Here is a 56,876-nt window from a genome sequence, read left to right on the forward strand (position 1 = left end):
CGAACTGCTTGTTCAGGGTATCAACTATAGGCTTTTTAGCTTTTGCAGCAACCTTATGTAAGGAGTCTGCTTTCAGGGAATCAACAGCAACAGGTTGAGTCTGGCCACAGGCATAATTATGCATGCCTGCAAGCAGGGGCAGTAGCAGGATTTTCCATAATGAATAAAACCTTCTGCCATTGGGGCTATGATTTACTTTCGGGGACAATGTACGTTTAAATTCCAATCTGTATTCGTTATAATATTATTTCAAAGGCAACAATTTAACCCTGAAGTTTCCGAAATGTTTTAATTTAAAGCGGTTTACAATGTCAGGAAATAAATTTAGAGGTGTTTAAATAAACTATTTAAACCAAAAGCTGTTGTGTGCTTATTAACCATCACTTAAATTTTAAACCATGAATGATACCATGTTTGCGCGGGAATTTGCCAAAGAACTGGAGTCCGAGTTACCTGCCACGCTAAAATGCCTGGAACGCATCCCTCCCGAATTATTTGGCTGGAAACCGCATGAAAAATCTATGGAACTGGGTTACCTGGCGTTGCTTTGCGCCGAAATTCCACAATGGATAATTCATATTATCAGGCAACCCGAAATTGATTTCGCCACGTACCAGCACAACACAGCTTCTAAAACACAGGATTTAGTTGACCATTTTAAAAACAATGTGGCCGGGGCTAAAGAAGCACTTTTAAATGTTAAAGAAGGTGCTTTGGCCGAAACTTTTTATTTGAAGGCCAACGGCCAGGAATTGCTAAAATCGTCTAAGAGGGAGCAGGTAGAAATGTGTATTAACCACATGGTACATCATCGTGGGCAACTTACGGTGTATATGCGGTTGAATGATATTGCTGTTCCGTCTATCTATGGACCTTCGGCAGATGATAAGAGTTTTATGAGTTAGCATTAGGTATTATAATAATTGGATCTATCAAAAAAATCAGCCTAATGCTTTATTTTGCTGAAGTTTTTGAACGCCTGAATTAATGAGCCAGTTTGACCCTTTTATAGCACATGTACAAAAAAAAATAGCTTTGTCTGATGAGGAGCTAACCGAACTTATTGCGGCATTTACGCCGGTTAAAAGATTAGGCAGACCAGAAGAAATAGCTGCAGCCGCGCTTTATCTGGCCTCAGTCGATTCGGCCTTTATGATTAGTGCCGAACTTTTGCTCGACGGCAGTATCCGGTCATTATAATTAATAACTCAATCTGGAATGACAGAGGTTACTCTGTTATTCCAGTTAATTTGGAGACAATACTATCAACATGACACTATGATAAAAGCGAACGCAGGCTGTTCGGTTTTGATACAATTACAGGTGGTGATTTATTGTAAATACTTAATAACCAATTTATTATAAACTGGCATTGGTATTGAACCTAATCTTTTAGTTAATCGCTTTTCAGCCTTAATTAATTGCAGCCATTATGATCAGGAATTACTTCAAAACCGCCGTCCGTACCCTTTTGAAAAACAAAGGCTTTACGGTATTAAATGTTTTAGGCTTATCTGTGGGCCTGGCAACCTGTTTACTCATTGTATTTTATGTGGTTGATGAATTAAGTTACGACCACTACAATACCAAAGCCGACCGGATATACCGTATAACGGAAGAGGTAAAACTGAACGGCCGCGAGGGCTCTTATGCCAGTACAGAAGCGCCGTTGCTCAACGCTTTAAAGGATTTTCCTGAAATAGAAAAATCAACAAGGTTAATGCCTACATCGGCCCTTTTTTGGTCGGCCCAGAAATATTCTGTAAAAAAAGGCAACGAAAATATACAGGAAAAGAAAATAGTTTTTGCCGAGTCGGGTTTGTTTGACGTTTTTACATTGCCTATGATTGACGGAAACCCGGCGACCTCCTTAAACGAACCACATTCAGTCGTAATTACCGAAAGTGCTGCCATGAAGTATTTTAAGAAGATAGATGTGGTAGGACAAACCTTAACATTTAATGATACCAGTACTTATAAGGTTACAGGCGTAATAAAAAATATCCCTTCACAATCGCATTTTAATTATGATTTCTTTCTGTCTTTTTCCTCCTTACCTGAAAGCCATGTTACCAGCTGGGGGTATAGTGGCATGCGTAACTATTTGCTACTGAAACCCGGCGCGAATATTAAAAAACTGGAGACTCAGATCCAGAAAATGTCAATTAAAAATTCCTATTCTCCATCGGCCTGGAACTCTGGCGATAATTATTTGAGGGTGGTCTTAAAACCATTGCTCGATATTCATTTACGGTCTGATAGTCAATATGAACTTAGTAAAAACGGCAATATTCAGTATGTATACATATTTTCAGTTATTGCCATATTTATATTGCTTATAGCTTGTGTTAATTTCATGAACCTTTCTACCGCGCGCTCATCAAACCGTGCCCGTGAGGTTGGGGTACGCAAGGTACTGGGTTCTGCCCGTAAAAACCTCATTGCCCAGTTTTTGATGGAGTCGACATTGGTGACATTCGTTTCAACCGTCATAGCGGTAGTTTTGGCCTGGGCGTTAATGCCTTTGTTTAATCAAATGTCGGGGAAGGAACTCATTTTTTCCCTGCAATCCATCTCCTGGTTAATGCCTTCATTATTAGTTATCATCCTGGTTGTTGGTTTCGTGGCTGGCTCATATCCGGCTTTTTACTTGTCGGCATTTCAACCTATCGAAGTATTAAAGGGTAAATTGTCAACTGGTTTTAAGAGCAGTTTTCTCCGGAGTTTCCTGGTTGTATTCCAGTTTTCTATTTCCATTTTTCTGATTATCGGAACAATTGTTATTTATAACCAGCTTAATTATATCCAAAATAAAAGCCTGGGTTTTGATCGTAACCAGGTGCTGATTATTAAAAATACTACTGCATTAGGTAAACAAGCCAACGTGTTAAAGCAGGAATTGAAACAATTGCCGGGTGTGGTAAACACTACTATGACATCATATCTGCCAACAGGCGATGACCGGAATATCACCGGCTTATTTCCTGATCGTGTTATTGATATTAAAAAGGATATGCTTGCAGAATTTTGGTCTGTTGACGAAGATTATATCAGCACCATGGGCATAAAAATGGTTGCCGGTCGCAACTTTTCCAAACAAATGGCAGCCGATACTGCGGCGATAATTGTTAATGAGGCTTTTGTTCATAAAATGGGAGTAAAGGATCCGCTTAACAAAACGGTTTACCGTGATACCTATGGCATACAACCATTTCTTATTGTAGGGGTAATGAAAGATTTTAATTTCTCATCGTTGCGCGATAAGATAACACCGGTTGTTTTAACGTACGCGCCCGATAATGGGGCTATCAGCGTACGCATACATACGGCCGACGTAAACGGTTTGATGGCGCAGATTGAGCAAAAATGGAAAAGCTTTTCGCCCAATCAGCAATTTGCCTATTCCTTTATGGACCAGGATTTTGATGCCACCTACCGGTCTGAGCAGCGAGTGGGACAAATATTTATTTCATTTAGTACCCTGGCCATTGTCATTGCCTGTTTGGGGTTGTTTGGTCTGGCCGCTTATGCCGCCGAGCAGCGTAATAAAGAGATTGGTATTCGTAAAGTTTTGGGCGCCAGTGTTTCGGCCATAGTGGGTATGTTATCCATGGATTTTATCAAGCTGGTGTTTATTTCTATACTCATAGCCTCACCACTTGCCTGGTATGCCATGCAAAAATGGCTGCAGGATTTTGCTTACCGGGTTAATATGCATTGGTGGACCTTGGCCACAGCCGGTTTGGTTGCCATATTTATAGCTTTCATAACCATCAGTTTTCAGTCGATAAAAGCAGCTTTATCAAATCCGGTAAAAAGTTTAAGGAGCGAATAAATAGTTGTAATCCAATCTGTAACTATTTATCTTTAAATAGCGTCTTTTATTAAAACAATCGGATTATGAAAAGAAAAGTCTTTATTCTATTGGCATCGGCTATTTGCATGGTGACCTTAAATACGTTTGCTCAAAGCGGCCAAAGCAGATCGGTATCGGGTTTTACCAGTATTGAATCTGGTGGCCCCTTTAATGTGCATATTAAGATCAACGGAACGGAAAGTGTTCGGCTCGATATAGATGATGATGTGGTTAACGATGTAAGAACCGAGGTTGTCAACGGCTCGCTGCAAATAGGCTTTAAGAACCGCTTTTCGTTTCACCGTAATATTAAAAGGGGCGATATTTATATCACTGCGAAATCTCTCAGCGCACTTTCAAACAGTGGTTCTGGTAATATGGAGCTTGATGGCGTTTTAAGTGGCAGCAGCGTTAAAGTGATACTAAGTGGATCAGGCAATATCAGGGCTGCGCTTAAATCAAGCGCACTGGAAACCAGGATCAGCGGATCTGGCGGGATAGACCTGAAAGGCAGCACCGGCGATACCGAAGTTAGAATATCCGGTTCGGGAGAAGTAAATGCTAAAGACCTAACCGCCGAGACGGTGACCGCGAGCGTAACCGGATCTGGTGGTGTTAACATCCGGGCCAATAAAACGGTTTCTGCACGTATCACGGGTTCCGGAGGTGTGTCATACTCGGGCAGCGCCACCATCGCCGAAACAAGATATACCGGCTCGGGTAGGGTTAATAAAGTGGACTAATGCATTATATTCAACCAATACACAAAAAAGCCTTCAGTACTTGAAGGCTTTTTTATTTTTCTGTCGGAGGTATTCATAAGCTCAACCCTCGTCAATCAGTGATCGTAACTGATAACCCGCGTAATTTTCCACTCGTTGTTTTTGTATTGCCACACGTGCAGAAATTTTAAAAGCCTTCCCGGCCTTAACCATTACAATTTTGTTTAATAATTGTAAGACCAATGATTACCAAAATCCAACATTAAGCTTTTAGGACATACGTAAAATTACGCATAAAATAAGGTGTTTTTACTAAACTGTAAATCAGTTAATTATGTATCTTTATTTTATATAATACAGGTTTTACCTCCTTATTAAATTATAAGCCTTATGATGTTATTATACAGCCGCCTTAAAGGTCACTGCCGTAAACTCCTATTGGCATCGGCCATAACCCTTACATTAAACAGTTGTTATACCACCAGGGTTGCTACACAGGCCCAACCCGGCTCCGAGGTTTCAAGCCGAACCGTTAACTCCTTTTTCTGGGGAATAATCCAAAGTCCTAAAAGGGTGAACACACCAATTTGCGATTCGCTGAATGTTAACGGGCTGGCCGAGGTAACAGTGCGGAATAATTTTGGTTATTCGCTTATCACAGTTATTACGCTGGGGATCTGGAGCCCAACCCGCGTAGAGTGGAAATGCGGCAAGCCTTGCCAAAAAGTAGGAACCCTATAAAATAAGCAGCAGATGAAAGTAATTAAAACAGGAGATAAGACCTGGGAAAACCGGCATGAAATATTTGTAGAGGATATTAATGACCTGTATGAGTTAGCCAATGAGGATAACCTGGATGCTATGGATGGGTATAACGACGCTACCAGCGGGCTGCAGCAAATTATAGCTGATGCCATAGCTGCCAATACACCGTTACGAGCGTTGGGTGCAGGCTGGTCATGGATGAGGATAGCAACCGTGAATAAGGGCATAATGCTTGATACCAAACCCCTTAATACCGTATTTGATATTACCGCTGCCAGTGTTTCGCCTGCATATTCGGGTGATCCGGCACACCTGATCTTTGCACAAAGTGGTAACGGTATATGGGAACTGAACAAACATTTAAGGCAAAAAGGTCAGTCATTAAAAACTTCGGGCGCCAGTAACGGCCAAACCATTGCCGGAGCTTTTAGTACAGGTACCCACGGTGCGGCGTTTGACTTTGGCGCCACGCAGGATTTTATTGTGGGTATTCATCTCATAGTAGGAACCAACAGGCATGTATGGCTCGAACGAAAATCGGTCCCGGTAGTTTCCCAAACCTTTATTGACCGGTTAAAAACAGAACTGATTCAGGACGATGATCTGTTTAATGCCGCACTTATTGGGTTTGGAAGCTTTGGTATTATTCATGGTGTAATGATTGAAACGGAAGACCTGTTTTTGCTGGAAACTTACCTGAGGAGAATGCCTTATGACGATTCGCTGAGGGCTATCATGAATACCCTTGATTTTAGCAATGCCAACCTGCCTTGTGGTAACGAACGTCCTTTCCATTTTTCGGTTTACCTTAATCCGTATGATATGGATAAGGGCGCGTATGTCACTACCATGTATAAACGTCCTTATGCCGATGGATACCAGCCACCGGTTGAAAATGTGAACGGAATTGGTCCGGGAGATGATGCGCCAACCTTTATTGGTGCGGTAACGGAGGCTGTACCCGCTTTGGTTCCGCTAATGGTTAACAAAGTGCTTGGGGCCAGTATAACGCCTTATGAAAAGCAGTTTGGTACCCTGGGAGAAATTTTTAATAATACCACGCTGCGTGGTAAGTTGTTAAGTGCGGCTGTGGGCATTCCTCTTGAGCAGGTTACCCGGGTGGCCGACCTGATGCTGGAGATAAATGACACCATCGGGCCGTTTACTGGCTTGTTTTCATTCAGGTTTGTGAAGCAAACTAAGGCGACGCTGGGCTTTACCCGCTTTGAGCACACCTGTGTAATGGAGCTGGATGGAGCTTTCTCTGATCGTACTTATGCTTATTACACTAAAGTTTGGCAAAAACTGGAGGATGAACAAATTCCTTTCACTTTTCATTGGGGTAAGGTAAATGAATTATCTCCCGAAAGATTAGCAAATATGTATGGTCCTGCAGTTGATTCGTGGATAGCGGCCCGCAACAAACTGCTCGATGCGGATAGTATGCGTGTTTTTACCAATCCAATTATACAACAATGGGGCTTAGACAAAGTGATCGTTTAAGAGCTACAAAAACGCATTTAACAATGGTGTTCTCGTATTGCCTGATGAGGTTGTGGATCGTAGCTGTGTTGAGTTTTGCAACCCTGTTAAGCCGGGCACAAACACCCGATCAGATCATCACTCAATTAAGAGAGGTAAACAATAAGGTTACCAGTGCACCTTGTAACAGCGGGGAAGGTATGCTCATATCAAACAAGGCGATGAATATTTTCTTATCAAACAAGATAAGTTCTTATCTTTCAGATGGTACCGATCTGTCACTATATAAAAATTATGTGAATCTGAACGCGTCCGAAGGCCGTCTTTCTATCAGTCATAATTTTCATCAGCCAGTTGATTCCGACGATTATGTAAGGGGCTTTATAGTTATCAGTGCAAGGGTAAATGTTGCCAATACATATGCCGCACGCTTCTCCAATAAATACTTTAATAACCAGCTGGGGTTTACGCTGCAAAAAACGTGGATGGGTAAGCCAGTTACCCGTTATAACTCATGCGGTACTCAGAAACAGGCTATGGATGCTAAGAGGGCCATACTATTACATAGTCTTGAAACAGAACTGAAAAGGAAAGCCGCAGATTATGAACTTGCGCTGGACGCTGTTAATCAAACAGAAATACCGGGACAGGATATCGGCACAGCCAAAAACACACTACGGCGTGACTTTTACGCAGCGCTTCGCGCAGAATACTTCCGGAAATTTTCAGAAGCTCAGTCAGACCTACTGGTAGAAACCGATAATTACAGCCTGATAACCGACAACTGGACAACATTTGGTGTTTATTTGTCGGTGATACCACAAAAGTTTCAGGTAAGTACCGAACCCAATACTACAATTACCCAGCGGCATAATTACCCGGCCGAAGTTTTTTTAAGTCATACCCGCTTTTTTGAAAGCCCAAAGGTTGGGCGAGTTTTTTTCACGCTAAGCGGTAAGGGCTTTATTAACAACGCTGTGCAAAGTGGCGCCCTTTACCAGGCAGATGTAAGCGGCCCAACGACTATTAATAACGAAACAGATGTGATAGCGGTTAATAAAGGCAATCGTTTTATTGGCAGTTACAGGAACTTTTTTACGCCGGTAGTGGCAGGTAAATTAGTATATATTCCGGGTAATTCGCATGTGGGCGTGAGCTTCCGAATGGAGAAAAATTTTGGCAGTTATCATGCGCTTAATTCCATAATAGGGGTACCCATTGTTTTGATTGACAGGAGAGGGGTACCGGCTATTAACTTTGAATGCCAGCTGTTACTTTCAGATATGGGCAATTCTACTATTACAAATCAGCTTCCCGGCAACAAAACATCCGTAGGATTAACCGTTGGCATCCCATTCAGCAAAATTGTTTATTAGGGGTTGATTTTATGGGATCAGCAACTTGTGAAAAGCGGTACTATCGCCTTTAAAAATATTAAAGTCAACCTTTTGACTAATGCCGTTTATGCGGGCCTTATCCGAGTGTTGCCAAAACTGCCAGTTGGTTTTACTACTTATATTTAATACGGGTTGATAATAATGGGCTATCCATAAGGTATAATCATCAAAATATCCCTGCAGATAGTCCTGGTAAAAGCTGATATTGGTATAAATAATAGGTTTTACCCCGGTTTTATTTTCTATATACGTAACAAAAGAGGATAACTGCTCGCGCATTTTGGCAGGCGAAGTTTTATAAAGCTGCTCCACATCAACCACCATGGGCAAATCGCCTTTTTCAACTTTTACGGTTTGCAAAAAGAACCGGGCCTGCCACAGGCCGCTTTTATGTGGCAAAAAAAAATGATATGCTCCGCAGATAATACCGGCCTTGGGTGCCTCGCGCCAATTACGTTGAAAGTAGGGGTCCATGCTTAAAACGCCCTCGGTAGCTTTTATAAAGGCAAAAGTGATATGCACCCCATCGTCATTCATAGCCTTTACCTTTTGCCAGTTTATCTTACCCTGATAGGACGAAACATCAATACCGTGAATAGTATAGCCCGATGGGATACGTACGTTAAAGTTTTTATATGTGCGGTATTTGGTATCCTGACCGATGTCTAAAATCCAGCGCCAGGTTGCGCTAAAGCTTCTTAACACATACCCATAATAAAAAGGCGAAAGCAGTATCAGCAATAAACCGGCAATAGCAATTCTCCAGTAAACAGCAGTGGTTTGCTCCTTTTTCTTTTGAGCTGCGGTTTTTCTTTTAGCGGGTGCTTTTGCTTTTTGCGGCACTTTATCTTTTTTAGCAGGTACAGGTGGTTTTTTAACAGGAGGCGGCACGGCACAAACTTACAAAATTGCAGGTATGCATCTGCAATTGGGGTTATAATATATTATGAGGATTGTTTTTAAAATGGGTTATTTTTAACTGAAACATCTGCGCCATTTTCCCTGCCCGCCACTTGGCTTCGTCCGCTTTGTCACCGGTAAATAAGTCATCAACAGTAGCAGAAAATAAGTTGAGCCAGGTATCAAAATGTTCAGCATCAACCGGTAGCTGTGCATGAGGTGGAAAAGGGGCGCCGTTATAGGTATACTCTTCCAGCAAAACGGTTTGCCAAAAACGGTACATTTTTTCCAGATGCGGAAGCCAATGCCCGCCTAAACGCTCATTAAAAATGGGAGCCAACAGGTGGTTAATAGCTACTTTATTGTAAAAAGTATCTACCAGCAACTTAATGTCGTCCAGAGTGGATATGTCTTGTTTATGGCCCATGTTTATCTTTTACAAAGTTGGGGCTTTTAAATGGTATTTATTTAATGACTGCGTAATTTTTAAGAATAGGGGGTGATATAAGGTTATCCTTAAAATGACATTCTGTTAATAATGATCTCCGTATATTTGTAAGGTAAACTTACAAGTTTACTTGATTATTTAACAATGGAAAAAGATATCCTATTGGCTTCAGAGCTCCGTACCGTAGTAACCAGACTAATTAAAAAATTGCGCAAACAGTCGTCAATGGCGAGTCAGTTATCGCTTACAGAACGGTCGACGGTAGCTTTGTTAGATCAGCATGGCGAATTGCTGCCCAATGAACTTGCCGCTATGGAGAAGATCACCACGCAAAGCATGTCGCAAATACTCAATAAGCTGTTATTGCTCGGGTTTATAAACCGGCGCATATCTGAAATTGATAAGCGCAAGGCCATCATCAGTCTGTCAGATGCCGGCCGGGCCGTGTTATACCAAGTGCGTAACGAGCGCGACGAGTGGCTGAATAAAGCATTGGACGCTACCTGCACAGCAGAAGAAAAAGTACTGCTTAAAAAAGCTATAGGACCTTTAACCAAATTAGTTGATTTTGATTGAACCCCGCCACAGGAGGGGAAGATAAGTAATGAATATAAACACATTTAATGCTTTTAAAAGCCGCAACTACCGGCTTTATTTTGCCGGGCAATCCGTATCGCTCATAGGAACCTGGATGCAGAAAACCGCTGTAAGCTGGGTGGTTTACTCGCTCACACACTCGCAGTTTATGCTGGGTGTTACTTTATTCGCCAGTTTGTTCCCTTCGTTTTTATTTTCTTTTGTAGGTGGCGTTGTTGCCGACAGGTATAATCGTTTCCGGTTATTGCTGGCTACCCAGGCGGCCTCAATGATACAAGCGGTATTACTTACCGCGCTGGTATTCTGGGGGCATTATGTGGTATGGGAAATCATTGCGCTGAGCGCCATTTTGGGTGTTATTAACGCTTTTGATGTACCGGCCAGGCAATCGTTGGTATATGAGATGGTGAATAGTAAAGCCGACCTGCCAAATGCCCTCGCGCTCAATTCATCAATGGTTAACCTATCGCGTCTTATCGGGCCCGGTATAGCAGGATTAGTACTCGAGAAATTTGGTGATACCGTGTGTTTCGGGGCCAATGCGTTAAGCTTTATAGCTGTAATAGGCTCATTGCTGATGATGAGGCTTCCAAAAACCGACTCTAAAAAACACGATAAAAACATCTTTTTCGAGTTAAAAGAAGGTTTTACCTATATCAGTAAAACGCCCTCTATTAAAGTTGTGCTGATTATGCTGGCCATGATCAGTTTAATGGTACTGCCTTTTAGTACGTTGATACCGGTATATGCCAAGGACATTTTTAAAGGGACTGCGTCAACCTTTGGGGTGATTGATAGCGTGATAGGTCTGGGTGCATTTTCGGGAGCTATATTCCTGGCCTCGCTAAAACCGGGGCGCAATCTGAAAAAAATACTGGCTATTAATACCCTGATTTTTGGCGGCGGACTGGTTCTTTTTTCGCACATGCCCAGCTACCCACTGGCGCTGGTATTTGCAGCCATTACCGGTTTCGGGATGATGTCGCAGATTACCATCAGTAATACACTCATTCAAACCACGGTTGCTCCGGAGATGCGCGGAAGAGTGATCAGCTTTTATGCCATGGCTTTTTTTGGAATGCAGCCACTTGGCGGTTTGCTGGTTGGGTCGGTTTCACAATGGATAGGAACTCCCGATACGGTGATGGCCGAAGGTGCGGTGGCTTTGTTGATAGGCTTACTGCATTTCCGGTTCCTGCGTAAACGCAAACTGAAAAAAGTAACAGCCCCAACTTTAGAACAACAGCCTATAAATACACTTGCTTAAGAAAAATAAAAAACTATGATAACTACATTAGATGAAAAAACAGCCCTTGTATTAATTGATCTGCAGAATATGGTAGTGCAGTTGCCATTAGCGCATCCGGTAGATGCGGTGATAGCAAACTCTGCTAAATTGCTGGCCGCTTTCCGCGCGGCTGAATTACCAGTAGTGATTGTAAATGTTAATCCGATAGGTTCTGCGGCGTCAAAAACGCGTAAGGATTCTAATAACAGGTCTTCGGGTGAAGCTTTACCAAAAGAAGCGCTCGAAATAACTCCGGAAATAAAAGTTGAGGACGGCGATATTTTTATAACCAAGCAAACCTGGGGCGCTTTTTACCAAACCCAATTGCATAATGAACTGCAGGAAAAAGGCATAACCGGCATAGTACTGGCCGGAATTGCAACCAGCATAGGCGTTGAGGGAACTGCCCGCTCGGCCAATGAGTTCGGTTATAATATCGCTTTTGCCAGCGATGCCATGACCGATTTGTTTCTCGACGCGCATACTAATAGCTTTAAATACATTTTCCCGCGTTTGGGAGAAGTTGGGACCACCGATGACATTATTGAAAAGTTAATGAAGTAATTTTGAAATAAAACGGCGTTGGTGTTACTTATAAATCACGGCGCCGTTTTAATGTTATATACTATTTTGTTGAGGCACCATTAGTATTTGGCGCAAGTTCAAAATGGAACAGGTCTTTCATGAAATTATAATTACCTCCCCAAGTTAGGCCCAGCTTAACCCCCATTTCTCCTAGTTTTTTAAGATCCTCGGTGTCATCCCAAACAATTTTACCATCACGGTATGGTACCAGGTCAAACGCAAGGCCTTTACTGTGCGAGCTATAAGCTCCTTTGAGCTTGGTAAGTCCGGCTTTATATAGCGAGTCTTGTAAAGCCGGCGACCTGTATCCTGAAGTAATTACCGTATTGATGCCCGCATCTTTTGCCTGGGCAATTAATTTTTTAGCTAATTGCGCCACCTCAGGCTGCAAACCAACCATCGCCTCATTGTTTTTAGTTATAATGTCAAACAAGGCTTTGTTTGCAGCATCCTGCACTTTTTTCGGAGCTTTTGTTGATTTACCGAGCGCTGTAACCGTGTTTATTATTTTTTCCTTATCTGTTTTGGATGCATTGGGACTTGTGGCCAGTGCTGCAATTTTATTGGTAGCTGAAACTCTTTGGGCTTCTGGAGCATCAGCCTTGAAAGCCAGCGCTATATAATTATTAATGATGCTTTCGCCCTTGTTTTCACTTTTTGAACCGGACTGGCTGTTTTTATAAGCTTGCAGGATTTCGCGGGCAGTCTTTTTTTCTGATGAATCTTTGCTTGATAGTTTTGAAGAAAGGCTAATTAATGTTTGCAGTTCGGTGGCCTGTTTCTGTGCCTGGGCCTGGCTTTCTTTTTCGCGACGATCATAAACCATAGTGTAAGTTAAGCCTACAATAGCAATGAGTACACTTGAAATAAAGGAAGATATAATTCCAAATTTGTCCCAGGCATCCTTGCCCGAATTGTCTTTTTCGAGCAGTTTATCTAATTTCTTTGAAATCGCATCAATCTGACTATCCGAGGTTTGATCTGGATCAGCGCCTTTTTTATTTTCAGATTTTCCGGTATCCATTTGTGATGTCAGCTATAGCATTGTAATTACTTCGCTTTCTCATAAAAATTCTCAACGGCTTCCAGCGATTGCTTTTGATATTGAAGAGGAGAGCATCCGGCAAATTCGTTAAATGAGCGTATAAAATGTGACTGGTCGGCGTATTCGTTTTCATAGGCCAGATCGGTAAGTTTATCATGCCTGCCAAACCGCAGTTCGTTTAACGATGCCTGGAAACGCGAGATGCGTGAAAACAACTTCGGCGAAACCCCCACATATTGCTTGAATTTGCGTTCAAAGCTCCGTTCGGAGAGTTGCAGCTCTGTTTGAAGATCCTTCATGGCAATACTACCCTTTGACTGTATAATACGTGTTATGGCAAATTGCATGGCTTTATCTTCGTGGCGGTTGTTCCGCATCAGCATAAAAAACAGGTAAGATGATAACAGTTCTATCTGCTCTGGTATGGTACCGGCATCGGCTATCTGTTCGGATAGTAAAAAGCCATCGCGTTTTGCCTCCTGGTCAAGGCAGGTACAGCCATCTGTCAGTTCTTCGGCATCGTAGCCAAATATGGTTTTAATGGCGTTGGGGTAAAAGCAGATACCAATGGTACTAAAAGCTCCGCCAAAATGAATTTCGGCATGTCGTGTGGCCTGGCCGTATAAAAAAATATGTGGTAATTTTTTTCCGTATTGGTACATGGCACCCTTTTCGGGCGATTGGAATATTAAACCCGGGGCCCCCTCGGCAATTGTACGGAATGACCGGGAAGGGATTTGCGTATCTCCGCTTTCCAGTGTCCAAAAGTATTGGATATAGTCTTTTAAATAATCGGGTGGCGGTATCTGACGGTATTCCATTTGGTATCCTCCTCCATGTTTTACTTTGGCAGCCATACAAATATAAAAAATATATCATATTATGTATCAGGTAATAACATCTTGGAGTAATGCAAAAAAGCGCCTTTCTGAGATTCAGAAAGGCGCTTTTTTGTCGCGGATGTTTTAGTTACAGCGTAGCCATATCAATCACAAACCTGTATCGTACGTCGCCTTTCAACATTCGTGCGTACGAAGCGGTAATATCTTTCATATCAATCATTTCTATATCAGAAACAATGTTGTGCTCGGCGCAAAAATCAAGCATTTCCTGAGTTTCAGGAATGCCTCCTATGCCTGAGCCTGCAACGCTTTTACGACCACCTAACAATGCAAATGGGTGAATAGAATATGGTTCTGACGGAACACCAACGCAAATATGAATACCATTTGTTCTTAATAACGACAGGTACAAATTCATATCATGCTCGGCAGAAACAGTATCAAGGATAAAATCAAATGAACCTTTAACGGCTTCAACCTGTGCCGGATCTGATGTTACCACAAAATGATGTGCGCCTAATTCTTTTGCGGCTGCTTCTTTTGATGCTGAGGTGCTTAAAACAGTTACTTCGGCACCAAAGGCTACTCCAAATTTTACGCCCATGTGGCCCAGACCACCCAGACCTAAAACGGCCAGTTTGTGCCCTTTGCCCACTTTCCAGTGACGTAATGGTGAGTAAGTGGTAATACCAGCGCAAAGCAATGGCGCGGTAGCGGCCAATGGTAATTTGTCTGAAATGTGCAGTACAAACTCTTCACGAACTACTATAGTGTTTGAGTAGCCGCCATAAGTTGGTACCCCGTCCTTACCACGGCCGTTATATGTTTGCACGTTACCTTCAAGGCAGTATTGCTCCAGTCCGTCTTTGCAGTTTTCGCAAACTTGGCATGAGTCTACCATACAACCTACACCGGCAAGCTCATCAACCTTAAATTTCTTAACATGGTCGCCTACCTTTATTACTTTACCTACTATCTCGTGACCCGGAACCATTGGGAATATTCCAGGGAACCAGTCATTTTTTATTTGGTGTAAGTCTGAGTGACAAACACCACAGTATAATATTTCCAGTTGAACATCATGCGGTCCAACTTCCCTGCGTTCAAAATCCCAGGGCGCTAAGTCTGTTTCAGCTGTTTGGGCTGCGTATCCTTTGGCTTGTATCATGTTTTTATTGGTTTTTGTTTTCGTTAAACAAATTTATAACGGACAGCTTAAAGAACAGCTAAACGTTTCAAAGCAAAAATTATACTTTTCAAAGAGTTTTACGCAAAGCCATTGGTGTGAGGCCTGTGTGTTTTTTAAAAAAGTTGTTAAAGTACGATGCATAATCAAATCCGAGGCTACTGGCTATTTCCGTCACACTCCAGTCAGTATGGCTTAATAGTGATTTTGCTTCGGCCAAAACCCTGTCGTTGATATGTGCTGTGGTCGATCTGCCGGTAACCTCGCGCACGGCGGCATTTAAATGATTTACGTGCACGGCTAACCTGTCGGCATAATCGCTGGCCTTTTTTAGCGCAAGGGTATACTGCGGCGAATCAACCGGAAATTGTTTTTCCAGCAAGCCTAAAAACAGCCTGGCTATACGCGACGCTGCTTTTTGAGGGGTAAAATAAGCCACGGCAGGCTGCATCTTAATAGCCTCATGTATCAGGAGGTTAAGGTGATTGCGGATAAGCTCATATTTATACACATATTCGCTATCGAGCTCCTGCTGCATGCGTATAAAAATGCTTTTGAGATAATTGGTTTGTGCCTCATCAAGCAAATAAACAGGGTCGCCGCCGGCTTTAAACAGGTTTGATTCTTCCAGACTTTCCATGCGGTTGCCGGCTTGCAAAAACTCGTTGGTAAATACGCAAAAATACCCTGACGACTGGTCAAAGTCGCCATCCCAGGAATAAGGAACCAGCGGATTGGTAAATACCAGCGCCGGCTTATTGATCTCGATTCCCCGGTTTGCATAAAGTAACTGGCTATTGCCATTTAATATTAAAGTGATCTTATAAAAATCGCGACGATTATAGGCGCTGAGGCTGCAATTATTTGAACGTGTTTCGGCTACCCTGAACTGAACGGGCTGTGTAGTTATATTTTCTAAATAATCATTGTTGATTTCGGCTATTTTTAACCCTTCCATGCTCAAAGTTAAACATTTCAAAGAAAAAAATGCTTAGATGTACAATGCCTCCCTGTTGCTGCTGCCAAGTGTTCGCTGCAATATGTTATTGGTTTTGTAATTCCCTTACTTCTGCATAGCCACCGAGCTCATAAATGGGGCAGGAGGCAGCAATTTGAGTGGCTTGGTCAAGGTCATCAGCCTTTAACAGCAGGAATCCACCAACAATTTCTTCTCCTACCTGGTGCATACCTTTGGTTATAACAGTACCGTCACCAGTAATTAAACGCCCCTCCAATGTTAATGAGTTTCCGCCGGCCAGATTACCTGCTGAACCCCATTTGTTTAGCCATGTGGTCCAGTTTTTACGATGGACACTTATTTCTTCCTCGGTATGATCATCTAACCTTCCGTCCGGCTCCCTGAACAACACAATGTAATTTTTCATGTTTATTTTTTTTTCTACAAGAATAAAACGAAATCGATATAAATACAATGGTTTATTAAATAATTGTATATTTGTTTATGCAACCATTAGTTGAATTAATTACCTCCTGGCAAGCGTATACCGAGCAATTTCCCGACGCCAGTGTTGAAGGTTTTTGTTATAGCTATCTGTTAAATGTTAAAAAACAAAGCCAGCATACCGATTTGCAGCTTGCCGCACAGTTGGGTAAAGCCAACAGTATATTTAAAACGTATTACAAACTTGTGCTGCGCCAAATGCCGGGTATTGAGCTGGACTGGTATTATTTTTTGGATATTATAGGAACGAAGCATGAACTCAGAAAAACCGATATTGTTAGTTTTACTTTGCTATTGGAGCCTACAACGGGTATTGATATTTTAAACAGGATGCTCAAAGCAGGTTTAATTAGCGAAAGGGTAGATCCTGCTGATAAAAGGGCACGTTTAATAAAGCTTACCACTCAGGGCAATGCTCTTTTGATACGCTTAAATTTACTATTTGGTCAGATTGCTACCCTGGTACTATCATCAGTTTATGCTGATGATAAAGCCGTTATTTCCCTGGCATTATCCAAGCTTGTTCATGAGCAAACCCCAATGGTAACAGCTAAGAGCGGTAAAGGGATTGAAAGCATAGAACAGGTTATAAAACAACTGTCAGAGAAATCAAGATAGCTAAAATCGCACCGGGTAAAAATTTTATAAATGACACTGTCCTGACTTTTTATCCAAATCAGTTAAAAGATTATTTTTCAAATCGCTTGCATTACTTGTATCATACCTGTTACATTTAGGGAAATTATAAACCAAATGCAGAAACACATCCTAATTGTTTATCTACTGGTAGCCTGCAGCGTGGCAGGTATCATGATTAAATCCTTTGTTAAAAACCGGTATTTTAAAAAAGGTTAGCATTTCTTTCCCTTAGGGTTTTCATAGTTCCCTAAGGGAAGAACAAACCAAGTGATTTGTTAATTATCCCCCCCCCCCAGATTTGGTTTTAAAGCAGTTGAGTTTGTGTCAGAATTAAAATAATCGGATGCTTAATGTTGTTTAAGTATTTATAATTTAATTGCACAGGACATCCAGGCGGTCACCCATCTTAAAATTTAACATCCATTTTATATTTCTAAACCTACGTCCCGCTAAAAAATCGTATTTTTGCGCGTCTTTTCATCATGTGACAGTTGCACAAACTACTAATAAAATCCCCGGGTGTATGGAAATCATTCACAACAAATATATAGGTACAAAACAAAAAGCTCTTGCCATTAACCTCGATCCTAAAATTTACGGTTCATTTGCTGAAATAGGCGCGGGACAGGATGTGGCGGCCAATTTTTTTAAAGCAGGAGCTTCATCGGGCACTATTGCCAAAACCATGTCGGCCTATGACATGACCTTTTCTGATGCTATTTATGGTGTACAACAGGTAAAGCGTTATGTAAGCGAGCAGCGGTTAATCTCAATGCTCGACCACGAGTACGGATTAATAATAGAGCGCCTGGCGGAACAACGCGGCGACACTTCAACCTTTTTTGCATTTTCGGGAACGTTCTCGGCGCTTAATTATCACAAAACAAACGAAGGTCACGGCTGGATGGGGGTACGCTTTCAGCTGGAACCTAATGGTGTATTCCATGATGTAGTGCTGCACGTAAAATTATTAGACAACGATAACAATCTGCAGCAGCAGGCTGTAGGGATACTGGGTGTTAATCTGATGTATGCCTGCTTTTATTATCATGAGGTACCAACGGTATTTTTACTTTCACTGATGGACAACCTGTCAAAAGACAGCATCCAGATTGATATGATCCGTTTTGAAGGCCCTCAGTTTAGCAAGGTAGATAACAGGCTGATGAGTTTGTACCTGGTAAAGTATGGCTTTTCAGATGCCGCGGTTTTTAGCCCGCAGGGGCAAAATCTGCAGCCTTCAGAGGTGTTGTACAAAAAACATATCGTGGTGATACGCGGGCGTTTCCGTCCGCTCATTAATGTGCATTTAGATATGCTCAATACCGGCGTAAAACAATTTATGCAGGAGCCCGATGTTGATAAAGAAAACGTTACAGTAATTACAGAGCTCACCCTGCAGGCCCTGAAAGAAAGAAACGGGGGTGAAAATGCCGAAATTGATGAAAAGGATTTTCTTGACCGGGTTGATATTCTGAGTTCGCTGGGGCAAACAGTACTGATATCCAATTTTCATGAATATTATAAGCTGGTAGCCTACCTGTCAAAAATCACCAAACTAAAATTAGGTGTAGTATTGGGTTATCCTAACCTGGAATATATTTTTTCTGAAGAACATTATAAAGATCTGGCAGGTGGTATCCTGGAGTCTTTTGCCACCTTGTTTAGCCGTAATGTAAAATTATTTATTTATCCAACGCAACGCGATGGGATAATTTGCAACAGCCTGCGGTTTTATCCGCCGCCACATCTTATAGATTTGTACCGTTACCTGATAGCTAATAACAAAATAGAGGATATAAGACATTATAACGAAAACAACCTTAATGTTGATACCGATAATGTGCTGCAGCTTATTAAGCAGGGCGCCAATGGATGGGAGGAATATGTACCACCAGAGGTTGCCACCATTATAAAGGAGAGACAACTGTTTGGGTATTACCATCGCGATAATACCGACAAAGAGACCATGAACATAACCGGCGAGGATCTGGAGATATTATAAATGAATCGATTCCCCACTCATTACTTCATTTTCGGCGGAAGAGGGATGGGGATGATGCTTATCCAAACCCCCTCTCTGCGCAAAGCGGGGAGAGGGGTGCCAGCGTAGCGCAGGCGGGGTGAGTCCACTATGCGCCTTGCAAAAATCTGCACATCCGCAATCTGCATATCATTCCCATTCCATATATTTGCTTTCAATAAAGTTCTTTACTTTTTTTCAGCAATGAGGTTTCCTGCCAGGTTTTTAGCAGGAATTAAAAAGGAACCGTGTGCAAATCACGGGCTGTCGCGCAACTGTAAGTAACACAAAAAGTTGTTGTCATTAATAAGGTCCATTATCCTAACCAAAACAGGATGAGAAGGACGACAACAATGTTACAAGCCAGGATACTTGCCCCAATGTATAAAAGACAATGCTTTCGCGTTTTGAAGCAGTAGTCAAAGAAAAAGGATAACCTGCCGGCTTTTATCAGCCTGTATGTTATTGCTTTTACCTTTTATTACCATTTCCCGAAAGCATACCGAAAACCGTAAGGAGCATTAATTCAATTTAATGTTTAACCAAAAAAGTTTTATGCGTATGCTCAAAAACAACCTCGGGTATCCTCGTGTAGGTGCCCTCCGTGAACTCAAAAAAGCCAGTGAACAGTACTGGGCAGGCCTAAGCAGCCGAGATGAACTGTTTGCCGTGGCCCGTAAACTCCGCGTGGGAAACTGGAAAACCCAGGCCGATGCTGGTATCGACCTCATTCCCTGTAACGATTTCAGTTTTTATGACCAGGTGCTCGATACCTCGTTAATGCTGGGTGTTATCCCCGAGCGTTATACGCCTGTATTAACCCAAAACAAAGCCAATACCGAGATCGATCTGTATTTTGCCATGGCACGGGGTTACCAGAAAGACGGGCTCGACATTACCGCGATGGAAATGACCAAGTGGTTTGATACCAACTATCATTACATTGTGCCCGAATTTGTACAAAACCAGCAATTTAGGCTGTTTTCTGAAAAGATCTTTGATGAATTTACGCTGGCGAAGCAGCATACGGGTACGACACCTAAACCGGTATTGATAGGCCCCGTATCATACCTGCTGCTGGGTAAAGAGAAGCAAGCGGGCTTTAACCGGATAAACCTGATTAAAAAAGTGGTGCCGGTTTATATTGAAGTATTAAAACGGCTTAAAGAATATGGTGCCGTTTGGGTTCAAATGGATGAACCCTTCCTGGCGCTTGACCTTACTTCTGAAGAAAAAGAAGCTTTTGTCTACGCTTATAAGGAAATCAGCAAGAGCTGCCCCGATTTAAAACTGCTGTTAACCACTTATTTCGAGAGCTTGCAGGATAATATAGCGTTGGCTGTAAACCTGCCGGTAAGCGCGCTGCATATTGACCTGGTACGGGCACCGAAACAATTAGATGAGGTGTTGACCTTGCTGCCCGAAAAACTCAGCCTGTCGTTAGGCGTTGTTGATGGCCGCAATATCTGGAAAAATGATTACATCAGGTCATTATCTCACCTAAAAAAAGCTATAGCTTTGCTTGGTGCCGGCAGGGTGATGATAGCGCCCAGTTGCTCTTTGCTGCATACACCGTTTGATCTTGACCTGGAAACCTCCATCAATCCCGAAATAAAAAACTGGATGGCTTTTGCCAAACAAAAATTGAACGAGGTTAATGAGCTTGCGCAAATTATTGAGGGTAATAACCAATTGCTGCAAAATAATTTGCAGGCTATATCGAGCCGTAACCTGTCAAAACTTATCCATAAACAGGACATAAAGCAACGTACGGCTGCTATTACCGATGCTGATGCTCAGCGTATCAGTACGTTTGGCGCGCGTCAAAAAATACAGCAGCAACGCTTTAAACTGCCCCTGTACCCTACAACTACCATAGGCTCGTTCCCTCAAACAAACGATATCCGCTCGCTCAGGGCACGGCTTAAAAAAGGTGAGCTTAGTGCAGATCAGTACGATGCTGAGATAGAAAAGGCCACCATTGATGCCATACGCTGGCAGGAGGAGATAGGCCTCGATGTGCTTGTACATGGCGAATTTGAGCGTAACGACATGGTTGAGTACTTTGGTGAGCGTTTGGATGGATTTTTATTTACCAAAAATGGCTGGGTACAAAGTTACGGCAGCCGCTGTGTTAAGCCGCCGATAATTTATGGTGATGTAAGCCGCCCCGCGGATATGACGGTTCGCTGGAGCAGTTTTGCACAGGCCAACACCGACAGGCTGATGAAAGGTATGCTCACCGGTCCGGTTACCATATTACAATGGTCATTTGTACGGGATGACCAACCGAGATCCGAAACTACCTACCAGATTGCCCTGGCCATCCGTGATGAGGTTGTTGCATTGGAAAAAGCCGGTATTAAAGTGATACAAATTGACGAGCCTGCCATACGCGAAGGTTTGCCGTTGCGTAAAAAAGATTGGCAGGCTTATTTACATTGGGCCGTGCGGGCCTTCAGGATTTCGGCCAGCGGCGTTAGGGACGAAACACAGATCCACACCCATATGTGCTACAGCGAGTTTAATGACATTATTGGCAACATTGCCGATATGGATGCCGATGTGATCACGATAGAAACCTCGCGCTCACAAATGGAGCTGCTGGCCGCGTTTTCGGATTTTAAATATCCAAATGAAATTGGTCCGGGAGTGTATGATATCCACTCGCCACGGGTACCTACGGTTGAGGAGATGGTGAGCCTGCTCGAGAAGGCGTCTGTTTTACTTCCGCCAGCCAATTTATGGGTTAACCCCGACTGTGGTTTAAAGACGCGCAAATGGCCCGAAACCCAAACCGCGTTGATAAATATGGTGCAGGCAGCAAAACAACTTCGTCAGTTAGTTGTAGAAACAACAGTTTCCTGACGGGTAAAACAGGCAATTTCCGTATAATTGCCTGTTTTTTGAAGAATTTAGTATTTATGAAGTTAAAGAGTAGCGCAGTTATAACGGGTGTTGGTGGTTATGTTCCGGATAATATCCTAAGTAACAGCGATTTAGGAAAAATGGTTGAAACTAACAGTGAATGGATAGTTTCAAGGACTGGAATTAAGGAAAGAAGAATTTTAACCGACAAATCGCTTGCTACCTCTGACATGGCTAACTGGGCCATAAAAAATTTGCTTGAAAATACTAAAGTTTCTCCAGACGAAATTGATTGCGTAATTATAGCTACCTCAACACCCGATCATTTGCTGTTATCAACCGCAAGTATTGTTTGTGATAAAGGTGGTTTAACCAACGCTTGGGCAACTGATGTTAACGCTGCCTGTAGTGGTTTTCTGTACGCGTTTACTATGGGTGCCAGTTTAATTGAAAGTGGCCGTTATAAAAAGGTTATTGTTGTTGGTGCTGACCAAAACAGCGCCATTATTAATTATAAAGACAGGAATACCTGTATCCTTTTTGGTGATGGGGCAGGAGCGGTATTAATTGAACCCACAACTGACGGTACCGGTTTAATTGACAGCGTTTTCAGGACCGAGGGTAAAGGCCGCGAGCATTTACTGGTGCCTGCAGGTGGTTCTAAAGTGCCTGCTACCGCAGAAAGTGTTGCCGCCAACAAGCACTATATTCACCAGGATGGCAGGGTAGTTTTTAAAGCCGCCATTAACGGTATGACAGATACCTGTAAAGCAATATTGGAGCGTAATGATCTTGCCATTAACGATATCAACTGGCTTATACCGCACCAGGCCAATTACCGGATCATACATGCGGTAGGCGATCATTTGGGTTTACCGGCCGAGAGGGTAAAGATCAATATCGATAGGTACGGAAATACAACTGCTGCAACCATACCACTTTGTCTTTGGGACTTTAAAGACGACTTTAAATACAACGATAATATGATACTAACCGCCTTTGGAGCCGGTTTTTCATGGGGCGCGACCCTGCTTAAATGGGGTAAGCTAAGAACTGCATAAGCAGTAATAAATACAGCCTTAATTTTTAACTGGCCTGTCACCCTGAGCTTGTCGAAGGGCGCGTGCAGAGGCCTTTGCACACCATGGTTCGACGGGCTCACCATGACAGGCCTTTTTTACAATATTAGTTTCATGACCACAGAAGAAAGAATACAAGCATCCGAAACGCGGATATTTAAAACCGTGTTCCCTAATAATACCAATCATTACGATACGTTGTTTGGCGGTTCGGCCATGGCCATGATGGACGAGGTGGCCTTTATCACTGCTACCCGTTTTACCCGCAAAAGAATGGTAACAGTATCGTCAGACAGGATCGACTTTAACCGCCCTATTCCTGCCGGAACCATTATCGAACTTATAGGTTCGGTATCGCACATTGGTAATACCAGTTTAAAAGTACTGGTTGAAATATACATTGAAGAAATGTACTCCTTTGTGCGCGAAAAAGCTATCACAGGTACATTTACCTTTGTAGCAATTGACGAGCACAAACATCCGGTAAGCGTTTTATAAACTGAAAGCCGAAGGCTTAAAGCGAAAAGCTTTATAAAACAAGAAAAGCGAGGTTAACCTCGCTTTTCTTGTTTTATCCTTTACTTCAATATAAAAGTAAGCCCAACATTGATGCTTCCCCGTGAATTACGCACAGCAGAGTATTCATTCATTTTAAATATATCGGTTATACCTCCCTGGTTATCGTACTCAAGCAATAGTTTTAGATTATCGGCCAACTTTATTTTGGTGCCAATTCCAAGTGCTAATCCAAGATCTAAATTGTGAAAGTAATCCTTCACCTTAACATTTACATCAGGTGCCTCGGCACCTGCCAAATAACCGGCATAAGGCCCAAAATTTAAATACCAATTACGTTTTCTACCAAAATGCCAGTTTGCCATAACAGGCAGGGTAATATAGTTTAAATTAAAGCTGGTAGGATAAGCGTCACTGTTTCTTTCGCTGAAAAAACCATCGCCCCAGCCCTTTTGGTCGAAAAGCAATTTGGTTTTCAAGCTCCAGCGGTTTGAAAAGTAAAAATCAGCCGCCGCGCCAACATTCCATCCGGTTCGGTATGATTGAAATCCAGGTACGCTTGATGAGTTGACGTAATTACTCACGGTTGCAACATTCCATCCGGTATTGAAACTAAGTTCAACATCGCCCTTTTTTTGCTGTGCGAATGTCATGGTAGAGGTACAAAGAACAATAATAATTGTGGTAAGAGTTTTATTCATATACGTGTGCGGTTTAGGTGGCAAAATAGTTATTGCAGGGCGAAGTTATAAAATATTGATTGGCTCTCGGCTTTAAACTTTAATGCAAGCCCTTGCGTTTAAGCAGCCCCCCCGTAGTATCATCAATACTTTGTTGTACGATAAACGCCTTTGGGTCGATACCCAGTATAGTTTGTTTAAGGGAGGGGATTTCCAGGCGGGTGGCCACGGTGAAAACAATATCGCGCGGGTCGTTGATGTGCCCGTCTTTACCGTAGCCGCTTTTGCCTTGGTAAATGGTAACGCCGCGGCCCAGGGTTTCGGTAATGGCCTTACGTATGGCCTCGCTGTGGGTTGAGATGACCGTAATGCCCGAATACTGTTCAATACCGTTCAAAATAAAATCGATCATTTTAGCGGCTGCCATATAGGTAAGTATAGAATACATGGCAGGCTCCACACCTAAAAAGAAAGCCGCCAGGCTAAAGATCAACACATTAAGAAGTAAAATAAAATCACTTACTTTTAATATCTGGGTTTTTTTGCTTACCAGTACCGCGGCAATTTCGGTACCATCAATTACGGCTCCGCCACGCATGGCCAAACCGCTGCCTGTGCCTATGAATACACCACCAAATATAGCCGTAAGCAGCTTGTCGTGCGTAACATCCGGAAATTTAATAATTACCAGTGTTACCGATAAAAGACCAATTGCTATTGTGCTTTTAATGGCAAACTGCAGGCCCAGTTTTTTATAACCCAGCCACAAAAATGGAACGTTGATCAGGAATATAAGTATTGAGATAGATGCATTGGTAATATCAGATATCAGCATGGATATTCCGGTTGCTCCGCCATCAATAAAATGGCTCGATAACAAAAAGCCTTTCAATCCAAATGCTGCAGATAATATGCCAAGCCCAATAGTAATCGCGTCTTTAATCCCTTTAATAACGTTCATCCCCAAATATAACAGATTAGGGCTAAAACGGGGAATAGTAAGTGGTTTTGTCGGGTTTTAAGTTTGGTTAGACGTTAAAAAGGGCTGTCAGTTTGAAAAGGCCGTCAGTCTGAGCTCCGTCGAAGACTCGAGCGCAGAGGCCATGCTCACCATGCTTCGACGAGCTCCGCCTGACATCTGCGCTCCTTCTCCTAGAAAAACATGTCATTCCGAACGAGGCGCGAGGAGAGATCTTGTACGTCGAGTAATTCAGTCGTACAAGATTTCTCGCTATCGCTCGAATGACAGGGAAAAGGCAAAGGCAGTAGTACCCTCCCGGTAGGAGGGAAAAAAATCCATCGTTCTTACTTCACCACTACCTGCGCGGTATTCCTGCTTATCTGCTCCATTAAAATGGTTTTTCCGACGGTTAGCTCCTTCAGTGCATTTTCAGGGTGATGCCTTACCGTGATGAGCGTAAGGCCGTTGTTGTATTTTACTTTAAAGTCCTGCTTTAGGCTGCTGAGCAGTTTTTCAAAGCGTTCTTTGTAAAAATCAAAACAAACAGAAAAACTCAGGGCCGATGTTTGCATTACGTTAACTTTTACCTGGTTTTGAGCAAACAGGCCAAAAATATCGCTCAGGTGATCTTCACTGATAAATGAATAATCTTTTGGCGTTACCGATAGCAGCACCTGGTTTTGTTTCAGGATAATTACCGGTTTTTCAAAACGGTTCACACCATCTTCCTTAATCACAGTTCCGGTGGCGCCGGGATCAGCAAAGGGTTTAACCAATAATGGTATATGGGCGTTTTGCAGCGGCTTGATGGTTTTGGGGTGAATAACACTTGCCCCGTAATAAGTCATCTCGATAGCTTCAGAGTACGACAATTCATCAAATTTTACGGTATCATTGAAAAATTTAGGATCGGCATTCAAAATACCCGGAACATCTTTCCAGGTAGTAACCGATTCGGCTCCTAAACAGGACGCAAATATAGAAGCCGTATAATCAGAACCCTCACGACCCAACGTAGTGGTAAAGTTTTCTGATGTGCCGCCCAAAAAGCCCTGCGTTACCACTGCACCTTTTTCAAGCAAGGGAGGGATGCCTTTACTGATGCTGTCGCGGGTTTTATCCCATTGTACAATGCCTTCACGATAGGTATTGTCGGTATGGATATAGCCACGCACATCAATCCACTGATTTTTTACGCCATCCTTATTTAAATACGCGCTGACAATGCGGGTTGACACCAACTCGCCGATGGACACCAGCTGGTCATAAATAAAATCATAATCATCATGCGGTTCGTCTTCAATCATCCAGTCAATCTCCACAAAGGTGTTGGCTATTTCGTCGAAAACAGGATGTTTGGGTTCAAACAACTCGTGCAGTATATCAAAATGGTATTGTTTTATACCATCGTAAATGAGGTGCATGTTGTCTGTCTGGTCAACATAGGAGCGGGTAAGGCTTTCCAGCGCGTTGGTGGTTTTACCCATGGCCGATACTATAATGAGCAGTTGATTGCCCGTATATTTTTTAACAACACTGGCCAGGTTAATGATACCACCGACATCTTTAACCGATGCGCCTCCGAATTTAAAAACAAGCATTTATTTAGTGTATTTGGCCACAACCGAATTTGGCCGCAGTAATGATTTTATAGGTGAATAGGGGATAACCAAAGTGGTGATACCAGCCGCGTAAGGCTTATTTTCGTACTGGTTATATATAAATTTTAGCCCTGTGGGTGTAATGGAAAAATTATCGTTAAGAGCGAATTTATTGTCTTTAAAAAAGTAGTTATTTGCCAATGAGGCTGTATCGCTCAGTTTTTCATCCTTCCTGAATATTTTTTCGGCAACAGCTTTCAGCTTGTCCTGATACCCGGCTATAAAAAGATCATCGAGGGTGAGTTCTTTATTGGCTTTGGTATCCCAGTTTATAAAACCAGTGAACGATCCGCCATGGGCGCCACCCTGGTAAGAGTAACCACCGACTTCAAGGGCGGCAAGGCTGGAATCCTGGAAGATGACCTTGGCATAGCTGTTCAGCGTAAAAAACATGTCCGAGCGTGCGTCGTTCTTTTTGAAATCAGCATAAGCCTGTAAAAATTTTTTGCTCATGAGCTCAATACTGCTGTCGGCTTTACCATCCATAGCAAACATGATGGTAAGCTTATGCTTAACCGAATCATTAAGTGTTTGTTGATTGGTAAAAACAGGGTATTTTATCTGCACCACGGTACAAGCGCTATCTGGTTTATTGCCGCAATCGGCAGCACGCTCATGCAAGGTTTTATAGGTATAAGTGAGCGTATCGAAAGTAGCGGTTTCGGCTTTTTTTTCGGGTACTCCCCATTGACATGATGTAAACGCAAAGCAAATGGCAATAAAACAGGTGATGCAGATGGTTTTCATAGGCTAATAATTTAATAGTTGTTCTTTTGATAACGAGGCATTAAGCCACCCGGCCTCAATGCTGGCTTCATATTTTCTATAGAAGTTTAAAGCGGGCTCGTTCCAGTCAAGCACCTGCCATACCATACCGCTGTAGCCGAGTTCTTTGGCTTCGGTAATAAGGATATTAAACAATAGTTTGCCAACACCTTTACCGCGGTATTCTTCTGTAACTATCAGGTCTTCGAGATACAAACGGCAGCCTTTCCAGGTAGAGTAACGAATGTAATAAACAGCGAAACCTACTATTATGCCATTAGCTTCAGCCACAAAGGCCTTCCATACCGGTTTGGTACCAAAGCCGGCATCTTCAAACTCCTGCAAGGTAACCGTAACCTCTTCGGGCGCTTTTTCATACAAGGCAAGTTCATGCACCAGTTCCATTAAACGCGGGCAATCGTCCTGGCGGGCAACTCTTATATGAAGCCCCCCGGCCCCCTGAAGGGGGAGTTTTTGATTGGTATGATTGATTGTATTATCCATTTCTTAAAGTAGTCAATTAAAATGCTTGATGAATGTTAATGGTGTAAATCCGAAATCGAACATCCGAAATCCCAAATCAGAATCAATTATTTTTCCAGTACTTAATGACCCGGCTGCCAAAAATAGTGCTTCCTACCCGTATCATGTTACTGCCCTGCTCAATGGCCAGCTTATAGTCTGACGACATACCCATTGACAGGGTATTAAAAGTTTCAATTTTTCTGAAATAACTTTGTTTTATACCGTCAAAAAAAGTTTTCAGCTCGTAGTATTCTTCTTTTATCTGTTTTTCGTTTTTGGTGTTGGTGGCAATGCCCATCAGTCCGCGTATGCGTACGTTTTTAAACATAGCAAACTCCTCAGAGCGGAGCAGCTCAATAGCTTCATCAAACCCCAGCCCAAACTTGGTTTCTTCATCGGCAATATAAATCTGCAGTAGGCAATCAATAACCCGGTCGGCTTTTTGGGCATATTTATTTATCTCATGCAGCAATTTCAGGCTGTCGACAGATTGTATCATGCTTACAAACGGGGCAATATATTTTACTTTGTTGGTTTGTAAGTGACCTATCAGGTGCCATTCTATATCTTTAGGCAATTGTTCATATTTCTCTACCATTTCCTGTACAAGGTTCTCGCCAAACTGGCGCTGCCCGGCGTTATAAGCCTCCTGCACATCGGTCGCGGGTTTTGTTTTTGACACCGCCAATAAAGTTACCCCTGGACCCGTTTCTATTTTTAAGCTTTTGATATTATCTGCAATGCTCATTTATACGTAAATTTGTCGTTGTAAAAAAGCCTCACCTAAATCCTCTCCTTTGGAGAGGATAGGGTGAGACAATTTTGCTTAATTATTCAGCCGCTAAATTACAGAATGCATAAATATTTAATCTTGTTTTTTTCAGTAACGCTTTTTTTATGTTCCTGTAAAAGTGAAGGAGTGCCAAACGGGGTTATTAAACCTAATGTTATGGCCGGCTTGCTTACCGAAATCCATCTTATAGACGGCCGTTTATATAACGGCATGCAAAACCCGGATACGCTGTACAAATATGGCATGGGTAATTACCTGGCCGCGTTTGAACAGTTCCATACTGATTCGGCCATATTTAAAAAAAGCCTGAATTATTATTCGACTCAGCCTGATAAGCTTTCAGTTATTTATGACCAGGTTGATGCCCGGATAAAGGCCCTTACAGATTCTGTTAACCTGGTACAGACAAAAATACGGCAGGCTCAGTTAAAAGTTGATTCGCTAAAGGCCGATTCGGTTAAGAAAGCACGACAAAAAATGTCAAAATCTGAGTTAAAGGCAGATTCGATAAAAACGGCTGCGCGCGTAAAATTACAGGCCCAGCGTACCGCCGATTCATTGAAAAAAGTACAGGAAAGCCTGAGAAAGCCTGTGCGGAAAATAGATTCGTTGAAAAAAGCAATGCGGCAAAAAAGAAAAGCCGTTCATATTGCCGATTCACTTAAAAAGTTAAAACAAAAACATCCTGATGCTTTACCCAAAAAATAGTGTTGATAAGCTGGGGTTTACCGAAGTAAAAGAATTAATAAAAGCGCATTGCCTGAGTGAAATGGGTCAGCAAATGGTTGACAAGATACAGGTGATGAGTAATTATGACCTGATATACAAATTTTTAAACCAGGCAAACGAGTTTAAAAATATACTGGTTAACGATGCCGCCTTACCCATTCATCACTTTTTCGATATTAAATCCCTGGCTAATAAGGCCCGTATTGAAGGCGTATTTTTAACCGAGGAAGAATTTTACCAGGTGCAAACTTCGCTGCAAACCGTGTTTGCCGTAATCGCTTACTTCAGCGAACGGGAGGGGCTATACCCTAACCTCGAGGCTTTGTTTGAACACCTGCCCATTGAAAAGGCCATTCTGAAAAAGATAGATGCTGTTATTGATGCTAAGGGAAAAATAAGACCCAACGCGTCGCGCGAGCTGAATGAAATAACCATGGGCATAGCCAAAGCCGAACAGGAGGCCCGTAAAAAAATTGACCAGATATTCAAAGCAGCAAGCGGCAATGGCTGGACGGCCGATGGCTCCCTCACCGTGCGCGACGGGCGCTTGTGTATCCCGCTGCTGGCCGAAAATAAGCGCAAGCTTAAAGGTTTTATACATGATGAATCGGCATCGGGCCAGACGGTTTACATAGAACCTGAGGAGGTGTTTACGCTCAATAACCGGGTGCGCGATCTGGAATTTGAGCGCCGCCGGGAGATAGTGAAAATACTGACTGCCCTTACAGACGAACTAAGGCCCTATACGCCGCTTATACTATCATATCATGGCCTGTTAACAAAGCTCGATTTTGTGCGGGCCAAGGCGCTGTTTGCTATCGATATTGAGGCCGAAATGCCGCAGGTGGTTAACGAGGCCCGTTTAAAATTGTTTAATGCCCGCCACCCGCTATTGTTCCTGAATTTTAAAACGGAGCAAAAAACAGTGGTGCCCCTTAACGTTCATATTGACGAGGGCACACGTATTATTGTAGTATCCGGACCGAATGCCGGCGGTAAATCGGTGTGTATGAAAACCGTTGGTTTGCTGCAAATGATGGTGCAGGCAGGTTTGCTGATACCTGCCGATGAGGCCAGCGTGGTAGGTGTGTTTAAACAGTTGTTTGTTGATATTGGTGATGACCAATCGATAGAAAGCGACCTGAGTACCTACAGTGCACACCTGAGCAAAATGAAAACTTTTGTGGAGGATGCCAACGGCAAAACGTTGGTGCTGATAGACGAGTTTGGTACAGGTACCGATCCGCAATTTGGCGGCCCGATAGCCGAGGCAGTGCTTGAATCGCTTAACCATAAAAAGGTGAGAGGAATGGTTACCACACACTACTCCAATCTTAAAATATTCGCCAGCAATACCGAGGGGATAGAGAACGCTTCCATGCTATTCAATAACGTGGAAATGAAGCCGCTTTATCAGTTGGAAATAGGTAAGCCCGGCAGCTCTTACGCTTTTGAAATAGCGCAAAAAATAGGCTTACCATCAAATGTGCTTAACCTCGCCAAAAATAAAATTAGCGAAGGCCAGAAAAAGGTAGATACCCTGCTGGTTGACCTGGAGCGCGAAAAACGGGAGATATTTGAAACCAAACAAAAGCTGGATAAACAGCAACGCCGCGTTAACGAGCTGCAAATCGAAAATGAAAAGCTGAAAAGCTATCTCGATGAAAACAAAAAAGTGCTCATCAGGGAAGCTAAAGAGCAAGCCAAGAATATTATCCTGAATGCCAATAAGCTGGTAGAGAACACTATATCTGAAATAAAAAGCAGCAATGCCGATAAAGAGATTACCCGTACCCTGCGCGAAAACCTGAATACGGAGCTTAAAAAGAACACGGTAAAGGTTGAGCCGGTAAAGACAAACCCGGCAGCTGATGAAGAACTGAAGCCTGGCGATTGGGTAAGGCTAACTGACTCTGAAACCACCGGCCAGGTTATTGAGCTGATTAAGGACAACGTAGTAATTGCCATTGGCGACCTGCGCACCGTGGCCAAAAAAAAAAGGGTAATAAAGGTTTCCAAATCGTCGGTGCCGAAGGATATCCGCAGAAACTTTAGTTCGCATACCAATGATATGGCCAGTTTTAGTCCGGAGATTGATGTGCGCGGTATGCGTACTGAGGATGCCCTGCACGCTATTGAAAAACTGTTTGACCGCGCCCTGATGATGGGTTTTAATAACCTCAAGATCATTCACGGTAAGGGCGATGGTATTTTACGCAAAATGATCAGGCAGTACCTCAAAAAATACGATCAGGTTGACCGTTTGGAAGATGAACATGCAGACAGGGGTGGCGACGGCATCACTTATGCATATTTGAAATAAGTTTTATAAATTTAAGCTGTAAACCTTTAAATTAAAATGCGCAAAACCTACTTTATCGTTCTGTTCCTGTTTTTGTCCGCGGGTGTAAGTAATTGCTTAGCCCAAAGCGTAGTACTCAAAAGTAAAGACAATCACATCCGTTACACGGGCCGTATTAACATGACCGACGAAGCGGCTGAGTTTTACTGGACGGGCTCATCGGCCAAAATTAACTTTAAGGGAACAGGTGCTTCTGTATTATTGCAGGACGAGCGCGGCGATAACTATTTTACCGTTATTGTTGATGATAAGGTGATCAATACTATTCACCTGGACAATACCAGGCGGGTTTATACCCTTGCCGAAGGATTGCCGGATGGTACACATAGTGTGGAGCTGTTTAAACGTACCGAATGGGAAATGGGTAAAACTACGTTTTACCAGTTTATATTAGCCAAGGATGCTTCTATTTTACCTCCGCCGGCAACTAAAAAACACCGGATTGAGTTTTTTGGCAACTCCATTACCTGTGGATACGCGGCAGAAGATACAACAGGTAAAGATCGTGGCACAGCTCCGTATGAAAATGGTTATTTAGCCTACGGCGCGATTACCGCCCGCCACTTTGATGCCGACTATGTATGTACCTCCAAAAGCGGCATTGGTATTTTAGTGAGCTGGTTCCCGCTGATCATGCCCGAAATGTATAACCGGCTCGACCCTACAGACCCGACCAGCTTATGGAACTTCTCGAGGTATACACCCGATCTGGTGATCATCAACCTCTTTCAGAATGATTCATGGATCGTGACCAAGCCTGATAACCCGCAGTTTAAGGAACGCTTTGGCACCAAAGCACCTGAGCCTGATCAGATCATTAGGGCTTATCGTGATTTTGTAAAGAGCATCCGCAAAAAATATCCTAAAGCACAGATCATTTGCGCATTAGGCAGCATGGATGCTACCAAACAAGGTTCGCCATGGCCGGGTTATATTGAAAAGGCAGTTGCCGGATTAAATGATAAGAGCATTTATACCCATTTTTTCCCGTATAAAAATACCAGCGGTCATCCCAGCGTTAAAGAGCAACAGGCCATGGCCGATGACCTGATCGGTTTTATTGATAAAACGGTGAAATGGTAGCAGAATGTAAAAACTTTCTGCTCATTGTTTGTTGTTTTTGTATTGCCTGCAACAATATGTATATTTGAATAAGATTTATAATAATCAGCGTCATGACAACTATAACCATTGATATACCAGACAATAAGGCTAAAGACCTGTCTGCTTATGCAACTAAGATAGGCGGACGTGTGGTTGATAAAAAAAGCGCTAAGACAGCCCGGCCGGCAAATACCGAAGAAGATGAGGTAACTCATGAAAGTTATTTTGGGGAAAACCTGAAACGGGTTATCAACGCGTTTAAAAAATAAATGACTCCAACTCCAAACGCTAAAACTAAAATAAAGGTACAAATAGGGGTCACCATTGTACTTGGTATATTCTCTCTTTATTTAATAGCTACAGAACCAGCTAATTCTGATAAAACCAAATGGGCCTTTGGCATCATCGGTATTATTATAGGGTATTGGTTAAAGTAATGTCTATAATAACAGATGTACGGCTATTCAAAGCCCGCACATCTGAAATCTCACATCGTTATTCACCAACCTTTTGCTGATCGGGCAGTTCATTAGGGCCGGGTATATTTGTCTGCTTCTTATCGCTGTCGCCATCATCGTCGGCTGTGCCTTCACGGTATGGTTGTTGAGGGTTTGGCCTTTTTTCTCCGTCATCATCATCATTTTCTTCTTTATCTCCCTCGGGGTGCTGATCTGATTGACCTGTATTATTGGTAGCATCCATTACCTGTCCGTAGTTTGATTGCCCGGCCTGGTTCGGGTCGGTAAAATTGCTGTTTTCCGGATGCTCTTGGGCCGGTTGGGTACGTCCGAAATAGGCATTATTATTACCTGCCATTTGCGATGGATTGGCCTTGTCATCACCGGATGGAGTAAGGTTATTTTGACCAAAGTTTTCACCACCCATAGGATGGCCTTCCATGCCGGGCGCGTCCTGTTTTTTCATGTCATCTTTTGATGTAGGGTAACCATGCTGCAGGTCTTCTTCTGTCAGGTTATCATCGTCGTCTACCCGGTAAGCGTTGGGTTTGTTATCATGTTGTTCCGGATCATGATCATCATTCTGGAACTCGTTATCTTGTTGCATTATCATAGGTTTTATGTATTTGATGTACTAATTATAATAGCTGATTTTTCTAATTGTTTTATTTATTAATTAGAAAGAAATAAAACTTGGGCTGAATGTATTTTGTATCATCACGGCTAAATCATCCTATAAATCTCTAAATTTGAAATAACCAATTATAAAATATGAATAAAGTAGTTAGTGATGCAGATGAGGCTATCCGCGATGTTCAGGATGGCATGACCTTGATGGTAGGCGGTTTTGGCTTGTGCGGTTTGCCCGAAAACTGTATAGCCGCACTTGTTAAAAAAGGGGTAAAACAGCTTACCTGTATATCAAACAATGCCGGAGTTGACGATTTTGGCATCGGCCTGATGCTAAAACAACGGCAAGTAAAAAAAATGATCTCCTCTTATGTAGGCGAGAACGCCGAATTTGAACGACAGCTGCTCAGTGGCGAGCTGGAGGTAGAGCTATTACCACAGGGTACGCTTGCCACGCGCTGCATGGCTGCGGGTTACGGAATGCCAGCCATATTTACCCCAGCCGGTGTAGGCACCGAGGTAGCCGAAGGTAAAGAAACCCGCAATTTTAATGGTAAGGAATACTTGATGGAGATGGCTTTCGACGCCGATTTTGCTATAGTAAAAGCCTGGAAAGGCGATACCATGGGTAACCTTGTGTACCGCTCAACGGCCCGTAATTTTAATCCTGTAATGGCCATGGCCGGTAAGGTGACAATTGTCGAGGTAGAGGAGCTGGTACAACCCGGCGAGCTCGACCCTGACCACATCCATACCCCGGGCATCTATGTACACCGTATTTTTCAGGGTAAGGATTATGAAAAACGGATTGAACAGCGGACCGTGAGGGCAAAGGAGTAAGGATTTTTTTCCTTTGTCATCCTGAGCGTAGCGAAGGATCTATTCGCCAACTTGCCTATCGAAGAGTAGATTCTTCGCTACGCTCAGAATGACAAATCGGTTTTATAACAAATTCTCAAATTAATAACATGCTCGACAAACAAGGAATAGCAAAGCGAATAGCTAAAGAAATAAAAGACGGTTACTACGTTAACCTGGGTATAGGTATCCCTACGCTGGTGGCCAATTACATACCCGAAACGATGGACGTAGTGCTGCAGTCGGAAAATGGGTTGCTGGGTATGGGGCCATTCCCGTTTGAGGGAGAGGAAGATCCGGATGTGATAAACGCGGGTAAGCAAACCATCACCATGCTCCCGGGCTCGGCTATATTTGATTCGGCTATGAGCTTTGGCATGATCAGGGCCAAAAAGGTTAACCTAACCATACTGGGCGCTATGGAAGTATCAGAAAACGGCGACATAGCCAACTGGAAAATTCCCGGTAAAATGGTAAAAGGCATGGGGGGCGCCATGGATCTGGTAGCATCGGCAGAAAATATTATTGTTGCCATGCAACAGGTAAACAAAGTCGGCGAATCAAAACTGTTGGCAAAGTGCAGTCTGCCTTTAACTGGCGTTCACTGTGTTAAAAAAATAGTGACCGAGCTGGGGGTTTATGATGTATTACCCGAAGGAGGCTTTAAACTACTGGAACGTGCTCCCGGTGTAAGTGTAGAGGAAATTAAAAATGCTACTGCGGGGAAATTGATTGTTGAGGGCGAAGTACCGGAGATTGTTATTTAAAGTTAACAAGAGTAACCGCGAAGCGAATGTTTTTGACCGGTTACTCTTGTTTAAACCATTATTTGGTTTTAGTGATCTTACGTACTACAAAATTATAGTAATTATAACTTTCAGGAATGTAAATAGCATTTTCGTGAATGCAAATGGCGGTTGTTTCACCATATTTAACTTTGGTGTACACACCGGTTGCATTACCTTCATTGGCATAAATATTAAGTGGTGTTTCTACGCCATTTGTGCCCCAGTGGCTTACTTTGCCACTACGGTAAAGTATAAATATACTTTCATAAGGCGAGGGGTTAAAGTTTCTGTCTCTTTTGGCTACGGCTATATCAAATATATAATCGTTAAGAAAGTTATTAGGAAGCCTGAATTTTGTGCTTACGGCCCCGCTTAGCGTTACCTTTCTTATTGTTCGCCCGGCGGGATCGACTTCATTGCCGTCAACCACCCATAAAACGCCATCTGCCGCCAGCTTTATATTGTATGGATTGGTAAAGTGAGCTTTGCTACCTACACCGTCGGCACTGCCAACAGCGGTTTGGCTTCCGGCTAATGGAGTACACACGCGGTCTGGCGTAATTTTAAGTACCTGGTGCAACTTCTCATCGGTTACATAAATAGTTCCATCATCGGCTAAAGCTAAATCGGTAGGATCCTGTAATTGCTGCCCGGTTAAGGTTATATAGCTAACCACGCCGCCTGGACTTATTTTAGCAAGACCGCGCGTATTATTATTAAGGCCTACTATGTAAATATCGCCATTTTTTGCAGCCTTTATTCCGTTTGCATTTAAAGCCGGTCCAAACTGGCTTACTACACCCTGTGGTGTGATTTTTCGTATATATGGGATTCCTGAAACATACAAATTGCCTTTGGAGTCGCTACAGATTTTGTATCCGCTTGTTATGGGCCTGGGATTAGCAGATGTGCGTGGCGTTAAAATTTTGTCAAATAATGAATCGGGAGGTGTAGCGGAGAGTACGCTAAGGTTGTTGCTAATTGTGCTTTCAGTTGAATCTGTTGCCGGCGAGGGTAGCGATTCTGTTTTTTTGCAACTCTGCAGTATTAATAAAATAAAAGCATACGCAAAAAATAAGGAATATTTACAGGATAAGTTTTTCATAAGTATCTGATAATTGGTTTGCTTATCAAAAGTACCTGTTAAATATTCCTTGAAAAGACGTTTATTAATTATGTATATTAAAGTGATTAATATTTAACAAAATGAGAAATAATATATTGCAGATTAATTAAAGATGTCCTCTAATAAATCAATTCGCCCACTTTAAACGGCTAAGTAATCCTGCTTCTTTAAAGCCGGCTTCAATTTCGGCCCGCGATTCGGTAAAATGTTCCCAGCCTTCAAAATGGAGCGGAATGATGGTTGCATTTTTAAAATGCCTGGCCAGTTCAACGCCTTCGGCAACGGTCATGGTGAGATGTGCGGGGCCAACGGCTTTTACTACGGCGGCACCTAAAAACGCAACTACAATTTGTATGTCAAACCGTTTGGAAACTTCTTCAACCCCTTCATACCAAACCGTATCGCCGGTTATGTAAACCCCGCCAGTGGTATCTCCTTTAAAGTTCAGCACAAAGCCGGTAACCGGGCCACGATCGCCACCAACCGGACCATGTCTGCAAGGGGTACCGGTAATGGTTAGTATGCGGTTATCTTTAGTTGGTATATCAATAGTTTGCCAATTATTAAGCCCAATGGCATTTCCGCCAAGGCGTTCAGCTCCTGCAGGGGTGGTTATAACCTGATCCGCCTCATTTAAACTGCTCCTGCCCGAATTATCAAGATTATCAAAATGATGATCATGGCTTAGCAATACAAAATCAATATGCGCCAGTTCACCGGCCTTAACAGCAGGGTCAGACAGTTTATGGAGTGTATAAATATTGGTTGGGTAAGCCGAACCTTTAGGGTCAAAGGTAGGATCTGTTAAAAAGCTTAGTCCTCCTACTTCAAACAGGGCGGTAGGACCGCCGATGTATTTTATTTTAATTTCATCTGCAATCATAACAACAAATCAGAATACTAATTTGAGCATTTGAAGATTTGAAAATGTCGCCACTGCGTAATCATTTTCAAATCTTCAAACCAACCAATTTTCAAATCCCGTTAAAATAATTTTGTTCTTAATCCGGCAGATATTTCTTCAGTTACACAAATAATATCCTGTGCCACGTGGCTGTTGTTCGTGATAATACGGTCGCACTCATCTTTATAGGGCAGCAAAAACTCTTTATAGGCTGGTACCACATGGTTTACCCATTTGTACATGGCATCATCGTGCGAATAGCCGCGCTCTATCAGGTCGCGCTTCAGGCGACGACCCATGGCAACTTCTTCGTCGGCTTCAATAAAAATTTTCATGTCCAGCATATCGGCAATATCCCTAAAATACAGGATGAACAGGCCTTCTACAATTAGAATAGGGGCCGGTTTTATTTCCAGCATCCTGGGTACTACATTAGGATTGTTAAAAGTATACTCGGGCTTAATAACGGTTTCATTATTAAAAAGCCTGCTGATATCCTGCTGAAAATGCTCATGGTCAATGGTGGATGGCAGATCAAAATTATACTCTTTATTTTCTTCTGGCGTCATCTTATGAGCCACGCGAAAATAATAGTCATCCTGCGATATCAGACACACTTCATCGGCAGTAAAATGCTCCAGGAAACTTTTCAGGAAAAAGGTTTTGCCAGATCCACTACCACCGGCAATTCCAATAATATAAGGTTTATTCATTTGGGCTACCGTAACTGATATTTACGTGGATACGTTTGTCTAAAGCACCTAATGCGTCGGCAGTGTTCTTGGTCATCACAATAAGCACATCCTTGGTGGCCTCGCTATCCGTAAAACGACCAACTACCTTTGCATAAGTGGTATGGTTATTCATGGGGTTAGTAATCTTGATAACGGTGCCGATGGGAGCGGTGCGGTGCAGTACCAGTTCCTTTTTAGGGTCAAGGCTGGTATCATCTATCCAGGTAGCTACACCCGTTTCATTCTTTTCGTATAAGCCGTATTTGTTGGCCTTCAATTTGTTACCGGCGCTATCAAGAGCGGCTACGGTTGAATCCTGCTGTTTTACCACATCTTGTTGCACTACAGGTCTTTCTTCGGGCGGCATACCTGCGCGAACTTTGATGATCTGGTTAGGCGCAAGGGTGTTTGATGTTAAGTTGTTCAATTTAACAATATCATCAACAGAAGTACCAAAACGTTTGGCTATTGAAAAAAGGGTTTCGCCCGCAGATACCTTGTACTGTTGTACATTATCTAAATTAAGTGGTTTTTGTGGTGTGGTATCTGTAGTAGTGGTTGTTTGCGCAGGAGCGGTTGCCGTTTGCTGAGCAGGGGCAGGTTGTTGTGCAACCTGTGGTACTTGCGGCTTGGTTTGCTGCTGTACGGCTGCCTGCTGAGGCTGTGGTTTTGTTTGCTGTTGTGTAACGGGTGGTTGTACCTGCGGTTTGTTAACAGCCGATTGAGGAGTTGTAGTTGTTTGCAAAATGGACGCCTCGGTAGGTACTTTAATAATACCGCCTATTTTAAGGGGAGCATTATTATTAAACTGCATAATGGCTTTAGGGCTTACATTATAGCGGCGGCCAATGGAGTAATAGTTATCTTTAGGGTCAAGCTTATGCAGGATCACTTTTTTACCGTCATGGTTTTCAACTCCAACGGAATCGATTACAGGATTTGCAAAAAGAGATATAGAAAGTGTAAGTAGGGGAGCGATCAATAAAAAAATCTTTAATTTCATAATAAATTATAATACAGTAACTTATAAGTTCAAAACTATTAACGTTGATCTGTCTTTTAAATAGATCAGTTTATTCTTATGTACTACAAACGCCTCCGGCTGCAATTTTTGTATATGGCTGTTCAACAAATCCTGGTAAACAATTGCGCCGTCGATGTTAATAATATATAAATGCTGTTTTAATTTTTGCTGAAAAAACGTGTGCAAAGATACAATTCTATAGTAATTGTGCTCCATATAATGTATCGTATTTCCATACGACTCGGTTTCTGTTAATTGCAAGTTGTGCAAAAAATGTGCAGGCATCATTTGCGGTACGCTTATGCCGTTATCCAAAGCTGTATCAAGCACAGGCTGATATGCCCTTAATATTTCCCCGGTTTTAACATCGGCCAGAAATAACTTTTTAGGCTGTATCTGAGCGTTATAAACAACCGGACCGTTGACAGACAGGTGATCAAAAGCCAGGGTGTAATTACTCCATATTGTTTTGCCCGATGTACCATCAATAGCAATAAGCCCTTTATGTACGGGGCCGGTTCCTGATAAATAATTGTGTACCAGCAGTACACCGTTATAAGCCGCCTCTACACCGGTAAGCCACCGCTCAGGAGTAGTAGCATCCCTGAAAAAAATTTGACCGTTATGAAGGTCTACGGCGCCAAATGCTACTTTTTTTTCTTCGCTGTTTCTTAATTCAACAAACAAAATGCCGCTTAAACTGTCAATTTCCATGCGCCATATTGGCCAGTCAAATTGTTCGTTAATAAAAGGTAGCAGCTTTGTCATAAAGTTTGCAAATATGGGTATTAAAATCAAAACTGCTTATATTTACCAAACATTGCAACTGAGCCGATGTTTAACAATAAAATCACTATTTACATATGAACGCTAAAGAAATAAGCCTGGAAGAAGGTAAAGTAAAACCCGTTGTTGACCATTTGAATGATCTGCTGGCCAACTATCACATTTACTATCAAAAAGTACGCGGCTGCCACTGGAACATTAAAGGGCAAAACTTTTTTACCCTGCATTTAAAGTTCGAAGAATTATATACCGCCGCGCTTACTACCATTGATGAGCTTGCCGAGCGTATACTTACTTTGGGCAAACCGCCATACAGCACTTTTAAAGACTATATTGAAACGTCTCAAATTAAGGAAATTCAAACCATTGGTTTAAAAGATACCAAAATGGTTAAAGCCATTATTGACGACCTGGCGATTTTAATTGCAAAAGAAAGAGAGATCATGGAGATTACTGCCAAAGCCGGTGACGATGGAAGTAACGATATGGTGAATGCCTTTATGCAGTTTAATGAAAAAAATACCTGGATGCTGCGTTCGTTTGTTAACGAAGACTAATTAACAGGTAAAATAATTTTGAGGAGCCGCTGATATATGTGTCAGCGGCTTTTTTTATGCCTTTTATTTAGGGGCAAATTAGCCAGCGCAATCGTTTGAGTAGAATAAACTGCCGAATACTTTTGATTTAAAAAAGATAGGTTGTAGAATTGCCTTACCAAAATATAAAAGCCTTGAAAGTAATACATAGCGTACATCCCGAAGATTTTAAAAGTTATCAGACAGCGAAAATCAGAGAGCGGTTTTTGATTGATCAGCTGGTGCAAACCGATAAGCTGAATTGCACTTATACCCATTATGACCGAATGATAGTAGGAGCGGCCCATCCTGTAACCAAGTCGGTTGAACTGGAAAACTATCCAAACCTGCGTGCCGATTATTTTTTGGAACGCCGCGAAATTGGTATTATTAACGTAGCCGGTGATGGCGAGGTTACTGCCGACGGAAAAACATTTCAGGTAAATAAGCTTGATTGCCTTTATATTGGCAAGGGTACAAAAAGTGTATCGTTTGCCAGCAAAAACAGCGCCCAGCCTGCGGTATTCTATATCCTTTCGGCGCCGGCCCATACGGTATATCCTACCACATTAATGACCAATGCCGATGCTGCTAAAGTGCACACCGGCTCAAATGAAACCGCCAACAAACGTACCATTAATAAATATATTCACCTGGAGGGTATAAAAAGCTGTCAGTTGGTTATGGGGCTTACTATACTGCACGAAGGCAGTGTATGGAATACCATGCCATCGCACGTGCATGACCGCCGTATGGAAGCCTATTTTTATTTTGATGTACCAGCGGGTCAAAAAATATTTCATTATATGGGCGAAGGTCAGGAAACACGCCATATCCTGATGGATAATTACGATGCGGTGGTATCGCCGCCGTGGAGTATCCACTCCGGCAGCGGAACAGCCAGCTACAGCTTTATCTGGGGAATGGCAGGCGAAAACCTCGACTATACCGATATGGACGCTATTGCCATACCCGATCTCAGATAAAAATCAATCTATCATCCTAAAAATATAAAACATTGGAAAATTCATTTTCATTAGCCGACAAAGTAATTGTAGTAACCGGCGGTACGGGCATACTGGGCAACGCCTTTGTAAATGCTATTGTTGAAGCCGGCGGCGCGGTAGGTATACTTGGCCGCAACCAGCAGGTTGCCGAAGAGCGTGCTGATGCTATTAATAAAAACGGCGGTAAAGCCATTGCCCTGGTTGCCGACGTACTTGACGAAGACGAGTTGATAGCTGCCAAAAATAAAATAGTTGATGCTTTTGGCAAAGTTGATGGCCTGGTGAATGGCGCCGGCGGCAATATGCCCGAAGGGGTTTTAGCACCCGAAGAGGATATTTTTAAAATGAACATAGCCGGTATGAAAAAGGTAATGGACCTAAACACCTGGGGAACCATTATACCAACCCAGGTATTTGGCGAGGCTATTGCTAAAACCGCAGGAGCGGGCAGTATCGTAAATATATCCTCTATGAACTCCAAGCGTGCCATTACCAAAGTATTGGGCTACAATATTGGTAAAGCTGCGGTTGATTGCTATAACCAGTGGTTCGCGGTGGAGCTGGCCAACCGTTACGGCGACAAGATCAGGATGAACGCCCTTGCACCTGGATTTTTCCTTACCGAGCAAAACCGTTACCTGCTTACCAAACCCGAAGGCGGTTATACCCCAAGGGGCGAACTGGTGATCAAGCAAACACCGTTTAAACGCTTCGGTCATGCCGATGAATTGAAGGGGGCACTCACCTGGTTGCTCAGTGATGCTTCGGCATTTGTAACCGGATCAATGATTTGCGTGGATGGCGGGTTTTCTATATTTGGCGGTGTATAATTTGTTAAAACGACTGAATTATTTGTTAAAATATCCAATTATGAAACTGAAATTAAGCATAATAACCTTGTTAATGGGCTCTGGATTGGCGGCCGGCGCCCAAACTGTTACCCTCGATTATTATTTTAACCACGAAGTACATAAAGATAAAACCGGTCAACTGAAACGCTTCCATTATATGTGGAACGAAACGAATAGTAACGGTTTCTCTATTTTTGGAGAGGCTTTTACAAAGCAAGGCGCAAAACTCGATACGCTGGGCGAAGCACCTACCGCTCAAAATTTAAATAATAATGCTATTTACATTATTGTCGATCCCGATAGTAAAAAAGAAAATCCAAACCCCAATTATATTCAGCCTAAAGATGCTGATGAGATTGCAGCATGGGTAAAAAAGGGCGGTGTGCTGTTAATGATGGCTAATGACAGCGCCAATGTAGAATTGCCGCATTTTAACACGCTGGCCAACAAGTTTGGCGTCAATTTTAATAACGAATTAACAAATCATGTTATTGACGATGCCCACTTTGAGGATGGCGGCGTAAAAACAGCCGGCAACGCCATATTTAAAACTGCCGGTAAAATATACATGAAAGATGTATGCTCCATAAGCGTAAGCGGCCCCGCAAAATCAGTTTTGAAAAACAAGGACAACGCCACTATTATAGCCAGCGCCAAATATGGCAAAGGTACAGTGGTAGCTGTGGGCGACCCATGGTTGTATAACGAATACACCAACGGCAGGCTTCCCGCTGCATTAGGCTTTGAAAACGATAAAGCTGCAAATGATGTAGCACAGTGGCTTTTAAAGCTGGTGCCACATAAATAATATAACCAATAACTGACACGTGACCATTGTTTTATAAGGCGAGAGGCAGTATATTTGCAGCCACTTTCCTGTGGTGTAATGGTAGCACTTCTGATTCTGGTTCAGACGATCGTGGTTCGAGCCCATGCAGGAAAACATTAAAGCCATTTATGCCGGTTCGACTCCGGCGCTGGGTACAATTTATGACAAGTAGCCAATTTTATTGGCTACTTTTTTTATGCGATAAATTTCAGCTGTTACTCAGAATATTTATATTTATAAATATGCAGTTGTTCAATCTCTTTAAAAAGAAAAACGAGGATCTATCTCAATTAAGCGTGGAAAAACAGTTGAGCTATTTAATTGATTATATACCTGATTTCTATAAAGATCAAAGACAATATTTAAATGCTACTGATTATCTTAAACAGGATGAATGGGCCTTGACACTTGAGAGCCTAATTGAATTGACAGTAGAAACAGACCATTATTTTTCGGAAGAGTATTGGCAAAGACTTGCTGATGCCGCTAATGCAATGAACTTATCGGAGTTGTCAAATTATTGTTTGAAACAAATTGGCCGTAATCAGAAAGACTTAAAATCAAAAACTCCGTTTGGGTGGACAACTATAAAGTTTGACGACAATCATTTTCAGCATTATATCTCAGAAAGAATCAAAGAAACCTGGGTTGCGGAGAGGCATCAAAGAGACAATGTTAATTCACTTCTAAAAAAAGAGAATGGAGTCTATTTAAAGATGAACGGTAGATCAGGCACTATATATGTGATTGACCAGGATAGATTAGCAGAGATAGATGTTGAAATAGGTATGGTTGGTTTACTTTTATATTTTAAAAATACTACACATTGGATATTGCCTTTAAAGCGGGGATTGACAATTGAGGAAAAGAAGGATATCAGGATATCAATTACTTCTTGGGCATCTAAAACAATAAACGCTGTCGAATTTGATGATTAATAAAATGCTTATCCTGAAGTTGGTTAATGCACGAAGCTCCAAGTTTGTACTTCAGCCCGCCTGAAGCAAAATCCATGTTACAAGTTGTCATTTCTTTTAGTTGCACTGGTGTCACAGTTAATTATATATTTCGTTTGTTGCTTTCCATCGCAATAAATTCTGGCAAGTAATTGGGAGTACAGCCTTTTGATACCATTTCACCTTTATAAAGACCCGTTTTCTCGCCAAGAGCGACACACCTATTTCTATACTGTTTTTCATAAACTCCAATCCAACCTGCGGTGAAATTCATCGCCCATTGAACCTCAGGCTCTTCTAAGGTAATACTGGTCTCAATTGCTGAAAGTAAGTCGGGCGTATTTTCTGAATGCGTATGTCCCATCCATCTCAATCTTGCTTGATAGTACCAATAAGTTCGTCTTTGAAGTGAAGAAGAGCTATTTTCCCAAGACTGGATCAGGACAATTGTCTTTTTATCCTTAGTGAGCTGATTGGCCATTAGCCAATCTATTAGCTGATTTCGCTCATCAAATGGATGACTCTGCATATCCTTATCAAGTTTATTAATCAAATCTTGGGAAAGAAGCTTATTATCAATAATCAAGATGGCTAATTGCCTGGGCAAAAAACTCCCGGTTGACCATAGTTCCATAGCCAATTCTTGATCCTTTTTGATATCCTTAGCAATTTTTCGTAAGTCCCCTAACTTAGTTTTAGCGTGGATTTGCGCCAAGATGTTTTCAGCTTTTATAGAGAGTTTCATATCAATCTTTATGTTATTGAAAATAAATAATTCTGACCTCAAATAATGATCCACTTACAATGTCCTTGTCTGTTCAGAGAAAAATTTCTTTTTGTTTGCGTAGACGTACATTTTTAAGTCTTGAACAAACTTGTGAAGAAAAATAATAATTGAGCAGTAATAAAACGTCTTGCTAAACTAATAATATCCCCACGGTCTATTATGATTGATTCGACAATAATCCGACCTTGACTTTTCAACTCACTCCATAGCTGCCTAAAACACGATTTTCTTTAAATCTGTTAGAAACTCATTTGGCAACACTTCTGTTGGGGGTACCAGAAATCTCTTTGAATTTCAGAAGGAATTTCTTGTTACAGACCATTCAATTTTATCCCTTTAAATATAAAATACATCTCGGTTTTGTGTAATAAACCCACAGGTTATATATTTGCATTACAATAACGCGCGAGCATTTACGTACGCTTTTTCCTATGGTGTAATGGTAGCACGTCAGATTCTGGCTCTGAAGATTGAGGTTCGAGCCCTTGTAGGAAAACCGGATATTTTTATCGATAAATCTAAAAAGTGGCGCTATACGTAGTGCCACTTTTTGCTTTAAGCTTCTATCACAATTTCTCCTTCATTTTGTGGCTCTTCAAATCCGTTGAGATAGGAGGTTAACAGTTCTTCTGTAATTTTGAATGAAGCATTGGCGTCAAATCGTTCGCTTCGCAACAGCAGCCTTTTTCGCAACTCATCCGGATGTACTTTTAAATAGATAAGTTTCCAGCTTCCGCCTGCATCTTCAATAAGCTTTTTATATAGCAATCTTTTTTCCCGCTGCCAAAAGCTAAAATCAATTACCACATTGCGTCTTTCTTTCAGAAGATGTAATAATTGCTCACGTAATTTAAGTTCGGCCGTTTGGCTTAGTTGTCCGTACATTTCAACCGGATAATCAATTCCGTAGCGGCCGTTGTTGGCCCATATTTCTTCATCAATAGAAAGCCTTATAAAACCTTTTTCCTCCAATTGCCGGGCAAATGTTGTTTTACCAGATCCTGTTATACCGCACATTAATACAACAAGCGGATTCGTATCATTTAGGAAATCTAAATTATTTACATCAAACATGGTCGTTATAAAATTTTGCTATTGTGTGTACTGGTTTCGACTATCAGGATATCTGTAAACTTAACGTGCTGATGATCGCATTTGTTCCTTAACCAGAGTTTTATCTTAATTATAGAGAGGGAGATGATTTATCTTCCCCTCTATAAAACGAATTGTTATTTATTGGGCTTCATCGCATAATCCATTGCTTTTTGAAATGTAGTTATCCATAAAGTTTTCTTATTTTCTTTAAGGTAATTCAGCAATTCCTGGTGCGCGGCTGATGAGGTTGTAATATAGTCGCCACCTACGCCGTGAAACATGATAACTCCCATACCGCCGCTTTGCTGAACGCTTTTTACAAAAGCAATGAGTTGGGTTGCTGGAGTATTATCTTCCAGTCCGAAAGAGGGGACTTGTAAAGGGTCTAAATGTTTAAAATCGGTTATGACCGAATTGATATCGCCACCAACGCGCGCATATTTAACCAGATCATATTTCCGGAGTGTATCTACATAATCTTTTGTGCCAACCGTTGTTTCGGCGCAGGGATAAGCATAAGTACGACTGTTCTTCCCGTCTACCGCGTACAGAAAATGGTTCATAACTTCAATTTCGCGAATAATGCTGTAAGGCGTGTATTTATCAGAAACCACCGGATTATCATCTGTACTAAGACAGGGATGAAATATGGTATGGTTAGCCAGTTCAAATCCCTTTTTACTGAGTTTGCGCCACTCGGAAATGGTTTGACTGTCAATATCGCCAGTCAGGAAAAAAGTTGCCGTTAAGTGGGCGGCTTTCAGCTGGGGTACAGCTATATTTAGCTGCGATTTAAGCGCATCATCATAGGTAAGCACGATAACAGCTTTTTTGTGGCCGGGCCATTGAACTTTTTCCTGGGCCTGTGCAGCCAAGTTTATGATTAAAAGAGAAAAAATAAGCTTTTTCATGAATGACATTGATTCTTCATATCGGTTTAATAATTGCCCGATCTGTTATTTCCATATACCTTTTATTGCCTCCGCGTTGGTTGTATCAGCAATCGGGAGATCGTACATGGCCTCTATAGTGTGCAGTACATTGTAATGATTAATGCGGTCGTCATATTTACCGGGCTTAATCATTTGCCCTATAAACATGGTTGGAATATGATTTACAGGTTTAAAATCATCTTCATCAAAGGTTACTATGAGCAAGCTGTTATGTGTTTTTGCCCATTTTGCATAAGCTTCCAGGTTTTCTTTTAACCATTGATCGCCCCTTCGTATGGCCGCGCTATCACCTGGCGCGCCGATGTTGTGCATGTCGTTGTCCATATCCGGAATGACAAATGCAACGGTTGGCAGCTTATGGAAATCTTTCGGGAACGATGTCATCGGCAGGCTTAAGGTTTCAGGTATATTATTTGTCCCATCGCCCTGCCAGTTTACCCAGGGTGCATGTTTCCTGGCATATAAGGATGCACCCGTTAAACTACTTTTTAAATATTCACAATCAAGGTAACCCACAGATGGCATGGTATGTGCGAAACCTTTAAAAGTAAACCCTTTACTAATAAGTGAAGCGGCCAGATTAGGTGTAGTATAGGGCGTTTCATTATCAAGGCATTTATCATCGGTTACCCCCTGGGTGCTCCCCGAAAATATGGCCAGGTAATTAGGTTGGCTGGGATGGGTAACGCCATGAGCATCTGTAAACAAAGCACCTTCCTTTGCTAATTGCGTTATAAACGGAGCATTAGGTGAATTGATCACTTCGTCATAACCATGGTTCTCTTCCATAACAATGATAATATGATCCGGGCGTGGTACTTTAGGGCTGCAGGAGGTCAGTATACTAATGAATGATAATATAGTAATTGCTAAATAATATGGTTTCATATAATTGAATTAAGTCTTTAAATACGATACCGCGCGTGAAGGCTCGTTTTAAATAAGTTTAAGAATTGGTTAAAAAAATATTGCTATGCTATTCAAATGATCATGATAATCATAATTGAATTTTAGATAACCGGAGGTAGTATTTATCCGGAGGAGAAATCTGGAAAATGGTATTACTCTTCGCATATCTCTTAACAGTTGTAAGTAAAAAGATAAATTTTGAGGATAAGAAAAGCAGTAAAAGTACCGGCAAAGGCATTATTGTTTTAGATGGGGAAACCGCCTTGATATGATCAGCTTCAGAAGAGTGATGCTCTTCTTTCTTTTTAATAAGTCGTTGCAGCAGCGAATTAACTTTAGTGGAATTAGTGGCGAAATCGGCCCGCATGGAGATCTGGTAAGCCGCATAAGGACGCAGCAAAACCATCAATACGGCAAATGTAAAAATAAGAACATTGACTAAATTTTTACCGGTCATGCGCCTGTGTTAAATTACTGTAACAACAAATTTAAATAAAAGTGAAATAATATCAGTAAACTTTATATAATTCTATCAGGTAAAATACGGAGTTGGCATGTCATCAATTTAAGTTGAAATTTATTGTAAGGATGTATTTCTTTTCCCGACAAAACAGGAAAAATATACACTATGAACTTTAAAAAAATCACCAATTGGTCTGCCGTGGCATTAGTGCCATTTGTTTTTGCGGCATGTAAAAAAAATAACGACAGTAATCCATCTAACGAAAGCCAGAAGGCGACCATCACTGTAGAAAATGTTTTAAACTCTAAACCACTGGTTGAATCCGGAACTTTTCAGGGAACAGGTTCTCCGGCGCTTATTTTACCGGGACAATCAACTACTGTTGAGTTTTCTGCTGCCAAAGGCGAGGCCATTACTTTCGCAACCATGTATGGCTGGTCGAACGATTTGTTTTTTGCGCCGGCTAATCCGGGGATACAGGTTTACGATGCCAAAGGAGCACCCATTGAAGGTGACGTATCTGACCAGGTAAAACTATGGGATAACGGAACACGCATTAACCAGGCGCCGGGCGCTTCGGTAAATCATCCCGGCGTTGCCGATAATAAGAATATTACCGAAGTGAACGGGACCGATGCCCAGGGTAATAAGTACTTATCCGCGTCAAAACTGGTGAAAGCGACTTTAAAGTATAAAGGCAACTCAGTGTTTATGTTAACGCTGCAAAATATTTCGGGCGGTACTGCGAACGAAACACCGCTTAGTCCGGGAGTTTGGGCTGTATCCTACATCGTTGGCGGAACTCTGCAAAACACAGCGCCATTATACACCAGCGGTAAGCCTACGGCGAATGGCCTTACCGGTATTGCCGAAGCGGGTGATAACACCCAGCTCAGCGCTTATGTAAAAACCATAACCGGTATTTTTACACCACTTTCGCCGGTATTAATTGTTGTGTACAACGGCGTGGATAACCCTATTTATAAAACCGGGGAAAACGACAGGATGCAGGGCTTAAGAGCAATTGCCCAGCAAGGGAATCCCGATACTTTAGCTGCATATTTAAAAGGAAAATCAGGAATTAAAGCAGTTTACACTGTTGCTGCAGCTACCACAAAAGTTTTACTTCCTACAATAGGAGGGCAGGCAGGTGGAAGCGTATCGCAAGAGATTTCTGTTTCGCCCGGCGACCGTTTGGCTATTGCAACCATGTACGGGTTCTCAAACGATTGGTTTTTTGCCACAGTTGGTAACGGTGTTGATGCTACTACAAAAGGCGATATCTCGTCAAGCATCCAGCTATATGATGATGGTACAGCTATTAATCAGTTTCCGGGCGCTGGTATTACTCAGTTTAACCTCGCAGGTACACCACTTAAAGAAAGCCTGCCTATTACAGCGGTGCCTAACCCCAATGCTTTCACTACTCTGCCGGCTATACCCGGTATAATCAAAGTAACTATTAAATAATTGATCCATTTAACAAAGGCATCTGTGTAAAAACAGATGCCTTTGTTAATTTTAAAAGGTTTGATTTTACGGTAATTGGTAAGCCCATTTAGTGTGATCCGTTCTGAACGGAACGGCCGGAAGCCCAGCTCCGTTAACGAGGTTTGGCTCTGCAATTTCATTCCATCCTAAACGCACTTGCTTAGGCTCAGTAACCTGTGGGCTCGAAACACTTACTTTGTCGCCTTCAATCTCTGCTTTGGCATCAACAAACTTTCCATCATTGCCTGCAATAGTGAGCCAGTTTACAGGTTGGCCATCGCTGGTTTTAAGACCTTTGGAGTGTGTGAATGTTAAGACAATTTTATCACCTTTTACTTGCATGCTTTTAAACCGTGGCCCGGTAAACTCCATGTTTTTATAGCCATATTTTTTTGATAATACCAATGCGGCCATCCGGCGGCCTACTTCCCATTTATAGGATGGGTGGATATCGTCCAGGTTATCTACCAAATCACTTACCGTTACTATTTCGGTATTGGGGATGGCAAGTGCGGCGGTTTGGGCTTCCCAAATCAATGGTAACGTTTCGGAGTTATGCGGAAGCTTGTCTTTACGGTGGGTATAATAATGAGGGGCCAGCATTACGTCATAAAAGGGGAGCTTATTATTGCCCCAGGCTTCGCGCCAGCTTTCAATAAGGGCTTGCATTTTGTCGGCATAACGAATGCTGTCTTCCGTAACCACATTTGATTCGCCCTGGTACCATAAAAAGCCTTTAAGTGCGTAAGGGGCTAATGGTTTTACCATGCTGTTATAAATTTTACCGGGTTCAACACCATTCATCAGCTTTGGGGTTTTAGTGGCTTCGTCTTTAAAAGCCGGCATTTTGAGGTAGGCTGATACAGGCGTCCATGGTTCAATTTGAGTGCCTCCCCATGATGTAAATAGGATACCAATAGGCACCTGTAATTTATTTTGTATGTTTTTAGCAAAAAAATAGCCCAGGGCCGAAAACTGCTCCAGCGCTTCACCTTTGCATTCCTGCCAGCCTGTAGTTACCACATCAGGGCCGCTAAGATCTCTTTTAACATTAAACAAACGTATCTGTGGGTTATTAACCGAAAGTTCCATCGCGGCGCTATCCGCCCCCCTTGCCGGTGGTGTTCTGGAATAGCCTTTCTTCATCGGGTATTCCATATTTGATTGGCCGGAACATAGCCATACTTCGCCAACCAGTATGTTATTCAACGTTATTGTTTGCCCGGCAGAAATAATAGTCATTTGTGCAGGTTCTGCAGATGCTTTTAAAGATGACAGGCTTATTTTCCAGTACCCATTTTCATCGGCTTTTGTGCTTTTTTCCTGACCTCCAAATTGTACCGATACCGTGGCTCCTTTACCCGCCCAGCCCCAGACAGGTACTGGCTGCTGTTGTTGCAGTACCATATTGCTGGTAATAACATTGGGTAGTTTTAACTGCGCGTTGGCATAAAACGTTATGAGTAACACAAACAGCGTACTCAGGCTAATTTTAACGTGACTAAACATAGGTTGTATTGGAATATGATAAACGGGTTTAAAGTATATTTAATTTTACGATTAAAAAAATGTTTGGAGCAATATGATAGCTGATTGTATGTAAAGATTTAACTGCTATTGCATAAGTTTATGCAGAATAAAAAAGCATTATCCGGTTTAAAGGATAATGCCTATATAGAGGTCAGTCAGACCATTTACTAAGCATATCACCAACAATATGCTTAATTTTTTTTGGCCCGCAGGCAGGCTATTTTATGTTTAATAGATTCCTTTAAAGTATAACACGATATTGTTAAATAAAGTAACAAATGATTTAAGGTTAGTGAAAAGCTTTAAATCAATGTGGTGAGCATTTGGCACCATATCTACCAATTCACGGGTTTCCTGCTGAAAAACCATTATAAAAAGTATAAGGAAGAAAATAGCTGTTTTAATAGGGAGTTCCAGAATAACTAAGGGCTTTTTTTTTCTTTTAGCAGGCATTATAATATTCGTGCTTGTTATCGCAAATGTAGACAGGTGAATTAATGTTGTCAATCCGTGAAAACACCGTATTTAAAGTTTAAACACCAATTGAAAATTAAAAGATAAATCCATCTCATTATCGGGACGGATTTTATCTATCTTCTTTGTAATCAGATTATAATGCTTTATTATAATTTGATTTTTACAAAATACACACGGTTATGGTCTACCGAATTGGTAGCTGGCAGTATTTTAGGATTGAAGCCTCCTTTACCATTATCCAGCACGCCGAAATCATCATCGTTTGAAATGGCCAGTATATTACCTGGTAACAATGCCAGTCCTTCAGCTTTATCATGCGGATAAACAGTTGGCAGGTCTTTCAAAAGATCAAGAACAAGGGTTTTGGATACAGGGGTAATGCCCGCCGTCTGCAAACCTGCATTGTCATTCAATTCTTCTACGGTTTTACCTCCGTATAGCTTACCAGTAGCACTATTAGCAGCGTCTGAGATATCTGTAGCTCCGTCGATGTTTATTTTAAATACCTTTTTAAAAGTCGCCGGATTTGTTGGCGCGCCGCCGTATAAGCCATCGCGTTCAATGGTTAAAAAGGTGGTACTGTTAACGGCCACAATATCGCTAACACCGGTAAGTGTTACATTGTCCATTACATAAGCATATTGCTTGGTTGCGCCCGACTGGATATCGAAAGTTAGTATGCGTAATATAGTTGAATTACTCGCCGCGGCTTTGGTTGGGTTTAACATAGGCGATTGCATCATGCCTATCAGTGTTTTTCCATCAGGTGTAATGGTGAGGCCTTCCATTCCGCGGTTTGGCTTGCGTTTGGCAAACACAAGTGGAATTTTACGGCCGCCTGTACCAGTACCAAATGGATTTATACGTTCAAGGGTTTTACCTGACGCATCAAAATGCACAATATGTGGTCCGTATTCGTCGCTGATCCAAAAGGAGCCATCGGCTGCCAAAACCATACCTTCCGAATCAATACCGTCAATACTTGGGGCTATTTGTTTGCCGCTCAAGTCAAAAGCGATTTCGCCTGTTGCACCTTCTCCGGCAGGGTTTGGCAGGCCATTTAACTTTTGGCCCGACGCGTTTTTTAACTCAATGGTTTGTTCCAGTACCAGCTTGCCGTCCTTTAACCTGAATTTACCTATTTCGGGAGTAAAATCGGCTTTGCCGAAAATGATGGCATCGGTAACGGCGCCCGCTGCGTTAGGACCACGGTCGGTTAACAGATAAAAAACGTTGGGGTCTTTATGGTCGGCTGCGATGGCAGAGCCAAAACCACCGTTATAAACTTTTACGCCATCGGGAGTGGTCATCAACAGTTTAGGATCAGCAGCTTCTGCCATATTCGGGTACTCGGCTACAACATTTACAGGATGATCTTTTTTACAGGCGCTAAGTGCAATGGCCGTAAACGCAAAGATTGTTAATAAAGGTTTTTTCATGGGATGTTTGGTTTTGTATAACTTTCACAAATTAAACCCCGGCTTGTAAAGGAAATGTTAACTTAAAAACAATTGATTAACGATTGTTTATATAGCGCTAACGATTAATTTTGAGGATGGACAAAAAGATGAATAAACTAACCTTATTGCTATTGGCCGTACTGCTATCAGGTTTTAGCGTTTATGCCCAGGATTCCCTGAAAAATAAAGCCGCTGTACAAACTTTAAAAGAAGATTTTAAAGACGACTGGGCAGCCTTGTCGCATTATGTAGAAGAAAACAAGCAATTAGGCGAACCAAAACCAGGTGAAAAACGGGTGGTGTTTTTAGGCAGTTCTATTTTTGAACGCTGGAAAGTCCTGGTTCCGGAATTTTTTAATGACAGGCCTTACCTTGACAGGGGTATCAGCGGTCAGATATCGCCCCAGCTTCTTATCCGTTTCAGGCAGGATGTAATTGATCTTAAACCTAAAGCAGTGGTTATTTTAGCGGGCAGCAACGATATTGCAGGTAATACCGGGCATGTAACCAATGAGCGGATCATGGACAATATTAAGTCGATGGTTGAACTGGCTAAACTGCACCAGATAAAAGTTATTTTATGCGCCTACCTGCCCGTATTTGATTATCCGTGGCGAAAAGGGTTGGAACCTGCCCCAAAGATCATCGCCCTGAATAAATTGATAAAAGCTTACTCCGCCGAAAATGACCTGACCCTTTTAGATTATTTTACTCCTTTGGTTGATGAACGCAACGGCCAGAAAGCCGAACTTACCATAGATGGTGTACACCCGAACGTGGCAGGTTATAAAATTATGGCAGCTGTCACCGAGCAAGCTATCAAAAAGACTCTTAAATAAATCCAGGGAGTATGATCAGGCAATCAGATTTAGCTCCATTACTTTTTTAATAAGGGCGGCGGTGTTATGTACTTCAAGCTTCTGCATGAGGTTGCGGCGGTGGGTTTCTACCGTTTGCGGGCTGATGAACAGGCGTTCGGCTATAACATTAGTGGTAATACCGTCGCTTACAAGCTCCAGGATCTCTTTTTCCCTCTTGGTAAGCCGGGGCGCATTTGTTGATGAGGTGCCCGGAGAAAAAAGTATTTTCTGAACTTCGCCATTAATGGTGCATTGCCCGTCGAGCACCTGGAATATAGCCGATACCAGATCCTGTTTCGATGTGTTTTTTAACAAATAGCCATTGGCGCCACTTTGCATCATTTCGGTAATTACACTTTTTTCGGTATGATTGCTCAGCGCAATGATCTTGATAGAACTGTCTATTTGCTTTATGGCCCGGCATACCTCAATGCCCGACATTTCAGGCAAACTGATATCCAGAAACACAACATCGGGACGGGCCGATTGCAGGTATTCAAGGGCATTTTCTCCGTTAAGGAAAGTGCCGGCAACCTGTATATTATCCAGATCCTGTAAAATACTGCAAAGGCCCTCGATCACTATAGAATGATCTTCGATAATAATCACCGATAATTCCTGTTCTGTATGCTGCATCAATTCAATAATTATCCTTTTCCCTGCTAAAAAATATGAAAATAGGTATTTACTATTCAAAATAGATGTTTATACGGCCCCGAAAATAAAAAATACCGAAAAACCTGTAGATAAAATTCCGGGTTTTTGAGTATTGTTTTAAGGCTCGATGAAATCCAATTTTACTTAAAAAACATCAATCACATGAAAGCAAATAGATTTTTGGGCCTGGTTGTTTTATTTTGTGTATTCATACTAACAGCCTGTAGTAAAAAAGACTCGCCCGGACCAGGTGGGGGTATTGGCCCTGGAGGGGCGACTAACCTTGGTGCGGGTACCATTTATTATGACTGGGCCGATGAGGGTACCCATTCTATCAATCTGCAAACCGGCGAAAGGGGCACCATCATGGCCGAAAACCTTGACCTCGATGGCTGGGATGTAAGTCCGGATAATAAATTGTTGCTGATATCAGAAGGTGATAACAATGATTACGATGCCGAGCAATATTCCATTACCAACGTTGCCAATGGTACCCTTGTTAACAGATTTAAGTGGAACAGCGGCTATGCAAATCCTACCTCGCCGCTTTTTTCGCCCGATGGATCAATGATAGCCGTGCCGCCTACTTATGATGACGGTATTTTTCTGCTCGATTTGCAGGGGCGGGTTCTGCATAGCCTCGCAACTTTTCAGGGTAAAAAAATAAATGGCGATATAGCATGGATGCCTGATAAAACGCTGGTATTTTCAGTGGGGAATAATTTATACCGTACCAATACCGCTTACACCAGTGCAACGCTGATTAAGCAAATGAATTTTAATACCTGGGGGAGTATCACCACAAGCCTTGATGGGACAAAAATTGCGTTTAGGGGCGGTAACCACATCTGGATGATGAATGCAGACGGCAGTGGCCAGGTGCAGGTTACGGAGAGCAGCGATAATGAGGGTGTGCCCGTTTTTTCGCCCGATAGGAAATACTTGTTAATTGGCCAGGACTATCATCAGTCTATAGCTCTTTCTTATGTATGGACGTTAAAGATCATACCTGCCGACGGGCAGAAATATAATGTAGATGATGGTGCTGATAAACGAGTGATAACTGTTATTACAAAAGGACAAACCACCCCGGAACATGGCGATGGTGTTATGCAATGGCGGTAAGATGTTTAAAAATAGAAAAGCGATAAAACAAGTTAGCATAGTCCTTAAAATGAATAAAATAACCCAATAATTTGAGTATAAGCCTTTCTATATTTGCGGTTTCATTGATTAAATTAAATGCCAGGATCCGTCTATATACAACAAGCCGAAAGTTTAGCAAATGCAATAGAAATAGCCATAGATGCCTTTAAAAAGTTTCCGTCCGAAAACTGGAATATGGGTCATGTGTGTCGCTTAATTGACACCTATTCGTCATGGGAAAA

59 protein-coding genes and 1 riboswitch (2 of these 60 running past the window's edge) are annotated in these 56,876 nt (G+C 42.2%); of the genes, 31 read left to right on the plus strand and 28 right to left on the minus strand.

Features of this window, described 5'->3' with window-relative positions; genetic code table 11:
- A protein-coding gene (locus SNE25_RS12145; RefSeq protein WP_321565368.1) for a BamA/TamA family outer membrane protein crosses the window boundary here: on the minus strand, positions 1-226 show its 5' end (the start). 1,151 nt of this gene lie to the left of the window's left edge; 226 of the gene's 1,377 nt are visible here — the first part of the coding sequence; it begins with the start codon at positions 224-226; its stop codon lies off the left edge, out of view.
- Positions 227-398: 172 nt separating this feature from the next.
- On the opposite strand from SNE25_RS12145, the gene SNE25_RS12150 reads away from it, so the two are divergent.
- The 7 genes from SNE25_RS12150 to SNE25_RS12180 all read left to right on the plus strand — a co-directional run bounded on the left by SNE25_RS12150 (position 399) and on the right by SNE25_RS12180 (position 8,201).
- Complete coding sequence (locus SNE25_RS12150; protein WP_321565369.1) at positions 399-905, plus strand: DinB family protein; 507 nt, start codon at positions 399-401, stop codon at positions 903-905.
- Positions 906-987: 82 nt separating this feature from the next.
- Positions 988-1,200 (plus strand): SDR family oxidoreductase, encoded by a 213-nt coding sequence (locus SNE25_RS12155; protein WP_321565370.1) that lies wholly within the window; start codon positions 988-990, stop codon positions 1,198-1,200.
- A 232-nt stretch (positions 1,201-1,432) separates the two neighbouring features.
- Positions 1,433-3,835: an ABC transporter permease gene (locus SNE25_RS12160; RefSeq protein WP_321565371.1), complete on the plus strand. Its 2,403-nt coding sequence runs from the start codon at positions 1,433-1,435 to the stop codon at positions 3,833-3,835.
- Positions 3,836-3,900: 65 nt separating this feature from the next.
- On the plus strand, positions 3,901-4,599 hold the full coding sequence (locus SNE25_RS12165; RefSeq protein ID WP_321565372.1) for a head GIN domain-containing protein: 699 nt from the start codon (positions 3,901-3,903) through the stop codon (positions 4,597-4,599).
- 369 nt (positions 4,600-4,968) lie between these two features.
- The gene (locus tag SNE25_RS12170) at positions 4,969-5,319 is read left to right on the plus strand and encodes a Bor/Iss family lipoprotein (protein WP_321565373.1); all 351 of its coding nucleotides are present in this window, start codon (positions 4,969-4,971) and stop codon (positions 5,317-5,319) included.
- 12 nt (positions 5,320-5,331) lie between these two features.
- Positions 5,332-6,846 carry an FAD-binding protein gene (locus tag SNE25_RS12175; protein WP_321565374.1) on the plus strand — a complete coding sequence of 505 codons (1,515 nt, stop codon included), beginning with the start codon at positions 5,332-5,334 and terminating at the stop codon, positions 6,844-6,846.
- A complete protein-coding gene (locus SNE25_RS12180) occupies positions 6,819-8,201 on the plus strand; it encodes a hypothetical protein (protein WP_321565375.1) in 1,383 nt (460 codons plus the stop codon). The genes SNE25_RS12175 and SNE25_RS12180 overlap by 28 nt, the downstream gene beginning before the upstream one ends.
- Before the next feature lie 9 nt (positions 8,202-8,210).
- On the opposite strand, the gene SNE25_RS12185 is transcribed toward SNE25_RS12180, so the two are convergent.
- Positions 8,211-9,113: a glycoside hydrolase family 25 protein gene (locus tag SNE25_RS12185; RefSeq protein ID WP_321565376.1), complete on the minus strand. Its 903-nt coding sequence runs from the start codon at positions 9,111-9,113 to the stop codon at positions 8,211-8,213.
- A 43-nt stretch (positions 9,114-9,156) separates the two neighbouring features.
- Positions 9,157-9,549, minus strand: a complete 393-nt coding sequence (locus SNE25_RS12190) for a group III truncated hemoglobin (protein WP_321565377.1) — start codon at positions 9,547-9,549, stop codon at positions 9,157-9,159.
- Positions 9,550-9,714: 165 nt separating this feature from the next.
- Here SNE25_RS12190 and SNE25_RS12195 point away from each other — a divergent pair, with 165 nt between their 5' ends.
- Genes SNE25_RS12195 through SNE25_RS12205 form a run of 3 tightly spaced genes read left to right on the plus strand, consistent with a single transcriptional unit; the run spans position 9,715 to position 12,019 of the window.
- Positions 9,715-10,146, plus strand: coding sequence for a MarR family winged helix-turn-helix transcriptional regulator (locus tag SNE25_RS12195; protein ID WP_321565378.1), 432 nt, complete (start codon positions 9,715-9,717; stop codon positions 10,144-10,146).
- A gap of 28 nt (positions 10,147-10,174) precedes the next feature.
- Complete coding sequence (locus tag SNE25_RS12200; RefSeq protein WP_321565379.1) at positions 10,175-11,434, plus strand: MFS transporter; 1,260 nt, start codon at positions 10,175-10,177, stop codon at positions 11,432-11,434.
- A 15-nt stretch (positions 11,435-11,449) separates the two neighbouring features.
- Positions 11,450-12,019 carry an isochorismatase family protein gene (locus tag SNE25_RS12205; RefSeq protein ID WP_321565380.1) on the plus strand — a complete coding sequence of 190 codons (570 nt, stop codon included), beginning with the start codon at positions 11,450-11,452 and terminating at the stop codon, positions 12,017-12,019.
- Positions 12,020-12,080: 61 nt separating this feature from the next.
- Here SNE25_RS12205 and SNE25_RS12210 read toward each other — a convergent pair whose 3' ends face one another.
- From SNE25_RS12210 to SNE25_RS12230, 5 genes are all read right to left on the minus strand, one after another.
- On the minus strand, positions 12,081-13,064 hold the full coding sequence (locus SNE25_RS12210; protein ID WP_321565381.1) for a M15 family metallopeptidase: 984 nt from the start codon (positions 13,062-13,064) through the stop codon (positions 12,081-12,083).
- Positions 13,065-13,090: 26 nt separating this feature from the next.
- Positions 13,091-13,942 carry a helix-turn-helix domain-containing protein gene (locus SNE25_RS12215; protein WP_321565382.1) on the minus strand — a complete coding sequence of 284 codons (852 nt, stop codon included), beginning with the start codon at positions 13,940-13,942 and terminating at the stop codon, positions 13,091-13,093.
- 112 nt (positions 13,943-14,054) lie between these two features.
- Positions 14,055-15,095: an NAD(P)-dependent alcohol dehydrogenase gene (locus tag SNE25_RS12220; RefSeq protein WP_321565383.1), complete on the minus strand. Its 1,041-nt coding sequence runs from the start codon at positions 15,093-15,095 to the stop codon at positions 14,055-14,057.
- A gap of 88 nt (positions 15,096-15,183) precedes the next feature.
- On the minus strand, positions 15,184-16,071 hold the full coding sequence (locus SNE25_RS12225; RefSeq protein WP_321565384.1) for a helix-turn-helix domain-containing protein: 888 nt from the start codon (positions 16,069-16,071) through the stop codon (positions 15,184-15,186).
- Between the two features lie 85 nt (positions 16,072-16,156).
- The gene (locus SNE25_RS12230; protein WP_321565385.1) at positions 16,157-16,498 is read right to left on the minus strand and encodes a YciI family protein; all 342 of its coding nucleotides are present in this window, start codon (positions 16,496-16,498) and stop codon (positions 16,157-16,159) included.
- A 77-nt stretch (positions 16,499-16,575) separates the two neighbouring features.
- Here SNE25_RS12230 and SNE25_RS12235 point away from each other — a divergent pair, with 77 nt between their 5' ends.
- From SNE25_RS12235 to SNE25_RS12255, 5 genes are all read left to right on the plus strand, one after another.
- Positions 16,576-17,193, plus strand: coding sequence for a MarR family winged helix-turn-helix transcriptional regulator (locus SNE25_RS12235; RefSeq protein ID WP_321565386.1), 618 nt, complete (start codon positions 16,576-16,578; stop codon positions 17,191-17,193).
- A gap of 544 nt (positions 17,194-17,737) precedes the next feature.
- The gene (locus SNE25_RS12240; protein ID WP_321565387.1) at positions 17,738-19,219 is read left to right on the plus strand and encodes a TonB-dependent receptor; all 1,482 of its coding nucleotides are present in this window, start codon (positions 17,738-17,740) and stop codon (positions 19,217-19,219) included.
- Between the two features lie 208 nt (positions 19,220-19,427).
- Positions 19,428-19,631: riboswitch (cobalamin riboswitch) on the plus strand.
- A gap of 167 nt (positions 19,632-19,798) precedes the next feature.
- Complete coding sequence (gene metE / locus SNE25_RS12245; protein WP_321566221.1) at positions 19,799-22,105, plus strand: 5-methyltetrahydropteroyltriglutamate--homocysteine S-methyltransferase; 2,307 nt, start codon at positions 19,799-19,801, stop codon at positions 22,103-22,105.
- A 56-nt stretch (positions 22,106-22,161) separates the two neighbouring features.
- Positions 22,162-23,166, plus strand: a complete 1,005-nt coding sequence (locus SNE25_RS12250) for a beta-ketoacyl-ACP synthase III (RefSeq protein WP_321565388.1) — start codon at positions 22,162-22,164, stop codon at positions 23,164-23,166.
- 132 nt (positions 23,167-23,298) lie between these two features.
- Complete coding sequence (locus SNE25_RS12255) at positions 23,299-23,682, plus strand: acyl-CoA thioesterase (protein ID WP_321565389.1); 384 nt, start codon at positions 23,299-23,301, stop codon at positions 23,680-23,682.
- An 80-nt stretch (positions 23,683-23,762) separates the two neighbouring features.
- On the opposite strand, the gene SNE25_RS12260 is transcribed toward SNE25_RS12255, so the two are convergent.
- The 6 genes from SNE25_RS12260 to SNE25_RS12285 all read right to left on the minus strand — a co-directional run bounded on the left by SNE25_RS12260 (position 23,763) and on the right by SNE25_RS12285 (position 29,040).
- Positions 23,763-24,401 (minus strand): porin family protein, encoded by a 639-nt coding sequence (locus tag SNE25_RS12260; protein WP_321565390.1) that lies wholly within the window; start codon positions 24,399-24,401, stop codon positions 23,763-23,765.
- 79 nt (positions 24,402-24,480) lie between these two features.
- Positions 24,481-25,341 (minus strand): YitT family protein, encoded by an 861-nt coding sequence (locus tag SNE25_RS12265; protein WP_321565391.1) that lies wholly within the window; start codon positions 25,339-25,341, stop codon positions 24,481-24,483.
- Positions 25,342-25,685: 344 nt separating this feature from the next.
- Complete coding sequence (locus SNE25_RS12270; protein ID WP_321565392.1) at positions 25,686-26,942, minus strand: aspartate kinase; 1,257 nt, start codon at positions 26,940-26,942, stop codon at positions 25,686-25,688.
- Positions 26,943-27,749, minus strand: a complete 807-nt coding sequence (locus tag SNE25_RS12275; protein WP_321565393.1) for a DUF3298 and DUF4163 domain-containing protein — start codon at positions 27,747-27,749, stop codon at positions 26,943-26,945.
- Between the two features lie 3 nt (positions 27,750-27,752).
- A complete protein-coding gene (locus SNE25_RS12280) occupies positions 27,753-28,172 on the minus strand; it encodes a GNAT family N-acetyltransferase (protein WP_407667042.1) in 420 nt (139 codons plus the stop codon).
- Positions 28,173-28,353: 181 nt separating this feature from the next.
- Positions 28,354-29,040 (minus strand): YggS family pyridoxal phosphate-dependent enzyme, encoded by a 687-nt coding sequence (locus SNE25_RS12285; RefSeq protein WP_321565395.1) that lies wholly within the window; start codon positions 29,038-29,040, stop codon positions 28,354-28,356.
- A 105-nt stretch (positions 29,041-29,145) separates the two neighbouring features.
- Here SNE25_RS12285 and SNE25_RS12290 point away from each other — a divergent pair, with 105 nt between their 5' ends.
- The 5 genes from SNE25_RS12290 (at position 29,146) to SNE25_RS12310 (ending at position 33,717) form a co-directional block, all read left to right on the plus strand.
- Positions 29,146-29,793 carry a DUF4296 domain-containing protein gene (locus tag SNE25_RS12290; RefSeq protein WP_321565396.1) on the plus strand — a complete coding sequence of 216 codons (648 nt, stop codon included), beginning with the start codon at positions 29,146-29,148 and terminating at the stop codon, positions 29,791-29,793.
- Complete coding sequence (locus SNE25_RS12295) at positions 29,774-32,137, plus strand: endonuclease MutS2 (protein ID WP_321565397.1); 2,364 nt, start codon at positions 29,774-29,776, stop codon at positions 32,135-32,137. The genes SNE25_RS12290 and SNE25_RS12295 overlap by 20 nt, the downstream gene beginning before the upstream one ends.
- Before the next feature lie 36 nt (positions 32,138-32,173).
- Entirely contained in the window at positions 32,174-33,259 is a 1,086-nt protein-coding gene (locus SNE25_RS12300) for an SGNH/GDSL hydrolase family protein (protein WP_321565398.1), read from the plus strand.
- Between the two features lie 92 nt (positions 33,260-33,351).
- Positions 33,352-33,549 carry a hypothetical protein gene (locus tag SNE25_RS12305; protein ID WP_321565399.1) on the plus strand — a complete coding sequence of 66 codons (198 nt, stop codon included), beginning with the start codon at positions 33,352-33,354 and terminating at the stop codon, positions 33,547-33,549.
- Positions 33,550-33,717 carry a hypothetical protein gene (locus SNE25_RS12310; protein ID WP_321565400.1) on the plus strand — a complete coding sequence of 56 codons (168 nt, stop codon included), beginning with the start codon at positions 33,550-33,552 and terminating at the stop codon, positions 33,715-33,717.
- A 58-nt stretch (positions 33,718-33,775) separates the two neighbouring features.
- On the opposite strand, the gene SNE25_RS12315 is transcribed toward SNE25_RS12310, so the two are convergent.
- Positions 33,776-34,351: a hypothetical protein gene (locus SNE25_RS12315; RefSeq protein ID WP_321565401.1), complete on the minus strand. Its 576-nt coding sequence runs from the start codon at positions 34,349-34,351 to the stop codon at positions 33,776-33,778.
- Positions 34,352-34,509: 158 nt separating this feature from the next.
- Between SNE25_RS12315 and SNE25_RS12320 the strand changes: the two genes are divergently transcribed.
- Positions 34,510-35,208 carry a CoA transferase subunit A gene (locus tag SNE25_RS12320; protein WP_321565402.1) on the plus strand — a complete coding sequence of 233 codons (699 nt, stop codon included), beginning with the start codon at positions 34,510-34,512 and terminating at the stop codon, positions 35,206-35,208.
- 128 nt (positions 35,209-35,336) lie between these two features.
- A complete protein-coding gene (locus SNE25_RS12325) occupies positions 35,337-35,993 on the plus strand; it encodes a 3-oxoacid CoA-transferase subunit B (RefSeq protein ID WP_321565403.1) in 657 nt (218 codons plus the stop codon).
- A 58-nt stretch (positions 35,994-36,051) separates the two neighbouring features.
- Here SNE25_RS12325 and SNE25_RS12330 read toward each other — a convergent pair whose 3' ends face one another.
- The 5 genes from SNE25_RS12330 to SNE25_RS12350 form a co-directional block, all read right to left on the minus strand.
- Positions 36,052-37,119, minus strand: a complete 1,068-nt coding sequence (locus tag SNE25_RS12330) for an NHL repeat-containing protein (protein WP_321565404.1) — start codon at positions 37,117-37,119, stop codon at positions 36,052-36,054.
- Between the two features lie 148 nt (positions 37,120-37,267).
- Positions 37,268-38,023, minus strand: coding sequence for an MBL fold metallo-hydrolase (locus tag SNE25_RS12335; RefSeq protein ID WP_321565405.1), 756 nt, complete (start codon positions 38,021-38,023; stop codon positions 37,268-37,270).
- 101 nt (positions 38,024-38,124) lie between these two features.
- Positions 38,125-38,757 carry a uridine kinase family protein gene (locus tag SNE25_RS12340; protein WP_321565406.1) on the minus strand — a complete coding sequence of 211 codons (633 nt, stop codon included), beginning with the start codon at positions 38,755-38,757 and terminating at the stop codon, positions 38,125-38,127.
- A complete protein-coding gene (locus SNE25_RS12345; RefSeq protein WP_321565407.1) occupies positions 38,750-39,781 on the minus strand; it encodes a LysM peptidoglycan-binding domain-containing protein in 1,032 nt (343 codons plus the stop codon). The genes SNE25_RS12340 and SNE25_RS12345 overlap by 8 nt, the downstream gene beginning before the upstream one ends.
- 21 nt (positions 39,782-39,802) lie before the next feature.
- Positions 39,803-40,570, minus strand: coding sequence for a DUF4905 domain-containing protein (locus SNE25_RS12350; RefSeq protein ID WP_321565408.1), 768 nt, complete (start codon positions 40,568-40,570; stop codon positions 39,803-39,805).
- 95 nt (positions 40,571-40,665) lie between these two features.
- Between SNE25_RS12350 and SNE25_RS12355 the strand changes: the two genes are divergently transcribed.
- From SNE25_RS12355 to SNE25_RS12375, 5 genes are all read left to right on the plus strand, one after another.
- Positions 40,666-41,145 (plus strand): Dps family protein, encoded by a 480-nt coding sequence (locus tag SNE25_RS12355; protein ID WP_321565409.1) that lies wholly within the window; start codon positions 40,666-40,668, stop codon positions 41,143-41,145.
- A gap of 173 nt (positions 41,146-41,318) precedes the next feature.
- Positions 41,319-42,149, plus strand: coding sequence for a 5-dehydro-4-deoxy-D-glucuronate isomerase (gene kduI, locus SNE25_RS12360; RefSeq protein WP_321565410.1), 831 nt, complete (start codon positions 41,319-41,321; stop codon positions 42,147-42,149).
- A 32-nt stretch (positions 42,150-42,181) separates the two neighbouring features.
- Positions 42,182-43,000, plus strand: a complete 819-nt coding sequence (locus tag SNE25_RS12365; protein WP_321565411.1) for an SDR family oxidoreductase — start codon at positions 42,182-42,184, stop codon at positions 42,998-43,000.
- Between the two features lie 40 nt (positions 43,001-43,040).
- Positions 43,041-43,829 carry a DUF4350 domain-containing protein gene (locus SNE25_RS12370; protein WP_321565412.1) on the plus strand — a complete coding sequence of 263 codons (789 nt, stop codon included), beginning with the start codon at positions 43,041-43,043 and terminating at the stop codon, positions 43,827-43,829.
- A gap of 263 nt (positions 43,830-44,092) precedes the next feature.
- Positions 44,093-44,788, plus strand: a complete 696-nt coding sequence (locus SNE25_RS12375; RefSeq protein ID WP_321565413.1) for a hypothetical protein — start codon at positions 44,093-44,095, stop codon at positions 44,786-44,788.
- A gap of 121 nt (positions 44,789-44,909) precedes the next feature.
- Here the strand turns inward: SNE25_RS12375 and SNE25_RS12380 are convergent, their stop codons facing one another.
- The 5 genes from SNE25_RS12380 to SNE25_RS12400 all read right to left on the minus strand — a co-directional run bounded on the left by SNE25_RS12380 (position 44,910) and on the right by SNE25_RS12400 (position 49,007).
- A complete protein-coding gene (locus tag SNE25_RS12380; protein WP_321565414.1) occupies positions 44,910-45,551 on the minus strand; it encodes a DNA alkylation repair protein in 642 nt (213 codons plus the stop codon).
- Between the two features lie 597 nt (positions 45,552-46,148).
- Positions 46,149-46,667, minus strand: coding sequence for an AAA family ATPase (locus tag SNE25_RS12385; protein ID WP_321565415.1), 519 nt, complete (start codon positions 46,665-46,667; stop codon positions 46,149-46,151).
- Positions 46,668-46,822: 155 nt separating this feature from the next.
- The gene (locus SNE25_RS12390) at positions 46,823-47,599 is read right to left on the minus strand and encodes a polysaccharide deacetylase family protein (RefSeq protein ID WP_321565416.1); all 777 of its coding nucleotides are present in this window, start codon (positions 47,597-47,599) and stop codon (positions 46,823-46,825) included.
- Between the two features lie 45 nt (positions 47,600-47,644).
- Positions 47,645-48,529 (minus strand): alkaline phosphatase family protein, encoded by an 885-nt coding sequence (locus SNE25_RS12395; protein WP_321565417.1) that lies wholly within the window; start codon positions 48,527-48,529, stop codon positions 47,645-47,647.
- 109 nt (positions 48,530-48,638) lie between these two features.
- Positions 48,639-49,007 (minus strand): hypothetical protein, encoded by a 369-nt coding sequence (locus SNE25_RS12400; protein ID WP_321565418.1) that lies wholly within the window; start codon positions 49,005-49,007, stop codon positions 48,639-48,641.
- Between the two features lie 171 nt (positions 49,008-49,178).
- On the opposite strand from SNE25_RS12400, the gene SNE25_RS12405 reads away from it, so the two are divergent.
- Entirely contained in the window at positions 49,179-50,483 is a 1,305-nt protein-coding gene (locus SNE25_RS12405; protein WP_321565419.1) for a spondin domain-containing protein, read from the plus strand.
- Between the two features lie 66 nt (positions 50,484-50,549).
- Here SNE25_RS12405 and SNE25_RS12410 read toward each other — a convergent pair whose 3' ends face one another.
- A complete protein-coding gene (locus SNE25_RS12410; RefSeq protein ID WP_321565420.1) occupies positions 50,550-52,013 on the minus strand; it encodes a sialate O-acetylesterase in 1,464 nt (487 codons plus the stop codon).
- Positions 52,014-52,657: 644 nt separating this feature from the next.
- The gene (locus SNE25_RS12415) at positions 52,658-53,950 is read right to left on the minus strand and encodes an esterase-like activity of phytase family protein (protein ID WP_321565421.1); all 1,293 of its coding nucleotides are present in this window, start codon (positions 53,948-53,950) and stop codon (positions 52,658-52,660) included.
- A 128-nt stretch (positions 53,951-54,078) separates the two neighbouring features.
- On the opposite strand from SNE25_RS12415, the gene SNE25_RS12420 reads away from it, so the two are divergent.
- Positions 54,079-54,810 (plus strand): SGNH/GDSL hydrolase family protein, encoded by a 732-nt coding sequence (locus tag SNE25_RS12420; protein WP_321565422.1) that lies wholly within the window; start codon positions 54,079-54,081, stop codon positions 54,808-54,810.
- 15 nt (positions 54,811-54,825) lie between these two features.
- On the opposite strand, the gene SNE25_RS12425 is transcribed toward SNE25_RS12420, so the two are convergent.
- The gene (locus SNE25_RS12425) at positions 54,826-55,467 is read right to left on the minus strand and encodes a response regulator transcription factor (RefSeq protein WP_321565423.1); all 642 of its coding nucleotides are present in this window, start codon (positions 55,465-55,467) and stop codon (positions 54,826-54,828) included.
- A gap of 183 nt (positions 55,468-55,650) precedes the next feature.
- Between SNE25_RS12425 and SNE25_RS12430 the strand changes: the two genes are divergently transcribed.
- Positions 55,651-56,613, plus strand: a complete 963-nt coding sequence (locus SNE25_RS12430; RefSeq protein ID WP_321565424.1) for a hypothetical protein — start codon at positions 55,651-55,653, stop codon at positions 56,611-56,613.
- 117 nt (positions 56,614-56,730) lie between these two features.
- Positions 56,731-56,876 carry the 5' portion of a hypothetical protein gene (locus tag SNE25_RS12435; protein WP_321565425.1) on the plus strand. Its footprint extends 334 nt past the window's final position, so the window shows 146 of its 480 coding nt (coding positions 1-146); it begins with the start codon at positions 56,731-56,733; its stop codon lies beyond the right edge, outside the window.

The organism is Mucilaginibacter sabulilitoris (assembly GCF_034262375.1).
GTDB classification, from domain to species: domain Bacteria; phylum Bacteroidota; class Bacteroidia; order Sphingobacteriales; family Sphingobacteriaceae; genus Mucilaginibacter; species Mucilaginibacter sabulilitoris.

What these genes read in the sequence shown, in the direction of transcription:
- SNE25_RS12150 (WP_321565369.1), top strand. Translation starts at nt 399, where the DNA reads ATGAATGATACCATGTTTGCGCGGGAATTTGCCAAAGAACTGGAGTCC.
- SNE25_RS12155 (WP_321565370.1), top strand. Translation starts at nt 988, where the DNA reads ATGAGCCAGTTTGACCCTTTTATAGCACATGTACAAAAAAAAATAGCT.
- SNE25_RS12160 (WP_321565371.1), top strand. Translation starts at nt 1,433, where the DNA reads ATGATCAGGAATTACTTCAAAACCGCCGTCCGTACCCTTTTGAAAAAC.
- SNE25_RS12165 (WP_321565372.1), top strand. Translation starts at nt 3,901, where the DNA reads ATGAAAAGAAAAGTCTTTATTCTATTGGCATCGGCTATTTGCATGGTG.
- SNE25_RS12170 (WP_321565373.1), top strand. Translation starts at nt 4,969, where the DNA reads ATGATGTTATTATACAGCCGCCTTAAAGGTCACTGCCGTAAACTCCTA.
- SNE25_RS12175 (WP_321565374.1), top strand. Translation starts at nt 5,332, where the DNA reads ATGAAAGTAATTAAAACAGGAGATAAGACCTGGGAAAACCGGCATGAA.
- SNE25_RS12180 (WP_321565375.1), top strand. Translation starts at nt 6,819, where the DNA reads ATGGGGCTTAGACAAAGTGATCGTTTAAGAGCTACAAAAACGCATTTA.
- SNE25_RS12190 (WP_321565377.1), bottom strand. Translation starts at nt 9,549, where the DNA reads ATGGGCCATAAACAAGACATATCCACTCTGGACGACATTAAGTTGCTG.
- SNE25_RS12195 (WP_321565378.1), top strand. Translation starts at nt 9,715, where the DNA reads ATGGAAAAAGATATCCTATTGGCTTCAGAGCTCCGTACCGTAGTAACC.
- SNE25_RS12200 (WP_321565379.1), top strand. Translation starts at nt 10,175, where the DNA reads ATGAATATAAACACATTTAATGCTTTTAAAAGCCGCAACTACCGGCTT.
- SNE25_RS12205 (WP_321565380.1), top strand. Translation starts at nt 11,450, where the DNA reads ATGATAACTACATTAGATGAAAAAACAGCCCTTGTATTAATTGATCTG.
- SNE25_RS12210 (WP_321565381.1), bottom strand. Translation starts at nt 13,064, where the DNA reads ATGGATACCGGAAAATCTGAAAATAAAAAAGGCGCTGATCCAGATCAA.
- SNE25_RS12215 (WP_321565382.1), bottom strand. Translation starts at nt 13,942, where the DNA reads ATGGCTGCCAAAGTAAAACATGGAGGAGGATACCAAATGGAATACCGT.
- SNE25_RS12220 (WP_321565383.1), bottom strand. Translation starts at nt 15,095, where the DNA reads ATGATACAAGCCAAAGGATACGCAGCCCAAACAGCTGAAACAGACTTA.
- SNE25_RS12225 (WP_321565384.1), bottom strand. Translation starts at nt 16,071, where the DNA reads ATGGAAGGGTTAAAAATAGCCGAAATCAACAATGATTATTTAGAAAAT.
- SNE25_RS12230 (WP_321565385.1), bottom strand. Translation starts at nt 16,498, where the DNA reads ATGAAAAATTACATTGTGTTGTTCAGGGAGCCGGACGGAAGGTTAGAT.
- SNE25_RS12235 (WP_321565386.1), top strand. Translation starts at nt 16,576, where the DNA reads ATGCAACCATTAGTTGAATTAATTACCTCCTGGCAAGCGTATACCGAG.
- SNE25_RS12240 (WP_321565387.1), top strand. Translation starts at nt 17,738, where the DNA reads ATGGAAATCATTCACAACAAATATATAGGTACAAAACAAAAAGCTCTT.
- metE (WP_321566221.1), top strand. Translation starts at nt 19,799, where the DNA reads ATGCTCAAAAACAACCTCGGGTATCCTCGTGTAGGTGCCCTCCGTGAA.
- SNE25_RS12250 (WP_321565388.1), top strand. Translation starts at nt 22,162, where the DNA reads ATGAAGTTAAAGAGTAGCGCAGTTATAACGGGTGTTGGTGGTTATGTT.
- SNE25_RS12255 (WP_321565389.1), top strand. Translation starts at nt 23,299, where the DNA reads ATGACCACAGAAGAAAGAATACAAGCATCCGAAACGCGGATATTTAAA.
- SNE25_RS12260 (WP_321565390.1), bottom strand. Translation starts at nt 24,401, where the DNA reads ATGAATAAAACTCTTACCACAATTATTATTGTTCTTTGTACCTCTACC.
- SNE25_RS12265 (WP_321565391.1), bottom strand. Translation starts at nt 25,341, where the DNA reads ATGAACGTTATTAAAGGGATTAAAGACGCGATTACTATTGGGCTTGGC.
- SNE25_RS12270 (WP_321565392.1), bottom strand. Translation starts at nt 26,942, where the DNA reads ATGCTTGTTTTTAAATTCGGAGGCGCATCGGTTAAAGATGTCGGTGGT.
- SNE25_RS12275 (WP_321565393.1), bottom strand. Translation starts at nt 27,749, where the DNA reads ATGAAAACCATCTGCATCACCTGTTTTATTGCCATTTGCTTTGCGTTT.
- SNE25_RS12280 (WP_407667042.1), bottom strand. Translation starts at nt 28,172, where the DNA reads ATGGAACTGGTGCATGAACTTGCCTTGTATGAAAAAGCGCCCGAAGAG.
- SNE25_RS12285 (WP_321565395.1), bottom strand. Translation starts at nt 29,040, where the DNA reads ATGAGCATTGCAGATAATATCAAAAGCTTAAAAATAGAAACGGGTCCA.
- SNE25_RS12290 (WP_321565396.1), top strand. Translation starts at nt 29,146, where the DNA reads ATGCATAAATATTTAATCTTGTTTTTTTCAGTAACGCTTTTTTTATGT.
- SNE25_RS12295 (WP_321565397.1), top strand. Translation starts at nt 29,774, where the DNA reads ATGCTTTACCCAAAAAATAGTGTTGATAAGCTGGGGTTTACCGAAGTA.
- SNE25_RS12300 (WP_321565398.1), top strand. Translation starts at nt 32,174, where the DNA reads ATGCGCAAAACCTACTTTATCGTTCTGTTCCTGTTTTTGTCCGCGGGT.
- SNE25_RS12305 (WP_321565399.1), top strand. Translation starts at nt 33,352, where the DNA reads ATGACAACTATAACCATTGATATACCAGACAATAAGGCTAAAGACCTG.
- SNE25_RS12310 (WP_321565400.1), top strand. Translation starts at nt 33,550, where the DNA reads ATGACTCCAACTCCAAACGCTAAAACTAAAATAAAGGTACAAATAGGG.
- SNE25_RS12315 (WP_321565401.1), bottom strand. Translation starts at nt 34,351, where the DNA reads ATGATAATGCAACAAGATAACGAGTTCCAGAATGATGATCATGATCCG.
- SNE25_RS12320 (WP_321565402.1), top strand. Translation starts at nt 34,510, where the DNA reads ATGAATAAAGTAGTTAGTGATGCAGATGAGGCTATCCGCGATGTTCAG.
- SNE25_RS12325 (WP_321565403.1), top strand. Translation starts at nt 35,337, where the DNA reads ATGCTCGACAAACAAGGAATAGCAAAGCGAATAGCTAAAGAAATAAAA.
- SNE25_RS12330 (WP_321565404.1), bottom strand. Translation starts at nt 37,119, where the DNA reads ATGAAAAACTTATCCTGTAAATATTCCTTATTTTTTGCGTATGCTTTT.
- SNE25_RS12335 (WP_321565405.1), bottom strand. Translation starts at nt 38,023, where the DNA reads ATGATTGCAGATGAAATTAAAATAAAATACATCGGCGGTCCTACCGCC.
- SNE25_RS12340 (WP_321565406.1), bottom strand. Translation starts at nt 38,757, where the DNA reads ATGAATAAACCTTATATTATTGGAATTGCCGGTGGTAGTGGATCTGGC.
- SNE25_RS12345 (WP_321565407.1), bottom strand. Translation starts at nt 39,781, where the DNA reads ATGAAATTAAAGATTTTTTTATTGATCGCTCCCCTACTTACACTTTCT.
- SNE25_RS12350 (WP_321565408.1), bottom strand. Translation starts at nt 40,570, where the DNA reads ATGACAAAGCTGCTACCTTTTATTAACGAACAATTTGACTGGCCAATA.
- SNE25_RS12355 (WP_321565409.1), top strand. Translation starts at nt 40,666, where the DNA reads ATGAACGCTAAAGAAATAAGCCTGGAAGAAGGTAAAGTAAAACCCGTT.
- SNE25_RS12370 (WP_321565412.1), top strand. Translation starts at nt 43,041, where the DNA reads ATGAAACTGAAATTAAGCATAATAACCTTGTTAATGGGCTCTGGATTG.
- SNE25_RS12375 (WP_321565413.1), top strand. Translation starts at nt 44,093, where the DNA reads ATGCAGTTGTTCAATCTCTTTAAAAAGAAAAACGAGGATCTATCTCAA.
- SNE25_RS12380 (WP_321565414.1), bottom strand. Translation starts at nt 45,551, where the DNA reads ATGAAACTCTCTATAAAAGCTGAAAACATCTTGGCGCAAATCCACGCT.
- SNE25_RS12385 (WP_321565415.1), bottom strand. Translation starts at nt 46,667, where the DNA reads ATGTTTGATGTAAATAATTTAGATTTCCTAAATGATACGAATCCGCTT.
- SNE25_RS12390 (WP_321565416.1), bottom strand. Translation starts at nt 47,599, where the DNA reads ATGAAAAAGCTTATTTTTTCTCTTTTAATCATAAACTTGGCTGCACAG.
- SNE25_RS12395 (WP_321565417.1), bottom strand. Translation starts at nt 48,529, where the DNA reads ATGAAACCATATTATTTAGCAATTACTATATTATCATTCATTAGTATA.
- SNE25_RS12400 (WP_321565418.1), bottom strand. Translation starts at nt 49,007, where the DNA reads ATGACCGGTAAAAATTTAGTCAATGTTCTTATTTTTACATTTGCCGTA.
- SNE25_RS12405 (WP_321565419.1), top strand. Translation starts at nt 49,179, where the DNA reads ATGAACTTTAAAAAAATCACCAATTGGTCTGCCGTGGCATTAGTGCCA.
- SNE25_RS12410 (WP_321565420.1), bottom strand. Translation starts at nt 52,013, where the DNA reads ATGTTTAGTCACGTTAAAATTAGCCTGAGTACGCTGTTTGTGTTACTC.
- SNE25_RS12415 (WP_321565421.1), bottom strand. Translation starts at nt 53,950, where the DNA reads ATGAAAAAACCTTTATTAACAATCTTTGCGTTTACGGCCATTGCACTT.
- SNE25_RS12420 (WP_321565422.1), top strand. Translation starts at nt 54,079, where the DNA reads ATGAATAAACTAACCTTATTGCTATTGGCCGTACTGCTATCAGGTTTT.
- SNE25_RS12425 (WP_321565423.1), bottom strand. Translation starts at nt 55,467, where the DNA reads ATGCAGCATACAGAACAGGAATTATCGGTGATTATTATCGAAGATCAT.
- SNE25_RS12430 (WP_321565424.1), top strand. Translation starts at nt 55,651, where the DNA reads ATGAAAGCAAATAGATTTTTGGGCCTGGTTGTTTTATTTTGTGTATTC.